The sequence below is a fragment of the Streptomyces sp. NPDC001732 genome (genome assembly GCF_053596315.1).
Map to the genome: position 1 here is coordinate 211,437 of NZ_JBSFFY010000004.1, position 57,671 is coordinate 269,107.

A 57,671-nucleotide genomic window follows, 5' to 3' on the forward strand; every position below is an offset into this window, starting at 1 on the left:
CACCATCGGCATTGCCGCCGTTGTTGCCGTTGCCGCCGTTGTTGCCGTTGGTCCCGGCGTCGGTGCCTGCGTCCGTACCGGCATCCGTGCCCGCGTCCGTACCGGCGTCGACACCGCCCCCGCTGTCGGACTCGCCGCCGTCGGACTCGCCGTCGGGAGACTTGATGTCGGCGTCGATGCCCAGACCGCCCTCGTCGACCTCGGCCTTGGTGGACATGACACCGAGGTCGACGCCGATGCCGACCGCCGACGCCGCGCCGGCGGCGGTGAGCGAGGCACCCGCGGCGATTACCGCACCTGCGGCGATCCGCGCGACGCGGACTCGCGTCTTCTTCGTCATGTGCTGCTACCCCCAGTAGCTGTTCTCGTCAGTGGAGCAGCCATATGCGGGGCGATGGCTCGGCGGGGTTTGCTCCGAACGCCGGCCCACGTCGAGCCGTGGCCATGCCGCCCGCCCCCGTTCACACCCGTCCCAGACATACGCATGCTGCCCTAGCACCCTGTCCAGAGTTAAGGACTACGTCAAGGCCGTTCCGTGCAATCTGCACCGTTTTGCCCGCAGTTGAGCTTCATTCAGCATCACGACTGTGACGCACTCGCCACGACGCCTCCGCACCCGGAACCCCAACTCCCCTCCGGGAGCGGCCCCGTGTCCGGGCCCGACGAGAACGGCGGTGCCGGAACCCCCGTGGGGATTCCGGCACCGCCGTGAACCGCTCGGACACGGGCCGCCGGGGCCCGTCCGGCTACTTCTCGCGCTGCTTGCGCCAGCGGATGCCCGCTTCGAGGAAGCCGTCGATCTCGCCGTTGAAGACCGCCTCCGGGTTGCCCATCTCGAACTCCGTACGCAGGTCCTTGACCATCTGGTACGGGTGCAGGACGTACGACCGCATCTGGTTGCCCCAGGAATTGCCGCCGTCGCCCTTGAGGGCGTCCATCTTGGCCTGCTCCTCCTGGCGGCGGCGTTCGAGGAGCTTCGCCTGGAGGACGTTCATCGCGGACGCCTTGTTCTGGATCTGCGAGCGCTCGTTCTGGCAGGAGACGACGATCCCGGTCGGGAGGTGGGTCAGACGGACCGCGGAGTCCGTGGTGTTGACGCCCTGGCCGCCGGGGCCCGAGGAGCGGTACACGTCCACGCGCAGCTCGGACTCGTCGATCTCGATGTGATCGGTCTGCTCGACCACCGGCAGCACCTCGACGCCCGCGAAGGACGTCTGGCGGCGGCCCTGGTTGTCGAAGGGCGAGATCCGGACGAGCCGGTGCGTGCCCTGCTCGACGGAGAGCGTGCCGTAGGCGTACGGGGCCTGGACGGCGAAGGTGGTCGACTTGATGCCGGCCTCCTCCGCGTACGACGTCTCGTAGACCTCGGTCTTGTAACCGCGCTGCTCGGCCCAGCGCAGGTACATGCGCTGGAGCTTCTCGGCGAAGTCGGCCGCGTCCACGCCACCGGCCTCGGCCCTGATGTTGACCAGGGCCTCGCGGGAGTCGTACTCGCCGGACAGGAGGGTACGGACCTCCATCTCGTCCAACGCCTTGCGGACGGACTCCAGCTCCGACTCCGCCTCGGCCAGGGCGTCGGGGTCGCCCTCGTCCTGCGCGAGCTCGAAGAGGACTTCGAGATCGTCGATCCGGCCGCGGAGGGCCTCGGTCTTGCGGACCTCGGCCTGGAGGTGCGAAAGCTTGCTGGTGATCTTCTGTGCCGCCTCCGGGTCGTCCCAGAGGGAGGGTGCTGCCGCCTGCTCCTCGAGCGCGGCGATGTCCGCCCTCAGCGCATCCAGGTCCAGGACGGCCTCGATCGACGCCATGGTCGAGGAGAGGGACTTCAGCTCTTCGGAAATATCGACGACTGCCACGGGTCCAGCGTAACGGCTGTCGGCGCGGACGTTCCTCGGGCCGCATGATCACCACCCGGCGACCGGGCCCCGACGCCCTCGCGAACCGTGCCGCGGCAGGCGTCCGGGCGGCTTCCGGGCCCCGGAGGAGGCGTCGGCGCCCCGGCCGGACCGGGGCGGTCCCCCGGTTTCGGGCCTCGGCACCCCGTCCCGGCCGGACCGGGATCAGGGACGGGGCCGGGGGGCGGCCGGGGTCCGGGACCGGGCCGGGGTCAGGGGGCGGCCGGGGCCGATTTCTCCGTCTCCTGCGGGGGCGCCTCCCCGTCGTCGCCGCCCAGCGCCAGCCAGCCGCCCACCGCCGCCACCAGCACCAGCGCGGCGGCGCCCAGGGTCAGCCGGCGCTTGCGGACGGCCGCGGACCTGTTGCGGGCCGAGCCGGGGCGGGGCGTGCCGGGAGCGCGGGGGGCGCGGGCCGTGCCCCGGGGGCCGCCGGAGAGTTCGTCGGGGGCCGGGACCCGCATGCTGGTGTGGGTGTCGCGGTTGGAGTCGGCGGAGGAGCCGGGGACCAGCGGGACCGCGCCGCGGCGGCGGGGTTCCTCGGGGGCGGGGGCGTACTGCTGCTCGTCGTACGTCCGGGGTTCCGGTTCGGCGTCCGGTTCGTCGACGTCGAGCGGCGGGATGCCGGCCAGCTGCGGGAGCTGCTCGCGCAGCCGGGCGGCGAGTTCGGAGGCGCGCAGCCGGGAGGCCGGGGCCTTGGCCAGGCACTGGACCAGGAGCTGCCAGAGCTCGTCGGGGATGCCGGGGAGGGGGACGACCGTCTCGGTGACGTGACGGCGCAGGACCGCGCCGGGGTGTCCGCCGCCGAAGGGCGTGAAACCGGCGAGGAGTTCGTACAGGACGGTCGCGAGGGCGTAGATGTCGACTGCGGCGCGGGGCGGGAGGCCCTCGACTATCTCGGGGGCCAGGTAGTCCGGCGTGCCGATGATCTTGGTGGCCTTGGTGCGGCGCGGGGTGTCGATCAGTTTGGCCACGCCGAAGTCGGTGAGCAGCGCCGGGTGCGAGCCGCCGGGGCCGAGCGGGCCCTCCATGTCGAGCAGGATGTTCTCCGGCTTGACGTCCCGGTGGACGATGCCCGCGGCGTGCGCGGCGGCGAGGCCGTCGGCGACGTCCGCGATGATCGCCACGGCCGCCTCGGGGGCGAGGCGCCGTTCGCGGTCCAGCCGGGTGCGCAGGTCGGTGCCGCGCACCAGGTCCATGACCAGGGCCAGGTCGTTGCCGTCCACCACGAGGTCGCGGACGGCGACGACGTGCGGGTGGTCGAGTCCGAGCAGGGCGGTGCGTTCCTGCACGAAGCGGCCCACGAGCTCCTGGTCGGACGCGAGGTCCTCGCGGAGCAGCTTGATGGCCACCGGGCCCTCGGGCCCGTCGCCGAGCCACACCGTTCCGGCGCTGCCGCGCCCCAAGATCTGGTGGGCGGTGTACCGGCTGCCGATATTCCGTGCCAAGACTGCTCCCTCAGCGGCTGGCGATGGACCGTCGCTCATGACCCCCGGTCGACAAAGTTACGCGTCGATCGGGGTGTTGAGTGCCCGGGTCGGCGCCAAGCCTCACTTCTGCGGGCGATATGCGTGGAAACCGGCCCGCAGAAGTCGATATAGCTACAGATTCGATGGTGTGCCGACTGCTCAGGGGGTGCCGGTGCCGCTGTCGCTGCCACCCAGTTCCGAGATCCAGTCGGTGATGGTGGAGACCGTGTCGCTGATCGCCTTCCAGTAGCTCTTGCCCTGGCCGATCCAGTCCTGCAGCGGGGTCAGCTCCCAGATCAGCCAGCCCGCGACGAAGAGCAGGACCAGGGTGAACAGGCAGCCCTTGAGGCAGCCGAGGCCGGGGATCCGCATCGGGTTGGCGCTGCGCTGCCGCGGCTCGCGGGGCGGCCGGGGGGCCGGCGGCTGGGGCTGCTGCGGAGGCGCGTACTGCTGGCGGGGCTGGGGCTGGGGTGGCTGAGGTTGCGGCTGGTACTGCTGCCGCTGCTGGGGGTACTGCTGCTGCGGCTGCTGCTGGGGGTACTGCTGCTGGTACTGCTGGTGCTGGGGCGGCGGCGGCTGCCGACGCTGCTGCTGCGGCTGGGGTCGCTGGGGGCGACGGCGCAGCGGGTCCTCGCTCGGGTCGAGGTACTGGACCTGGGTCTGCTCGTTGCGGTCGCGGGCCGCCCGGAGCTGGGACTGCCAGGGGTGCGGCTCCTCGGGCTGCGGCGGGCCGTCCGGGCGCGGCGGCACCGGCGGCAGGACCGAGGTCGGGTCGGCGTGCCCGCCGCCCTGGCCGGAGGTCTGCGGCAGGACGCTGGTGGCGCCCTCCGGGTCGTACGAGCCCGCGTTGCTCGGCAGCACCTGTGTGGGGTCCGCGGCGCCGGGGGCGGCCGGGACGGGCGCGGGTGCCGGGTCGGGGGCCAGGAGGGCGCCCACGCCGTCGGCCGCCGCGATCTGGGCGGAGCTGGCGTGCACGCCGATGCCCTCGGCGACGACGCGCAGCGCGCGGGCCAGGTTCTCGGCGCTGGGGCGGCGGCCCGGGTCCTTGCTCAGGCAGCGCTCTATCACCGTCCACAGGGGCTGCGGGACGGTGCTGGGGCGGCGGGGCTCCTCGCTGAGGTGCTGGTGCAGCACTTCGAGGGCGGTGGCGCCCGCGAACGGCGGGCGGCCGGTGACCAGCTCGTACAGCAGGATGCCCGCGCCGTAGATGTCGACGGCGGAGGTCTGCGGACGGCCCTCGGCGGACTCGGGCGCCACGTAGGCGGGCGTGCCGACGAACTCGTGGGTCCGGGTGAGGCCCGGGGAGTCGGCCAGCCGCGCGATGCCGAAGTCGGTGAGCATCGGGCGCATCCGGCCGTCGCGCTCGTCGAGCAGGACGTTGGCGGGCTTCAGGTCGCGGTGGACCACGCCGTCGGCGTGGCTGGCGGCGAGGGCGTCCGCGATCTGTGCGGTGAGCAGCGCGGCGGCGACCGGGGTGAGCGGGCCGTTCTCGCGGAGGTAGCGGTGCAGGTCGGGGCCGTCGATCAGGTCCATGACGAGGGCGAGGAGATCACCCTCCACGACCAGGTCGCGGGTGCGCACGATGTTCTCGTGGGTGAGCCGGAGCAGTACGGAGCGCTCGCGCAGGAACCGCATCACGATGTCGGCGTCGTTGGCGAGCTCTTCCTTCAGGACCTTGATCGCGACGGTCTCGCCGGGCTGGCCGGCGACGGCCGCCTCGGCGCCCGCGGTCTCCCGCTGGCGGGCACGCCAGACGGTGCCCGTGGCGCCGCGTCCCAGCGGCTCCTCCAGGAGGTACTTGCTGCCTACCGGCCGCACGTCATGCGCTCCCTGCAGATTCGTGGTGCTTGCGGTGTTCCCGGGTCCGCCCGGGAGTTCCGGCCCACTCTAGGGCCTCTCGTTCGGATCGTGCCGGGCCCGCGGGACCCGGTACGCACGCCCGCCGCGTCGTGGTCGCCGGGGAGGTACCGGCCCGTCGCGGAGCAAGACGCCGGCACGGGGCCGATGGTTGCCGCACACAAGTGCGACAAAAGTGTTCCGGACGGACCTCCGGCACGGTTCCGGCGCCCCGGGCACTGTTCCGAACAGGCGCGCGGGGGTTCCAAGCGGGCATTTATGGGCGCACAGCCGACGTTTCAAGATCACTTGGCGGTGGCCGCCGGGCGTGTTGTCGGTGGCAGGTGCGAGGATGCCTCCAGCACGGAACTGTGGGGACGGGAGCCCCGCGGCACGTGACGAACCTGTACCGGACGACGCGTCCGTGTCGGGTGGGGGGAATCACAGGGCGTTTCCCCTGCCCGGCGCCCCGCGCAGAAGGGACCGCTGACGGCGATGCAGATCCGGCTGACCGTCCTCGCGCCGCGCAGCGGCCAGACCCCGGCGCGCGCGTGCGACGTGCTGGTCACCGCCCCGCCCGGGACGGCGCTCGCCACCGTGGCGTCCAACCTGGCCGCGGCCGTCCTCGGCCCCGACGGCTCGCTCGGCAGCGGCGCGGTGGTGCTGTTCGCCGGGCGCGAGCGGCTCGACGCGCAGCGGTGCGCGCTGGGTGAGCCCCCGCTGGTCGACGGGGCGGTGCTCTCGCTCCAGGTCCCGGGCGAGGACGAGGCGGTGGACGACGCCGTCCCGGCCCAGCTGCACGTGGTCGCCGGGCCCGACGCGGGCGGGGTCCATCTGCTGCACGGCGGCCGGGTCCGGATCGGCCGCTCCGTCGACGCGGACGTACCGCTCGACGACCCCGACGTGTCCCGGCTGCACTGCGCGGTGACGGTCTCCGCCGACGGCCTGGTCTCGGTGGCGGACCTCGGCTCCACCAACGGCACCCTGCTCGACGGCGCGGAGGTCCACGACCGCCCGGTCCGGCTGAAGCCCGGCGCGCTGCTGCGGCTCGGCGAGTCCACGCTCCGGCTGACCTCCGGCGCGTCCGGCCCGACGCTGCCCACGGCCCCGGACGGCGAGGGACACCTGCGGGTCTCCGGCACGGCGGCCGGAGCCGGGGCCGACGGGGAGCACCGTCCGGACCACGACTACGCCCCGGCCGTCCCCGACCACCCCGCGCCCCACGAGGCGTCCGGCGCGGAGCACGGCCGCGGGGGCGACCTGGAGGAGCCGGACGGCGCGCGCCGGTCCGCCGCCGAGCGCCCCGCCCGTCTCCCGGACGAGGGGACGCCCCGGCGGGGCGGGATAGGCGCCTGGGCCCGCCGGCTCGCGGGCAACCGGGGCGAGCCCGTGCACGAGGCGACGCCCGACGGGACGGGCGCCCCGGGGCCGGCCTCCCCCGCCATGACCGCGGCGGCCCCCGGGGTCGCCGAGCGGAGCACCTGGCCCGACCCCGCGGCCGTGCTGCTGACCGCGCTCGGCCCCGGCCCCCGGCTGTGGGAGCGCGGCACCGACCACCCCGAGGCGCTCGTGGTGCGCCTGGGGACGACGGACCGGGCCGAGCTGCCCGCCGTGCCCGTGACGGTGGGGCTGCGGGAGGCGGGCTCGCTCGGGCTCGCGGGGCCGCGGACCCGGCTGGCCGGTCTCGCCCGTTCGGCGGTGGCGCAGCTCGCCGCGCTGCACTCCCCCGCCGATCTGGAGATCGTGCTGATCAGCACCGACCGCACCCGCGGCGCGGAGGAGCGCAGACGCGAGTGGGCCTGGCTCGGCTGGCTGCCCCATCTGCGGCCGATGCACGGCCAGGACTGCCGGCTGCTCCTCGCGTACGACCGCGAGCAGGCCACCGCCCGTACGACGGAGCTGGTGCGCCGACTGGACGACGGGCCGCTCGGGCCCGGCTGGGCGAGCCTGGACCGGGCCACGGTCGCCGAGGCCGCCGCGCGGTACACCGGGCCGTACACGGTGGTGGTCGTCGACGGCGATCCCGGCTCGGCGGTGCTGCGCGAGAACACCGCCCGGCTGGCCGCCGCCGGGGCCGCGGCGGGCATCCATCTGATCTGTCTGGCCGAGACCCCCTCGGCCACGCCCACCTCGCCGGTCGCGGCGACGTACGAGGCCGCCTGCCACGCCTCGATCGCGTTCCGCGAGTGCGGGGCGGTGGCGATGCTGAGCGGCGACGTGGCGACGGCCCTGCGGCTGCTGCGGACGGCTGACGGCCGGGCCGCGGGCCGGGGCACGGTCGCCGCGGTGGACGCGGTGTCGGCGCACTGGGCCGAGCGGTTCGGCCGGGCGCTGGCCCCGCTGCGCGCGGAGGGTTCGGCGACGGCCGGGGGCAGGCCCTCGTCGGCGGCGCTCCCGACGACCGCCCGGCTGCTGGACGAGCTGGGCCTGGCCCGTGCCACCCCGGCCTCCCTGATGGCCCGCTGGGCCTCCACGGCCGACGACCAGCCCGGTGCCGCGGGCCGTCGGCCGGTCGGCCCGGCGAGCGGTGAAGCGGACGGCCGCGGTCCGGGCCGTGCGGCGTACCCGCGCGTGGGCGCCCAGCGCACGGGCAGTACGCCGGGGCCGGACGGATACGTCCCCGGTTCGGGCCGCACCCCGTACCCCGGCAGCGAGAGCGCCACCCACATCGGCACCCCCGGCCGCGCCCTCGCGCCGGACGACGCCACCCCCTTCCCCGGCTCCGGGCGCCCCCCGTACCCCGGCGTCCCCGGCAGTGCGACGCACCACGTCCCCGTCCCCGACGACGCTCCCCGCATAGGGGGTCAGCGTCCGGGCCCGGCCTCCCGGACGGTGCCCGGGTCCGGGACGGGTCCCTGGACCGGCGGGGGTGACGCGCGGGGCGAGGACACCGGGGGCGCGGGCCGGGAATCCGGCGGCCTCCGTTCCGCCGGGTCCGGCCCGAAGCGGGTCGGCGGGCCGGCCGGCGGCGATATGCCCCGAATCACCGCACGGGGTGCAGGAACCGGAAATGCAGGAAGCGGAAGCTCCGCCACCGCCCGAATCAGGGACGAGGCGGACGCGGACGGTGCCGCGGCCGTCGGTGCGTCCGCCACGGCGGACGCCGCTCCCGCAGCCGTCGGACGGCCCGTGGTGGTGCTCGGGGCCGGGCCCCGGGGCGCGGTCAGTGTGGACCTGGCGCAGGAGGGACCCCACCTGCTCATCGAGGGTCCGGCCGGCAGCGGGCGCACTGAGCTGCTGCGGGCCGTCGCCGCCTCGCTGGCCGCCGCCGCCCGGCCCGATCTGCTGGGCATCCTGCTGGTGGACGGCGCGGGTGGCGAGCGGGGCGAGAGCCTGAGCCCGTGCACCGAACTCCCGCACGCCTTCATGCATCTGGTGGCCTGCGACCCGGTGCGGATGCGGGAGTTCGCCCAGGCGCTGGGCGGCGAGCTGAAGCGGCGCGCCGAGCTGCTGGGGCCGTACGACTTCGCCGAGTGGCACCATCGGCACGAGGCGGCGGAACACCTGGTCGGGCAGCGTCCGCCGACCGCCGCCGAACAGCGCGGCGACCTGGACTCCCCGGCGAGCGGGACGCTCCGGCTGCGTCCCGCCACCCGGTCCTCCGCGCGGCCCGGCCCCTCCCCGCTGCCCCGGCTCGTCGTCCTGGTCGACGACTTCGACGCGCTGGTCGCCCCGGCCCTCGGCAGTCCCGGGCGGCCCGCCGCGGGGTCGGTCGTGCGGGCCCTGGAGGCCGTGGCGAGGGAGGGCGGCCGGCTCGGCGTCCACCTGGTCGCGACGTCCGCCCGGCCGGACCGCACGCAGGACACGGACCTGGCCGACGGGGCCCGGCTGCGGATCGTGCTGGACCCGCCCGTGGTGCCGCCGTCGCCGGACGAACCGGCTCCCGGACGCGGCAGGCTCGGACATCCGGACGGGCGGGTGACCCCGTTCCAGGGCGGCCGGGTGACCGGGCGCATACCCCGTACGGCGACGTTGCGTCCCACCGTCGTCCCGTTGGAGTGGGAGCGGATGGGCGATCCGCCGACCCGGCGCCCGGTGCGCGAACTGGGCAACGGGCCAACGGACTTGGCGTTGCTGGCCAGTGCGCTGGAGCGGGCGGCGCGCTCGGTGGGCGCCGAGCCGGTGGCCCCGCTCGGTCCCGTCCCCTCCTGACCGGTGCGGCGCCCGGAAAATCAAACGACATTACGTCACGAGCCCATCACGATCAAGGAGTTGACGCGAGAAGCAGTATTGCGGCGTCCGCCGCCGGGCGTTAGGACTGTGCGCACACATCGATGTGAGAGACGGGGAAGCAATGCGCACAACCCATCGGATCGGCAGGGCCGCCCTGGTGTTCACCGCCATCGGCGCACTGGCCCTCACGGGCTGCAGTGACGACAGCGGCAAGAAGGACGAGCCGGACAAGGCTTCCGGTAACGGGGCGAGCCCGTCCGTCGCGCTGCCGAAGCTGAACGGCGAGAAGCTCTCGGTCGCGGCGGTCTGGACCGGCGCCGAGCAGGCCAACTTCGTCAAGGTGCTGAAGGAGTTCGAGAAGCGCACGGGGGCGACGGTCACCTTCGTCCCGGCGCAGGATCCCATCGTCAACTTCCTCGGTACGAAGATCGCGGGAGGTCAGCCGCCGGACGTCGCGATGATCCCGCAGGTCGGCGCGATCAAGCAGGCCGTGGAGAAGAAGTGGGCCAAGCCGGTCGGCCCCGAGGCCAAGGCCCAGCTCGACAAGAACTACTCGAAGGTCTGGCAGGACCTCGGCGCGGTGGACGGCGCCCAGTACGGCGTCTACTTCAAGGCCGCCAACAAGTCCCTGATCTGGTACAACGCCAAGGCGTTCGAGAACGCGGGCGCCAGTGAGCCGAAGACCTGGAAGGACTTCCTGGCGACGGCCGAGACGGTGTCCGCCTCGGGCGTCACCCCGGTCTCGGTCGGCGGCGCGGACGGCTGGACCCTCACCGACTGGTTCGAGAACGTCTACCTCTCCCAGGCCGGGCCGGAGAAGTACGACCAGCTGGCGCAGCACAAGATCAAGTGGACGGACGGGTCCGTCAAGGACGCCCTGACCACGCTCGCGCAGCTCTTCGGCAAGCCGTCGCTGATCGCGGGCGGGGCCGACGGCGCGCTGCAGACGGAGTTCCCGGCCTCGGTCACCCAGACCTTCACCGGCGGTGACACGCCCAAGGCCGCGATGGTCTTCGAGGGCGACTTCGTGAGCGTCAACATCGCGCAGACGAAGGCCAAGATCGGCACCGACGCCAAGGTGTTCCCGTTCCCGGCGGTCGGCTCCGAGTCTCCCGTCGTGACCGGTGGCGACGCCGCGGTGGCTCTGAAGGACGGCAAGGGCGCCCAGGCCCTGCTGACCTGGCTGGCCTCGGCCGACGCCGCGAAGATCATGGCCGAGCAGGGCGGGTTCATCTCGCCGAACAAGTCCCTGGACGCCGCCGCGTACCCGAACGAGGTGCAGCGCACGATGGCGAAGGCGCTGATCTCGGCCGGTGACTCCGTCCGGTTCGACATGTCCGACCAGGCCCCGCAGTCGTTCGGCGGGACGCCCGGCAAGGGCGAGTGGAAGACCCTCCAGGACTTCCTGAAGAACCCGAAGGACATCGCGGGGACCCAGGCGAAGCTGGAGTCCGACGCGGCCAAGGCGTACAAGAGCTGACGCAATGACGACATCCGCAGCGGGGGGCACCGACGCGGCGCCCCCCGCCGACAAGAAGCATCCGTCCCCGGCGGCCTCCCCCCACAGGTCGCCGGGCAGGCCGGACCGCAGCCGCAGGAGCGTGACCGGCACCCGCCGGCTCCTGGCGGGGCTCTTCCTGGCGCCCGCGCTGGTCCTGCTGGGCGCGCTCGTGGTCTATCCGATCGCCTACTCCGTCTACCGGTCGTTCTTCGACCAGGCGGGCACGGGCTTCGCCGGACTCGACAACTACAAGGCGCTGTTCACCGACGACACCATCCGCACGGCGGTCAAGAACAACGCGGTCTGGGTGGTGTTCGCGCCGACGGTCGCCACGGCCCTCGGGCTGATCTTCGCGGTGCTGACCGAACGGGTCCGCTGGGGCACGGCGTTCAAGCTGATCGTCTTCATGCCGATGGCGATCTCCATGCTCGCGGCGGGCATCATCTTCCGGCTGGTGTACGACCAGGCGCCGGAGCGCGGGATCGCCAACGCCGTGTGGGTGGGCGTGCACGACACGTTCTCCGAGTCGGCGGGCTACCCGAAGGCACATCCGCTGCCCGTCCACCCCCTCAGGGCGGGAGATGGCGGCTCGTTCGTCACGAAGACCACGGTGCGGGCCGGGCAGCCGGTCCAGCTCCCGCTGGTCGGTGTGCCCCCGACGAAGATGCCGTCGGACGCGGAGCCGGCGAAGGCCGCCGCCGCGGACGAGAGGAAGATCACCGGTACCGCGTGGCTGGACTTCACCCGGGGCGGCGGCGGCAAGCCCAATGTCATCGACGCCAAGGAGCTGGGGCTCAAGGGCATCGAGGTCGAGGCGGTCAAGGACGGCAAGGTGGTCGCCTCGGCGAAGGCGGGGGCGGACGGCACGTTCACCCTGCCCGCGTCGGCGGACGGCGCCGAACTCCGGTTGCCCGCCTCGAACTTCAGGGAGCCGTACAACGGCGTGGAGTGGCTCGGCCCGACGCTCGTGACGCCGGGGATCATCGGTTCCTACGTCTGGATGTGGGCCGGGTTCGCGATGGTGCTGATCGCGGCGGGACTCGCCGGGCTGCCGCGCGAACTCCTCGAAGCGGCCCGGGTGGACGGCGCGAACGAGTGGCAGGTGTTCCGCCGGATCACGGTGCCGATGCTCGCGCCCGTGCTCGTGGTGGTGCTGGTGACGCTGATGATCAACGTGCTGAAGGTCTTCGACCTGATCTTCATCATCGCGCCGGGCTCCTCGCAGGACGACGCGAACGTGCTGGCTCTCCAGCTCTACCGGTCCTCGTTCGGCACGGACGCGGACCTCGGGATCGGCAGCGCCATCGCCGTACTCCTGCTGCTGCTGGTACTCCCGGTGATGTACGTCAACATCCGCCGGATCAGGAAGGAGGGGCGCCGATGACGACAGCGTCGACCACGACCGCGGCCACCGGCACGGGCACGACGGCCGGGGACGAGCCGGTGAAGGCCCGGCGGCCCCTCGGCTCGCGCCTGGCCGCCCGCGCCGGCGGCGGCCTGATGCGGGTCTTCCTCGTCCTGGTGGCCCTGTTCTGGCTGATGCCGACCGTCGGGCTGCTGCTGTCCTCGCTGCGCGGTCCGGAGGAGATCGCGTCGACCGGCTGGTGGAAGGTCTTCACGGCCCCCTCCCAGCTCACCTTCGACAACTACTCCCGCCTGCTCGAGAATTCGACCATCACCAACTCCCTCCTCAGCACGGTCATGATCACCGTCCCGGCGACCGTCCTGGTCGTCGTGATCGGTTCACTGGCCGGCTACGCCTTCGCCTGGATGGAGTTCCCCGGCCGCGACTGGTGGTTCCTGGTGGTCGTGGGGCTGCTGGTGGTCCCGGTGCAGGTCGCCCTCGTCCCGGTCTCCAAGCTCTTCGGGGCGGTCGGGATCTTCGAGACGACCTTCGGCGTGATCCTCTTCCACACGGCCTTCGGGCTGCCCTTCGCGATCTTCCTGCTGCGGAACTTCTTCGCGGAGATCCCGAGGGAACTGCTGGAGGCGGCCCGGCTCGACGGAGCGGGCGAGATCCGGCTCTTCACCCGGGTCGTGATGCCGCTGGGCGGACCGGCGATCGCCTCGCTGGGGATCTTCCAGTTCCTCTGGGTGTGGAACGACATGCTGGTCGCGCTGATCTTCGCGGACTCCGACTCGCCGCCGATCACCGTGGCCCTCCAGCAGCAGGTCAGGCAGTTCGGCAACAACATCGACGTGCTGGCGCCGGGCGCCTTCGTGTCGATGGTGATTCCGCTGGTGGTCTTCTTCGCCTTCCAGCGCCAGTTCGTCTCCGGCGTGATGGCGGGCGCGGTGAAGTAGCCGCGTCCGGCGGGCCGTTCGGGCACGCCGAGACGATACGCACCACCGTGCGTCAACCCGGGGCGGGTCTGCTCACCCGAGCGGACCCGCCCCTTTTGCCGTTTCACGGATCTGCCGCGTTCCGACGCAACCCGGTCGCTCCGGCGGGCGTTTGCGGAGCACCCGCCCGCGCGGCGAACGCCCCGTGGCCGTGTTGTGCCCCGGCGCTACTGACCCACCATCACGGTGATGAGGCCGACGACCACGAGGAGCGAGCCGCCCCAGGTCCACATCGAGGTCCGCTCGTGCAGCACGGTCGCCCCGGCCAGCACGATCAGCAGGTACCCGAGGGCGTTGAACGGGTAGGCGATGGACAGCGGCACCGTGGCCAGGGTGGCCATCCAGGCGAGTGCGGACACCGCGAAGACCACCAGACCGAGGACGACCCAGGGGCTGGTCGCGGCGCGCATGACGAGGGATCCCTCGTGTCCCGCGGCCGCCGCTGCGCTCCTCATCCCGTGCTTGAGCATGATCTGGCCGCCCGCCGACGAGAACACGGCGAACAACAGCAGCATCAGACTGGGGAGGTTCAACGCCTTGCTCCTGACTGCGGCGTCCGGGGACGGGGGTGCCGGGGCGGGGGTGGGCCGGGGAACGCCGAGGTCAGACGCCGACCCGGTCCGCGGGGACGTGCTGTCGGTTGAGGATGTCCTGTACATCGACGTGCTCTCCAGCGATGATCGTCTCGGCCGCGTGCGGGGTGAGCAGGGCGACGTGCTGATAGCCGAACAGCGTCGGCCGGATCCGGGTGAGCAGTTTCGACGCCCCGCCGAGGACCGCGGGGAGCGGGCCGCCGCCGAGCAGCGCCCAGAACGGGGCGCCGGTGGACGTGATGTCGAGGACGTCGTAGCCCGTGTCGCGGACCGTGCGGCGCAGGCTGGACCGGGTGAAGAAGCGCAGATGCGTTTCGTCGAGGATGCCGCGCCGGTCGTAGCCGAAGACGCCGAACGCGACCCGCAGCCGTGAGTACCAGTGGCTGAAGTTCGGTACGGAGAGCAGCACGTGGCCGCCGGGCCGCAGCACCTCGACGATCTCGGCCAGCACCCGCTCGGGGCGGGAGAGGTGCTCGATGACGTCCCCGGCGACCACGTAGTCGTAGCCGGTGCCGATCTCGACGGGCAGGCCCTCCTCCAGGTCGGCGAGGTGGAAGCGGGTGCACTTGTCGCGCACGCCGGGGACCTCGACGTAGTCCACGCCCGTCACCTCGTGGCCGAGTGCTTCGAGGCGCTGGGCGAACAGCCCGCCGGAGCAGCCGAGGTCGAGGACCCGGCCGGGCGGGAGGCCGCGCATCCGGTCGAGGATGACGGCGTGCGAGGAGCCGTCGCCCTCCTTGAACGCGTACTCGACGGGCTTGGGGATCCAGCCGCAGGTGCCGAATCCCTTGACTGCGAGCCGGTATTCGAGGACGTCCTTGACGACGTCCTTCGCGTATTTCATGCCGTTGACGTAGCAGATCTCGTCGCCGTAGTACGTGGGGACGGGGATCTCCTTGATCCGCATTCCCGCGTCGAGCAGCTGGACGATGATCTGGGTGTCGAAGTCGAACGCGTCGGTGTTCCGGTGGATCGGCAGCTTCTTGAGCGCCGCGACGCTGTAGGCGCGGTATCCGGAGTGGAATTCGGTGAGCCGCGAGCCGAGGAGGGCGTTCTCCACCCGGGTGAGAATGCGGTTGCCGAGCCATTTGTACATCGGCATGCCGCCCTTGAGGGCCGAGCCGGATTTCATCATGCGTGATCCGAAGACGGCCTCGCATTCGCCGCGTTCGATCGGGGCGACCATCTCGGGCAGGAATTCGGGGGCGTACTGTCCGTCGCCGTGCAGCAGCACGACGATGTCGAGTCCGTGCTCGGCGGCCAGGGCGTATCCGGCCTTCTGGTTCCCGCCGTATCCGAGGTTCTTGGTGTGCCGCATCACCACGGTGCGCGGCATTCCCTCCGCCTGTGACCAGCGGCAGCCCGCGGTGAAGGTCGCGTCGTGGCTCGCGTCGTCGAGAATGAGGATCTCGTCGACCTTGGCCCGGAAGTCCTCCGGAATGCGGTCGAGGGTCTTCTCCAGCGTCGTCTCGGCGTTGTACGCGACCACCAGGATGCCGATCCTGGGGCTCGGGCTTTCCTTCACGGGGTGTTCTCCTGTTGTGCTCGGTACTCGGGGTGCGGGGTGGGGGGCGCGGCGTTCGGGGGCGGTCAGTTGACGACGGAGTCGGCGGGTCGCGCGGCACGGGGGGCCGTGACCGGGACCCGCCCGTCAGGGTTTTCGGGGGGTGTGCCGGGCGGGGCGGCGAGGATCTTGCGGATGCCGACGACGAGGCAGACGGCGAGGACGGCCCAGCCGGCCTCGCCGAGTTGCAGCACCGTTTCGCTCCAGCGCACGGCGGAGCGGCCCTGGTAGCCGAGGACCGCGGTCAGGCCGAGCAGGCAGCCGTACGCGGCGCCCTCCCAGAAGCCGATGACGAACAGGCCGGCCGCCGCCCAGGTCAGGTACTGGAGGGCGGAGGCGGTGGAGAGCAGCAGCAGGAGCCCCATCGTGACGGCGACGACGACGGGCAGCTGCGCGGGCCGCAGCAGGGCGAGCCAGGCCCCGGCCGCCATGCAGGCCAGGACGAAGAGGAGGTGGCCGTCGCCCTCGATGTAGGTGATGAAGGACTCCGGCAGGCCGAACAGCTCGGCGAACCTGACGAGGCCCCAGAGGCGGTAGCCGCCGCCCGCGTACTCCAGGACGTTCTCCCGGAGGTTCTGCGGCACGGTCATCAGGGCCGGCCCCCAGACCAGGGCGATCAGTGCGGCGAAGCCCGCGCAGAAGCGGATGCGGGCGGGCCGGCCGGACCGCAGCGCGACGAGGAACAGCGCCGGGAGCACCACCACGGGGATGAACTTGACGCTGATCGAGAGCGCGGCGGCCACCCCGGCGGCCAGTGGGGCCCTGCGGTCCACGAGGAGGTGGGCGGCGGCCAGGGCGAAGGTGATGGCGACCGCGTCGGTGTTGCCGTGGTAGCCGGAGGTGGCGATGAGGACGGGGCTGACGGCCACCCCGATGCCGCAGGCGACCGCCGCGCCGACGGAACGGCGGCGGCGCACGATCTCGAACACGAGGAGCGCGCAGAAGAAATCGGCGATCGAGGCGGGTGATCTGATCAGCGTGCCGAAGGGGATGCCGAGTTCTTCGAGTTCGTTCAGTCCGAGGAGCAGCCAGCCGGCCAGTGGCGGATGGTTGTAGACGGGGAGTCCGGGCAGTGGCTGTTCGTAAATCCGAATGGGCCCGTATCGCACGATCGCCTTCGCGAAACCGTGGAAGATCCGCACATCGGCCGGTCCCGGCATGTTCGCCGCGATCAGCATTCGGGTGAGGAGGCCCGCGGCCGCGACGACGAGCACGGCCGTTCTCGCGCGTCGCACGTCCCAGGTTTCGCATCGCATTCGGATACCCATGAAAACAGAACGTAGCAACCCGAGGACGCAGAGCGACGCACCGATGGCCACACTTGTATGGATCGCTGTGTGAATGCGCTGCTTTTCCGCCCGAACGCCTGGACCTCCCGGTCACTCGAACGGTTCAGCCGGGGCGGGGCGTGTCCTGCGTCTTCGCCCGGCCGGGGGCGGGCCGGCCGGGCGACGCGGTTCACAGCATGCGGTCGACCACTTTCGCCGCCGCGTTTCCGTCGTCGAGGTCGCAGAAGTCCCGGCGGAACGCCTCGTACGCCCGTGCGTGTCCCTCGGTGGCCCGTACCGGGTCGCGCAGGGCCTCGATCAGTCCGGCGGAGTCGGGGACGAGCGGGCCGGGGGCGCGGGCCTCGAAGTCGAAGCAGAAGCCGCGCAGGGTGTCGCGGTAGTGCGCCAGGTCGTGGGTGTGGAAGAGCATCGGGCGGCCGGTCGGGGCGAAGTCGAACATCAGCGAGGAGTAGTCGGTGACCAGGGCGTCGCTGATCAGCATCAGTTCGCCGACGTCCCCGTAGCGCGAGACGTCCCGGACGAAGCCGCTGCCGCTGTCCGGGAGGCGGTCGCCGACCAGGTGGTGGCGGCGCACCAGCAGGACGGTGTCCGTGCCCAGTTCGCGTTCGGCGGCGGCCAGGTCGAGCCGCAGGTCGAGGGCGTAGCGGCCGTTGCCCTGCAGCCGGTCGTCGCGCCAGGTCGGTGCGTACAGCACGACCCGTTTGCCCTCGGGCAGGCCGAGCCGTTCCCGTACCGCGGCGGCGACCTTGTTCCGGTCGACGGCGCGGAACAGGTCGTTGCGGGGGTAGCCGCACTCCAGGATTTCGCCCGGGTAGCCGAAGGCGCGTCGCAGGACGGGGGTGGAGAAGCTGTTCGGGGAGACGAGGAGGCTCCACTGCCGGGCGCGTCGTTCGATGGTGGCGAGATGGGCGGCGTTGGCCCGCCCGGTGCCCGCGAGGTCGAGGCCGATGCGTTTGAGGGGGGTGCCGTGCCAGGTCTGGACGACGCACTGGCCCTCGCGCCGCTCGAACCACTCCGGCAGGTGGGTGTTGGTGACGACGTACCGGCTGCGGGCCAGGGCCTCGTGCCAGGCGGCCGAGCCGTGTTCCACGGTCGTGGCGCCCTCGGGGACGCGGGCCTGCTGGTCGCGGACCACCCAGAGGTGTTCCGGCTCGGCGCCCCGCCGGACGATCTCCTCGTGGATCGCGCGCGGCGAGTCGGAGTACTGGCGGCCGTCGAAGCTGCTGTACAGCACGGTCTCGCGCAGGGGCGCGGTGCGGGTGGTCCGGTACGCCTCGCGCAGCAGCCGCTGTCCGCGCGGTCCGCGTTCCCGGGCGGGCAGCACCGGGGCGCTGTTGATCAGCAGTTGGTCGTGGTGCCGCCGCTCGACGCGGTACTCCCGGCCCGCGAGGGTGCGGACGGCGGGCAGGGTGCGGTGGGCGGCGGCCGGGATGCGCAACGGGGCGTCGCAGCTGTCGTGCGTGCCGCCCGCCGGGTGCCGTTCGCGCAGGAAGAGGTACCAGTGGCCCTGGCCCAGCGGCAGCTTTCCGCCGGGGCCCTCGACGGCGTCCGGCCGCAGCGCGGCCCTGAACCGGCGGGCCCCGGCGTCCCCGGAGAGGGTGAGCGGGAAGGCGGCCTCCTCGTCGTGCCCGCTGTGCCGGGCGATCAGTTCGACGGGGCGCCCCGCGAGGGCCGGGTAGGTGCCCTCCAGCAGGAGCTGTCCGTCCTCCGTCCAGGTCGCCAGGTCGACGGCGGGCTGGACGGTGCGGTCGCTGACCAGCAGATTGCCGCGGGAGCTCGCGGTGAGGCCCAGCTCGCGCCGCCCGGCGCCGTTCCCGCCTTCGTGCGCTTCCAGCGGGTAGCGGCCCGGCGGCACGGGGCCCGGCACGTCGATCGGTGTCCGGCGCCCGTCGGGGCCCACGAGGTGCAGGCTGTACGGCAGTTGGGCGCTCGGCGCCCCCTCCTCCGGGTCCGGCCGGGCCTCGGTGAAGGCGTCGAGCGGGACGTGGGCGGTGAACCGTCGCCAGCCCGCCACCGAGGGCCCGGCCCCGTCGCGCACCGTCACCGGGCAGTCGAAGGAGGTGCCGGAGGGCCGGTGGGTGAACGCGAGGCGCAGCGGCCCCCTGCCGAGCCGGTCGCGGATCATTCCGTCGATGACCACGGCGGCGGACCCGTCGCCCGTGTCGCCCGCGCGGTGCGTCTCGAAGCGGGCGTCGATCCGCTCGGCGTGCAGCACCAGCCCGCCGTCGTCGAGGGCGGGCACGATCCGGTGGTCGCCGTCCGGGCGGTGCACGGGCGGCGGGGCGATCGCCTCGTCGGCCGAGAGGCCGGAGCGGCGCAGCATGCCGTGTCCGGCGATGCCGATCTCCAGCCGCCAGGTGAGCCGTTCGGGGCCGCCGGTGGCGTCGATGCGGAGCCGGGCCGGGTCGACGACGGTCTCGAAGCCGGCCCTGTCGTAGTCGTGCAGGCTCTGTCGGGAGCGGGCGGTGGCCTCGGGTTCGTCGACCGTGCGCAGCCGCAGCGGCACCACGTGGCGCCGTCCCGCGCGCAGCCAGCCGGCCCGGAGCTCGCCGCCGCGCGGCCCGGCAGGCAGGTTCCGGATGTACGCGTACCCCTTGAGGTGCAGCCGCCCGCCCTGCCAGTGGGCGTGCCGCAGCCGGGCGGTGAGCGGCAGGTCCTGTTCGCCGACCCGCAGCACCGTGCGCGGCACCGGCGCGGTGAGGACCGGGTAGGAGGCGCTGCGGCGGCGCAGGCCCCGTACCGCGAACGCGCCCGGTTCGGCCCGGTCGAGGGCGAGCAGGTCCAGCAGTTCGGCGGTCCGCCGTTCGCGCACGAGGTGCCACATCAGCCGCAGCCGCAGCGGCAGTCCGTCCAGGACGGCCGGGTCGGTCTGGTCGGTGAACTCGTTGGCGTAGGTGAGGAAGGCGCGCCGGTACTCCTCGTCGCCGTCGGGCAGCGCCTCCATGAAGTACCAGAGGTCGTTGGCGAGCACGTGCGCCTCGTAGCGCCGCTTGTCGGCGGCGCCGCGGTGCTCGTCGAGGAAGGCGGAGACCCCCAGCACGTGCGAGACCCGGTCCCGGACGCCGCGGACGACGGCGCGCCGGGTGGTGACCGAGCCGGGCCGGTCGCGCCAGTGGTAGACGGTGTCCTTGAGCACGTCGACGGAGCGGGCCAGGAAGTGGGCGGGCAGGACGACCGGGATGTCCTCGTAGAGGGCGCCGACCGGGAAGGCGAAGGCGTGCTCGTCCCAGAAGGACCGGCGGAAGACCTTGTTGCACGCGATCCGGTCCGCGGCGAGGTCCCAGTCCCGGGAGATGTGGGTGCGCAGCCGGGTCGTCGCCATGGGTCTGCGGAAGTCGGGCGACTGCTGGAGCCGGCCGCCGGCCCGCAGCCGCAGCACGTTGCCGGACGCGAGGTCCGAGCCGGTCTCGTCCAGGGCGCCGACGAGGAGTTCGTACGCGCGGGGCGGGAGCACGTCGTCGCTGTCGGCGAAGGCGAGGTGGCGGGTGCCCGGGTCGCAGTTGCGGACCCCGGTGTTGCGGGCGTGCCCGAGCCCGCCGTTCGCCTGGCTCACCAGCCGGAACCGGCCGTCCCGTGCGGCGAATTCGGCGGCCAGGACCGCACTGCCGTCGGTGGACCCGTCGTCGACCATCACCACCTCCAGGTCGGTCATGGTCTGCTCCGCGAGGGACTTCAGGCAGTCCGTCAGATAGAGCTCCACGTTGTGGACGGGTACGACGACACTGAGCCGTGGCGGCATGTTGGGCACGTCCGTTCATCGGGAACCTGGCTGTCCGTACGGCTCAACCCCGTGGGCCGCCGGGGGTCACCGGTCGCGGTCTCTCCCGAACGGGTGAGATCGGCCGTGCCGCGGTTGCCGGCCGGGGGCGCGGCGGCCACCGGTACGAGGCTGTCGATCGGGCGGTCCAGGCAGGCGTAGTCGAACATCAGCGACGAGTAGTCGGTGATCAACGCGTCGGAGGCCAGGCAGAGTTCTTCGACGGACGGGTGCCCCGTCACGTCGATCACCCCGGTGCCGACCGGCCGGGCCGGGCGCCCGTAGGAGTGGTGCGCGCGGACCAGCACCACGTGGCGCGGGCCGAGTTCGCGGGCCAGGCGTTCCGGGTCGAGGTGGGGGACGAAGCCCTTGCGGTGGTCGCGGTGGGTGGGCGCGTACAGGAGGACGGTCCGGCCGTGGGGGATGCCGAGTTCCCGCCGGATCTCCTCGGTCCGCTCCGGGCCGGTGGTGAAGAAGACGTCGTTGCGCGGGTAGCCGAGGTTCAGGTGCTCGTATCCGGCCGGGTAGACCCGGTCCCAGACCTCGGTGGTGTGCGGGTTGGCCGAGAGGGAGAAGTCCCACTGGTCGGCGTGGGCGACGATCCGCTCGGGGCTGACGCCGTCGGTGCGGACCGGGTAGCCGCGCCGGTCCAGACCCATGGTCTTCAGCGGGGTGCCGTGGTGGGTCTGGAGGTAGCGCTGGCCGGGGCGTTCGGTGAAGCCGCCGGGGAAGCCGGAGTTGTTGATCAGGTACGTGGCGGTGGCCATGACCCGCCAGTAGGCGAGGGAGCCCTCGACGACGTACGGGGTGCCGGGCGGCAGCCGGTCGAGGTGGCGGGAGGAGACGGTCCGGATGCCCTGGACGTGCGGGGCCAGTTCGAGGGCCTTGGCGTGGATCGCGGCCGGGTTGCAGGCGACGCCCCGGTTCCAGTGGGCCCCGTACACCGCAAGGTTCGGGTCCAGGGGGCGGAGCAGGTCGGTGCGGTAGGCGGCCCGGGTGCGGTCGCGGGCGGCCCGTGCGGCCTCCCGGACGCGGTGGGCGGTGTAGCTGCCCGGCAGCGCGGCGGCGCGGTGGAAGGCGGCGCGGTCCTGGGGGGCGATCCGGCCCGGGTCGTCGAGGAGGGCGCGCAGGTGGCGGGCGCGCACCGTCCGGACGCGCGGGTCGTCGCCGGTCTCGGCGAGCAGCCGGGCGTACGCGTCGAGGACCGCGAAGTGGTGGCGCCCCGGCGTTGCGGGCCGGTCCCGCGCCGCGGTGCTCGGGGAGGGTGATCACCCTGACGCGCGGATCGCGCCGCGCGAATTCGGCGGCGATGTCGGCGCTGCCGTCCCGGGACCCGTCGTCGACGACGAGCAGTTCCGGTTCACCGGGAAGCTGGTCGAGGACGGACTCCAGGGTCGCCCGGAGATAGCCCTGAACGCGGTGGACGGGCACGACAACACTGAGAAGCATGGCAGCCGAGCATAATCGCGCCGGCACGCGGCGGACTCCGAGTCGAATCCCGCGTTCACCCGTTCGGGGCAGTCTCGGTGACCCGGCGCGTTTGCCCCTGTTGTCCGTGCATGAAGCCGCGCCTCAGTGTCGTCGTCCCGGTCCACAACGTCGAGGACTACCTGGAGGACTGTCTGCGCTCGGTGGCCGAACAGTCGGTCACCGACATCGAGGTGGTCCTCGTGGACGACGGCTCGACGGACGGCAGCACGGCCATCGCCGAGACCTTCGCCGCCCGCGACCGGCGCTTCCGCTGCGTCCGCCGGCCCAACGCGGGGCTGAGCGCGGCCCGCAACACGGGCGTGCGGCACACCACCCCGGGCGTGCCCTACCTGGCGTTCGTGGACAGCGACGACGTCGTCGTGCACGACGCCTACCGGCGGATGCTGGCCTCGCTGGAGTCCACCGGCTCCGACTTCGCGACCGGCAACGTGTGGCAGCTGGGCGAGCAGGGGCGGCAGCAGGCCTGGCAGTACCGCTGGCTGACCGGCACCCGGACCCGCACCCACATCAGCCGCGATCCGCGGCTGCTCGCCGACCGGGTCGCCTGGAACAAGGTGTTCCGGCGCTCCTTCTGGGACCGGTACGCCTTCGCCTTCCCCGAGGGCAGGCTCTACGAGGACACCCCGGTGATGATCCCGGCGCACTATCTGGCCGGTGCGGTGGACGTCCTGCACGAGCACGTCTACTACTGGCGGGTGCGGGAGGGCTCGATCACCCGGCGGCGCACCGACGTGCAGGGCGTACGGGACCGGATCGCGGCGTGCGAGCAGGTCAGCGCGTTCCTCGCGGGCCGGGGCGGGGGGGCGAACGCCGGGGCGCGGCGCCGTTACGACCTCTCCTGTCTGCGCGACGACTTCGTGTACTTCCTGGAGGGGCTCACGACGGGCGGGCCCGCGTACCGGGAGGCGTTCATGGAGGACGCGGGGGCGTTCCTGGACCGGATGGAGCGGATGGACGGGGCGGGCCGCGCGGACCGGGCCGTGGCGCACGAGCTGCCGGTGGAGCTGCGGATCAAGTGGCAGCTCGTGAAGGAGCGCCGCCTTCCGGAGCTGCTGGAGGTGCTCGCCTTCGAACGGGCCAACGGCGCCGGGACGTTCACGGTCACCGGCGTGCCGGGACGGCGGCAGGCCGGCTTCCCCGGCCTGCCGGACACCGCCCGCCCCGCCCGCGCCGACCTCCCGGCCGTGGCCCGGCTGACGCGGGCGCGGTGGGGCGACGACGGGCGGCTGCGGCTGCGCGGCTACGCGTACATCCGCAATCTGCCGGCCGCGTCCGCGCGGCAGTCGCTGCGGGTGGGCATGGTGCGCGCCACCCGCGGTCAGCAGTTGCGGACGGTGCCGCTGCGCGGGGTGCCGGCGCCGGAGGCGACCGTCGCCTCCGGCCAGCAGCTGCACGGTTACGACCACGCGGGCTTCGAGATGACGCTCGACCCGCGCCGGCTGCGGCCCGGCGGCTGGCTGGTGGGGGTGATGGTGGCCGCGCACGGCACGGCCCGCCGGGTGGCCTTGCGCGCCGCGGACTCGGGGGCCGTCCAGCCGCTCGTCCACGACCTGGGCGACGGGCGGCGGGCGGTGCTCGACTACCGGGACGGTCGGTTACGGCTGACCCTGGCTCAGCTTCCCGCCCGGTGCGAGGCCCGCCGCTTCGGCGAGGAGCTGGAACTGACCGGAAGGCTGTACGGAAACGTTCTGCCGAAGGCCCTGGTGCTGACCTGCGACGGGGTGGCGGACCAGGAGTTCGGCCACCCCGTCGAGTGCCGGGCGGACGGCCGTTTCACGGTGCGCGTCCCGCTCGCCGATCTCGCCGGGATGGCGGCCGTCCCGGCGGCCCCGCACCGGGCGCCGCGCGAGGTGGAGGCGGAGCCCGCCGGGCGGTGGCGGGCGCGGCTGGTCCTGACCGACGGGTCTCGGGTGCCGCTCGCGGCGGTCCCGGAGTCGGCACCGCCGGTCGTGGCGGACTCGGCGGGCGAGCTGGTGCTGGACCTGAGCGGGCAGCCGTTCGTGGACGGGGCGATGTGGACGGCCGAGGGCGCGCTGCGGATGGAGGGGGTGACCGGCGCGGGGGCGGAGACCTGGCCGGACGGGGGCCCGCCCCATCTGCTGCTGCGGCACGAGCTGCTGCGCGAGACGGTGGCGGTGCCCGTCACGCACGACGAGCGGTGCGCCGGGACGCCGAAGGGGAGGGACGAGGGCGCGTGCCGGGTGGAGCACGAAGAGGCTTACGGGGGGCGGCGGTTCACCGCGTTCCTCGCGCCGTCGGTGACCGCCGGGCTGCGCGAGGGCCACTGGGACGCTTATCTGGGCGGCCGGCCGGTCCGGGTGCTGACCGCGCTCGCCGCCCGGCTGCCGTTGCCCCGTACGGGCCGGGTCGCCTCGGCCCCCGTGCCCGACCGGGAGTTCGCCCTGGACCGCCGGTTCGGCGACCGGCTGGCCGTGCGGGCCGGGTCGGTCCTCGCGCCCGCCGAACGCGGCGCGTACCACCGGGCCGAGCTGCGCGGCACGTACTACCCGGCGCGGCGCGCGATGCCGCTGCGGGAGGCCGTCCTCTACCTGGGCGGCGACTCCCCGCGCGCCGTGCACGCCGAACTCCTGCGCCGGGGCGTGGAGGCGGAGCACCTCTGGGCCACCGACGGGCTCCACGGCCACGTCCCCTCCACCGCCCTCCCCGTCGTCGAGCACAGCGCCGCCTGGTACGAGGCGCTGGCCCGGTCCCGCCGGATCGTCACCGACGACCAGCTGCCCGAGTGGTTCGAACGGCGGCCCGGCCAGACCGTCGTGCAGACCTGGCACGGCGCCCCGCTCGGCCGTTTCGGCGCGGACCTGCGCGACACCCTGTACGCCGACCACCACGAACTCGCCACGCTGCCGCACCGGTCGGCCCAGTGGTCCGTCCTGGTCTCCCCCAGCAGCCACTCCACCCCGCTGCTGCGCCGCGCGCTCGGTTACGAGGGCGAGGTCCTGGAGGCGGGCTCCCCCGCCAACGACCTGCTCTTCTCGGCCGACCGCGGCAAGACCGCGGAGCGGGTACGGCGCCGGCTCGGCATCCCGGACGGCCGCCGGGTGGTGCTGTACGCGCCGACCTACCGCGACCAGCTGGCCCATCCGCCGGCCGACGGCGAGCGGCCCCGCTACCGCTGGGCCCCGGCGCTCGACCCGGCCGCGCTGGCCCGCTCGGCCGGCGACGGCCACACGGTGCTGGTGCGCCGCCATCCCCGGGTGACCGGGACCGTGCCCGAGCAGCCGGGCCTGCGCGACGTGTCGGGGCATCCGGACGCCGCGGAGCTGCTGCTGGTCGCCGATGTGCTGGTCACGGACTACGCGGGCGTGATGTTCGACTTCGCCCACACGGGCCGCCCGATGGTCTTCCACACCCGAGACCTGGCCCACTACCGCGACACGGTGCGCGGTTTCTGCCTGGACTTCGAGGGCCGGGCGCCGGGGCCGCTGCTCGCCGACGCGGACCGGATCGCCGCGCTCCTGCGCGACCCGGGCGCCCTGACCGCGTCGGCGTCCCGGCACGCGGCGGCGTACGAGAGTTTCCGCCGGGACTTCTGCGACCTGGACGACGGCGGGGCTGCGGGACGGGTCGCGGACCGGCTGCTGGCCGAGGGCTGAGAGCGCGGGGCCCGGGGCGCAGGAAGCCGGGGCGCGGGCGGCACCGCTCCCGTCACACCGGCGTCCGGACCGAGAGCCTCTCCCGGCCCCCGAGTGCGCTCAGCTCCTGAGCGCGGCGACGGCGGCCGTCGCCAGGTCGTCGAGGTAGCCGGTGGGCAGCGGGGCGCGCACCACGGCGAGCCGCCAGTAGAGCGGGCCGACGATCAGGTCCAGCGCCCGGTCCGGGTCGCTGTCCGCGGGCAGTTCACCACGGGCCACCGCGTCCCGTACGACCACCGCGGCGATGCCCTGCTGCGGGTCGAGCAGGGCGGCCTTGATCGTGTCGGAGATCTCCGGGTTGCGGGCCGCCTCGACCAGCAGGTCCGGGATGACCTGCGAGGCGACCGGGTGGCGCAGGGCGTAGGCGGCGAGTTCGAGCACGGCGCGGACGTCCCCGTGCAGCGAACCGGTGGCCGGGGCCGGCATGCCCTGGACGGCGACGGCGGAGACCAGGTCGAGGACCAGGGCCAGCTTGGACTTCCAGCGGCGGTACACGGCGGTCTTGCCGACCCCCGCGCGCCGGGCGATCCCCTCCATCGACATCCGGGCGAAGCCCACCGCGGCCAGTTCCTCGAAGACGGCGTTGCGGATCGCGTCGGTGACGTCCTCGCGCAGCACGGCGGCTCCCGCGGGGGCACGGCGGCGGGTTCCCGGGTCGGTGGTCATGGCCGAAGCATAGTCCGTGACGACGGAACGGTTGCGTTGCGACGTACACACGTCCTAACCTCGACGTTGCGACGATACGGTTCCGTTCCGTCGTTCTTCGTGCCCTTCGCACCCTTCGCGTCCTTCGTGTTCCTCGCGCCCCTCCCCCCGCCCCCGTCGAAAGCGATCGTGGTGAGCCAGACAGCAGCCCCACCGGCCCCCGCCGACACCCCAGCCCCCACGCCCCTTCCGGTGTACGCACCGGGCGAACTCGCCGCGCTGGCCGCCCGGCACGGCCTGACGCCCAGCGGGGCCCGCCCCCCGCTGGGCCCGTACGTCCGGCAGCTGTGGGGGCGGCGGCACTTCATCACGGCGTTCGCCACCGCCAAGCTGACCGCCCAGTACAGCCGGGCGAAGCTCGGCCAGATCTGGCAGATCATGACCCCGCTGCTGAACGCGGCGGTCTACTACTTCGTCTTCGGCGTCCTGCTGGACACCAAGCGCGACGTCGAGGACTTCGTGCCGTTCCTCGTCACCGGGGTGTTCATCTGGACCTTCACCAGCAGCTCGATCACCGCGGGCACCCGGGCGATCAGCGGCAACCTCGGCCTCGTCCGGGCCCTGCACTTCCCGCGCGCCTCGCTGCCGATCGCGCTGGCCCTGCAACAGCTCCAGCAACTGCTGTTCTCGCTGGGCGCGCTGGTGCTGATCCTGATCGGCTTCGGACAGTTCCCGAAACCGTCCTGGCTGCTGGCGGTCCCGGCGCTGTTCCTCCAGGCCGTGTTCAACACCGGCGTCTCCATGGCGGTGGCGCGGCTGACCGCCCGGACCCCGGACATCGCCCAGCTGATGCCGTTCGTCCTGCGCACCTGGATGTACGCGTCGGGCGTCATGTGGAGCGTGGACAGGGTGCTCGCGGGCGACCGGGTGCCGCACTTCGTGAAGGTGATGCTGGAGTGCAATCCGGCCGCCGTCTTCATCGACCTGATGCGCTTCGCCCTCATCGACAGCTTCGGCGCGTCCCATCTGCCGCCGCACGCGTGGGCGATCGCCGCGGGCTGGGCGCTCGTGTGCGGCGTGGGCGGATTCGTGTGGTTCTGGCAGGCGGAGGAGAGGTACGGACGTGGCTGACCGCATCACCGACGGCACGACCGGCGACGACGAGCGGACGCCGACCGTCGTCGTGGACGACGTCCACATCACGTACAAGGTCCAGGGCGCCCGCACCGGGAGGGGCAGCGCCACCTCGGCACTCAGCCGGATCGTCTCGCGCCGCCGGTCCCCCGGGGTGCGCGAGGTGCACGCCGTGAAGGGGGTGAGCTTCGCGGCGTACAAGGGCGAGGCCATCGGCCTGATCGGCTCCAACGGCTCGGGGAAGTCCACCCTGCTCAAGGCCATCGCCGGGCTGCTGCCCACGGCGAGCGGCCGGGTCCACACCCGGGGACAGCCCTCGCTGCTCGGGGTGAACGCGGCGCTGATGGGCGATCTGACCGGGGAGCGCAACGTGGTGCTCGGCGGCCTCGCGATGGGCATGACGCGGGCCCAGATCCGCGAGCGCTACCAGGGCATCGTCGATTTCTCCGGCATCAACGACAAGGGCGACTTCATCTCCCTGCCGATGCGCACGTACTCCTCCGGCATGGGCGCCCGGCTGCGCTTCTCGATCGCGGCGGCCAGGAGCCACGACGTGCTGCTGATCGACGAGGCGCTGTCCACCGGCGACGCCAGGTTCCAGCGGCGCAGCAAGGAACGGATCAAGGAGCTGCGCAAGGAGGCCGGCACGGTCTTCCTGGTCAGCCACAGCAACAAGTCGATCACCGAGACCTGCGACCGGGCGATCTGGCTGGAGGCGGGCACGCTCCGGATGGACGGCCCCGCGAAGGAGGTCGTGGCCGCCTACGAGCGGTTCACCTCCGGAAAGAAGTAGGCCCCCTTTCCGCAGTCCGGGCTAAAATCCGGGGCTCACCACGGCCGCGGGGTTGCCCGGCCCGAACAACGGGGTTGCCCGGTCCGAACAGGGGGACACATGCAGGACGGAGTGCCGGGGCCGCTGCGGGCGGACGATCCGCGCGAGATCTCCGGTTACGCGCTGCGGGCCCGGGTGGGCGAGGGCGGAATGGGCACCGTCTACCTCTCGCACACCCGGGGCGGCCAGCCCGTCGCGCTGAAGGCGGTCCGCCGGGAGTACGCACGGGACGCGGCGTTCCGGATGCGGTTCGCCCGCGAGGTGGCCACCGCCCGCCGGGTCTTCGGCTACCACCTGGTGCCCATCGTGGACCACGACGCCGAGGGGGAACTGCCCTGGCTGGCCACCCACTACGTCCCCGGCCTGCCGCTGGACACCGTCGTCGACCGGTACGGGCCGCTGCCCACGGCCGCCGTGCTCCGGCTGACCGGCTGTCTCGCCGGTGCGCTGGACTCCGTCCACTCCGCCGGGGTCATCCACCGCGACGTCAAGCCCGGCAATCTGCTGCTCGCCGCGAGCGGCCCCTGGCTGCTCGACTTCGGCATCGCGCGGACGTCGGACCTGCGGACCCTCACCACGGTGGGCCGGCTGGTCGGCACCCCGAAGAACATGTCGCCCGAGCACGCACTGGGCAGGCCGCTGACGTCCGCGTCCGACGTGTTCGCGCTCGGGCTGCTGGCCGCCGAGGCCGCCACCGGGGAGCACCCGTACGGCCGGGGCCACGGTCTCGCGGTCGCCGCCCGCATCGCGGAGACCGACCGCGAACCACCGCGGCTGGACCACCACCCCGAGCCGCTGCGCCACGTGCTCCGGCTCTGCCTGGCGGCCCGGCCCGAGGACCGTCCCCCGGCCGCGGAGGTCGCCGAACTGTGCCGGCGGGCGCTCGGCGCGTACGACGGACGGGGGCTGCGGGACTTCACCGGCTGGCTGCCGGACCCGGTGGCCTCGGCCGTGGCCCGGATCGAGGCGGCGACCCGGCCCCGCTCCGCCGCGTACACGCCCACGTACGTGCCGACCGTGCGCGATCCGCTGGCCGCCGAGTGGAAACGCCGGGTCCGCGGAAACCCGTCGCCGGACAGCTGATCTGACGGTCCGGAAGGTGTCGTAGTCTCATCCGGCACACTTGCAGTCACGAGCGGGGGAGGCTCCCATCAGTACCGGCACCGGTGACGTGCTCACACCTCTCGGCCCCCAGGATCCGCGCGAGATCTCCGGGTACCGGCTGATCGCCCGGATCGGCGAGGGCGGGATGGGCACCGTCTACCTCTCGCACACCCGGGGCGGCCAGGCCGTCGCGCTGAAGCTGATCCGGCGCGAGTTCGGCGACGATCCGGAATTCCGTCGCCGGTTCGACCAGGAGGTGCAGGCCGCCCGGCGCGTGCAGGGCTACCACCTGGTGCCGGTCGTCGACCACGACACCTCCGGCCCGCTCCCCTGGCTGGCCTCGGCGTTCGTTCCCGGTCTGGCGCTCCAGGCGGCCGTCGAGTCCCACGGCCCGCTGCCGCTGCCCACGGTCTTCCGGCTCGTCGGCTGCACCGCGCAGGCGCTGAACTCCATCCACGCGGCCGGGGTCGTCCACCGCGATCTGAAGCCCGGCAACATCCTGCTCGGTGCGGCGGGCCCGTACGTCATCGACTTCGGGATCGCCCGTGCCGCCGACGCGACGCAGCTCACCGGCAGCGGGGTCATCGGCACGCCGCAGTACATGTCGCCGGAGCACGCGCTCGGCGAGCGGGTCGGCCCGGCCACGGACGTCTTCTCGCTGGGGCTGATCGCGGCCGTCGCGGCGACCGGCCGGCACCCGTACGGGACGGGCGGGGCCCTCACCGTCGCCACCCAGATCGCCAACACCGCCAGCCGCCCACCGCGGCTGGACGACTACCCGGCCGAGCTGCGCCCGCTGCTCGGACGCTGTCTGACCGCCGACCCGGGCACGCGCATCACCCCCGCCGAGCTGGCGTCCCTGTGCGAGCAGGCCCTGGGCCGGCCGCTGCGGGAGTCCGGCGACTGGCTGCCCGCGCCGGTCGCCGCCCAGATCACCCACCGCGAGCAGGCCGCCCAGCTGCCCCCGCAGCCGGCCGAACCGGCGGCCCAGCCCACGTACCCGCCGAACACTCCGCCGAACACGCAGCCGGCCAACCCGTACGCCACCGGCACCGTGCCGCCCGCCGCCTCCGCACCGTCGTACGGACCGGGCACGGGACCGGGCACGGGACCGGGCACGGGGACGAACGGCGCGTGGCCCGGCACGATGCCGCTCGGCACGGTGCCGCCCGACCAGGGTCCCGGCGCCGGACCGTTCCCGGCGCAGCAGCCGGCCCCGCAGCCCCCGGAGACCGGCCCCGCCAAGCCCCGCCGCAAGCGGCCGGCCCTGCTGATCGCCGCCGTGGTGGTCGCGTTCGCCACCGGCATCGGCGGCACGCTCTGGGCGCTCGGCAAGTTCTCGGACGACAAGGACGACCGGAGCGACGGCAGCAGCGCCCCGGGCCCGCAGCAGTCCCGGCAGACCGGCACGGACGGCGGGTCCAGCACGCCCGACGACTCCACCGGTTCGCCGTCCGGCGCCGGGTCGAAGAAGCCCACGGCCGCCTCGTACACCCTGGTCTTCCAGGACAAGCCGCTGACCCTGCGCACCCCGTCGGGCCTGGACCACACCTATGTGGACCTGGACGCCCCGCTCGTGGACCCCACCGCGAACATCGACTCGGAGGACCGGGAACTCAACGCCTCGTACGACACCCTGGATCTCAACCGGGCGCTGGGCAAGGCGAGCGGCCCCTCTCCCGAGGAGTGCCGGACCGCCGCCGAGCAGAACCCTCTCCCCAGTTCGGTCTCCAGCGAGACCCTGAACAAGGAGAAGACCATCGCGGCGGGCGACCTGATGTGCAGTGTGACCTCCGAGGGCAACCTCGCCCAGTGGAAGATCTCCAACGTGGTGTACAACGCCGCCAAGGAGACCCCGACCTATGAGGGTTCGCTGACCCTCTGGAAGATCGACGGATAGTCGCCCCGGCCGTTCCCGGGCGGCCCGGGAGTTCCGCCCGGCCGGGCTCGCCCGCCGGAACTCCGGGGCCGCCCGGGAAGAGGCGAAAGACAAAAGGCGGAAGGCGAAAAGGCGGAGGCGGTCGCCGGACCGACCGGCCCGGCGACCGCCTCACCCGAGGGTCGTCACGCGTGCGTGCGCAGCAGCGTCCGCATCGTCCGCATCGCCACCGACAGGTTCGCCAGGTCGAAGGCGTCCGAGCCCTGGATCTCGTCGAGCGTGGAGCGCGAGCGCGTGAGGATCGCCGCGTTCTTCTCCTCCCAGGCCTTGAACCGCTCCTCCGGCGTCGAGCCCCCGTTGCCCACCCCCAGCACGTCCGCGGTGAGCGCGGCGTGCGCGGCGTACAGGTCCTCGCGGATGGAGGCGCGGGCCATGGACTGCCAGCGGTCGGCCCGCGGCAGCTCGATGATCCGGTCCATCAGCCGGGTGATGCCCAGCCGGTCGGCGAGGTCGTAGTACACCTCGGCGACGGCGAGCGGGTCCTTGCCGGTGCGCTCCGCGATCGCCACGACGTCCAGCGTCGGGAAGGCGGAGGAGAACCCGGCGACCCGCTGGGCCAGTTCGCCCGGGACGCCCGCCTCGGTGAGCTCGTCCAGGATCGACTGGTACCACTCCAGGTCGGTGCCCTTCAGCATCTTGGGCAGCTCGGCCCAGACCTGCTCGACCCCGGCCTTGAAGAAGTCGACCGTCGCGGCGATCTCCAGCGGCTGCGGCCGGTTGCCGAGCAGCCAGCGCGAACCGCGCTCGACGAGCCGGCGCGAGTGCAGCCGGACGCGGGTCTGGACATCGGCGGCGACCTCGTTGTCGAGCGCCTCCACCGCGTCCCACACCTGGCCGAGGCCGAAGATCTCACGGGCCACGAACTGCGCCCGCACGATCTCCTCGATCGAGGCCCCGGTCTCTTCCCGCAGTCGGTGCAGGAAGGTCGAACCACCGCTGTTCACCGTGTCGTTGACCAGGACGGTGGTGATGATCTCGCGGCGCAGCGCGTGCCCGTCGACCGCCTCGGGGAACTGCTCGCGCAGCTGGTGCGGGAAGTAGGCGTGCAGCAGCTTCTGCAGGTGCGGGTCGTCCGGCAGGCTGGTGCGGATCAGCTCCCGGGCCACGGTGATCTTCGTGTAGGCGAGCAGCACGGCGAGTTCGGGCTGGGTGAGCCCCTTGCCGGAGTTGAGCAGCTCGCGGATCTGCCGGTCGTTGGGCAGGAACTCCAGTCCGCGGTCGAGGTCGCCGTCGCGGCCCAGTCGGCGCATGAAGCGCTGGTGGGCGTGGAGCAGGGAGGCCGACTGGGCCGTGGCGTTGGCGAGCGCCACGTTCTGCGCGTAGTTGTTGCGCAGGACCAGGCGGCCGATCTCGTCGGTCATCTCGGCGAGCAGCTTGTTGCGCTGCTTGACGGTCATGTCGCCGTCCCGGACCAGGCCGTTGAGCAGGATCTTGATGTTCACCTCGTGGTCGGAGGTGTCCACGCCGGCGCTGTTGTCGATCGCGTCGGTGTTGATCCGGCCGCCGGCGCGGGCGAACTCGATCCGGCCGAGCTGGGTGGCGCCGAGGTTGCCGCCCTCGCCGACGACCTTGGCCCGCAGGTCCTCGCCGTTGACGCGGATGGCGTCGTTGCCCTTGTCGCCGACGTCCGCGTTCGACTCGACGGAGGACTTGATGTACGTGCCGATGCCGCCGTTCCACACCAGGTCCACGGGGGCCTTGAGGACGGTCTGCATCAGCTCGGCGGGCGTCATCTTGGTGACTCCCGGCTCGATGCCGAGCGCCTCGCGGATGTGCGCGTTGATCGGGATGGACTTGGCGCTGCGCGGGTGGACGCCGCCGCCCGCGGAGAGCAGTTCCTTGTCGTAGTCGGCCCAGGAGCTGCGCGGCAGCTCGAAGAGGCGGCGCCGCTCGGCGTAGGAGGTGGCGGCGTCCGGGGTGGGGTCGATGAAGATGTGCCGGTGGTCGAAGGCGGCGACGAGCCGGATGTGCTCGGAGAGCAGCATGCCGTTGCCGAAGACGTCACCGGACATGTCGCCGACGCCGACGACGGTGAAGTCCTCGGTCTGGGTGTCGTGGCCCAGCTCGCGGAAGTGCCGCTTGACGGACTCCCAGGCGCCGCGGGCGGTGATGCCCATGCCCTTGTGGTCGTAACCGGCGGAGCCGCCGGAGGCGAAGGCGTCGCCGAGCCAGAAGCCGTACCCGACGGCGACCTCGTTGGCGATGTCGGAGAAGCTCGCGGTGCCCTTGTCGGCGGCGACGACCAGGTAGGTGTCGTCCTCGTCGTGCCGGACGACGTCCTTGGGCGGCACGACCTCGCCGGCCACCATGTTGTCGGTGATGTCGAGCAGCGCCGAGATGAAGGTGCGGTACGAGGCGATGCCCTCGGCCATCCAGGCGTCGCGGTCGACGGCCGGGTCCGGCAGCTGCTTGGCGACGAACCCGCCCTTGGCGCCGACGGGCACGATGACGGTGTTCTTGACCATCTGCGCCTTGACCAGGCCGAGGATCTCCGTACGGAAGTCCTCGCGCCGGTCCGACCAGCGCAGCCCGCCTCGGGCGACCTTGCCGAAGCGCAGGTGCACACCTTCGACGCGCGGCGAGTAGACCCAGATCTCGAAGGCGGGCCGGGGCGCGGGCAGGTCCGGGATGGACTGCGGGTCGAACTTCATCGAGACGTAGCCGTGCGGCTTGCCGCTGTCGGCCATCTGGAAGAAGTTGGTGCGCAGGGTGGCCTTGATGACGGTGAGGAAGGAGCGCAGGATGCGGTCCTCGTCGAGCGAGGCGACCTGGTCCAGAGCCCCGTCCAGTTCCTCCAGGAGGCCGTCGGTCAGCTCGGTGCCGGCGCTCTGCCGCTCCGGGGACATCCGGGCCTCGAAGAGCGAGACCAGCAGCCGGGTGGTGTGGACGTTGTTGCGGAGAGTGCTCTCCATGTAGTCCTGGCTGAACGTCGATCCGGCCTGGCGCAGGTACTTGGCGTAGGCGCGCAGCACCACCGCCTGGCGCCAGGTCAGCCCGGCGCCCAGGACGAGCGAGTTGAAGCCGTCGTTCTCGGCCTCTCCGTTCCACACGGCGGCGAAGGCGTCCTGGAAGCGGTCGCGGGCGTCGTCGGCGAGGTAGTTGCCGCCGGCCTGCGGCATCCGGAGCCCGAAGTCGTAGATCCAGGCGTGCGTACGGTCCGCGCAGCGCAGCTCGTACGGGCGCTCGTCGACGACCTCGACGCCGAGCCGCTGGAGGGCCGGGAGCACGGCGGAGAGGGAGACCTGCTCACCGGTCCGGTAGATCTTGAAGCGGCGCTCGCCGGGGCCGGCGCCGACCGGCTCGTACAGGCTGAGGGCGAAGTCCTTCTCGTCCTTCTTGAGCGCTTCGAGGTGGACCAGGTCGGCCACGGCGGCGCGCGGCGTGTGGTCGGCCTTGTAGCCCTCGGGGAAGGAGTGGCCGTACTGGCGCAGCAGCTCGGCGGCCCGCTCCTCGCCGCACTCGGCGCCCAGCGCCTCCTGGAAGCCGTCCGCCCAGGAGCGGGCGGCCTCGACGAGCCGGGCCTCGATGCGGTCGGCCTCGGCGTCGGTGAGGTCGGGCAGTTCGGTGCCGGGGGCGACCCGGACGACGAAGTGCAGCCGGGAGAGGATCGACTCGGTGTTCCAGGCGGTGAAGTCGACGCTGATGCCGCCCAGTTCCTCCTTGAGGATGTCGATCAGGCGCAGGCGCACACCGGTGGTGTAGCGGTCGCGCGGCAGGTAGACGATCGCGGAGTAGTAGCGCCCGTACTCGTCCTGGCGCAGGTAGAGCCGCAGCCGGCGGCGCTCCTGGAGGTAGAGGACGGAGGTGACGACGGAGCGCAGCTGGTCGACGGGGGTCTGGAAGAGCTCGTCGCGCGGGTACGTCTCCAGGATCTGGAGCAGGTCGCGGCCGTCGTGGCTGTTGGGCGAGAACCCGGCGCCCTCCAGCACCTCGGCGACCTTGCGGCGGATGACGGGCACCCGGCGCACGGACTCGGTGTAGGCGGCGGAGGAGAACAGTCCGAGGAAGCGGCGCTCGCCGATGACGTTGCCGTCCGCGTCGAACTTCTTCACGCCGACGTAGTCGAGGTAGCTGGGGCGGTGGACCGTGGAGCGGCTGTTGGCCTTGGTGAGGATGAGGAGCTTGCGCTCGCGGGCCTTGGCTCGGGCGTCGGCGGGCAGCCGGTCGAAGGAGGGGCTGACCGGGTGCGCCTCGTCGACGCTGTGGTGCGGGTCGGAGCGCAGGATACCGAGGCCGGTACCGGCGACGGCGGCCAGCGAGTCGGTGTCCTTCAGCTCGTACTCGCGGTAGCCGAGGAAGGTGAAGTGATCGGCGGCGAGCCAGCGCAGCAGCTCCCTGGCCTCGTTGACCTCTTCGTCGGCGAGGTCGTCGAGCGGTTCGCCGGGCAGGTCGTCGGCGATGCGCAGCGCGGCCTCGCGCATCTTCTCCCAGTCCTCGACGGTCTCCCGCACGTCGGACAGGACGCGCAGCAGGTCGGCGGTGATCTGCTGGAGGTCGGCGCGGTCGGTCTCGCGGTCGATCTCGACGTGGATCCAGGACTCGACGAGCGCGTCGTGCGGCAGCTCGACCTTGCCGTCCTTGCCGCCCTTGGCGTTCTTGCCGCCCTGCGGGCCCGCCGGGAGGCCGTTGCCCTCGGCGAGAACCTCGATGAGCTTGCCGGTGACGTCACGGCGCACGACGACCTGCGGGTGGATCACGACGTGGATGCCGCGCCCCTGCCGGGACAGCTCGTTGGTGACGGAGTCGACCAGGAAGGGCATGTCGTCGGTGACCACCTCGACGACGGTGTGGCTGCACGTCCAGCCGTTCTCCTCGACGGTCGGGGTGTGCACCCGGACGTTCGCCGTGCCCTGCGGGCGCGTCTCGGCCAGCCGGTAGTGGGAGGAGGCGGCCCCGAAGACGTCCACGGGGTCGCGGCCCGTGATGTCCTCCGGAGCGGTGTGCAGGTAGTAGCGCTGGAGGTAGGAGAGGAGTACGTCCTGCTCGGGACGTTCCTGCTCGGCCCCGGCGTCCGCGACACGGACCCGGGAGGTACCGCCCGGCCCACCGACACCACCACCCGGGCTGTTGTCAGCTACCCTCGCAGCCCGTGCGAGCAGCTCGGCCTTGGCTTCGTCCAGCTTGGTCTGCATGTCCTCTGGCTCCTGTCGCGCGCCGTTGCGTGACGTAGGTGGAATAGGCGGCATAGCACCACGACCCGGGTTTTCCGTTCCGGGTCGACGCTACCGCTCTGCCGCTGTGAGAGATGCCCGGGACCGTTTCGGTCCCTGTGGGGAGTCGGTCCGGGCAGTGAGGATCGGCGACGACCCGGAGGCTGTGGCACTCCGGGTGCGGGCCGGGGGCTTCACTGCCCCCGAGGCGTATCGCGCTGATCACGGGGTCCAGGCTATCTCGCCCGAACCCTTCGCCGTCATGAGTTGTATATGTCCAAAAAACGGCGCCGAATTTGACACCTTGGACAGCGCGCCTCTCCGTATTGCCGCACTCTGGTAACGAACAGGCCGACGACCCGCGGGAGCCCCACCATGGCACCGAAGATCCTGATCGTCACCGGCGACGCCGCCGAGTCCCTGGAAGTCCTCTACCCCTACCAGCGGCTGCGCGAGGAGGGGTACGACGTCCACATCGCGGCCCCCACCCGCAAGACGCTGCGCTTCGTGGTCCACGACTTCGTGCCCGGGTTCGACACCTACACCGAGAAGCCCGGCTACACCTGGCCCGCCGACCTGGCCTTCTCCGAGGTCGACGCCGGGGAGTACGTGGCCCTGGTGGTCCCGGGCGGCCGGGCTCCCGAGTACCTGCGCAACGACGCGGAGCTGCGCAAGATCCTCAAGGCGTTCTTCGACTCGGACCGGCCGGTGGCGCAGATCTGCCACGGTCCGCTGATGACCGCGGCGATCGACGCACTGACCGGCCGGCACGTCACCGCGTATCCGGCGCTGGAGCTCGACATGCAGGCGGCGGGCGCCACCTTCGAGGACCACGAGGTGGTGGTCGACGGCGCGCTGGTCTCCTCCCGTGCATGGCCGGACCACTCGGCGTGGATGCGCGAGTTCCTGAAGGTCCTCCGCGCGAAGGCCCCGGCCGCCCCCTGACTCCCCGCCCCCTCACCCGACCGGCGCCCTCCCGGCTTCCTCACCCGACCGGCACGGCATTCGGCCCGGCAGGCACGTGGGCACCTCGGCGCCCGGCAGATTCGACGCCTCACGCCAGGCCAGGTCGGCAGGCGCGACGCCTCACACCCGGCCCTCTCAGGGCCTCCCCCGGCCCGCCCGGTGTCTCACCCGGCCAGCTGCTCCGCGAGGTGCGCGGCCTCGGCCAGGCTGTCCACCACCGGCACCCCGGCCGCTTCGAGACTGGCCCTGCTGTGCGATCCACCGGTGTAGAGCACGGCCTTCGCCCCGATGTGGGCCGCGGCCACGGCGTCGTCCACCGCGTCACCGATGACCACCGTGTACTGCGGGGAGATCCCGTCCAGCGCGGCCAGGTGCCGTTCCATGTGCCGCGCCTTGCTGCCGCCGGACGGCCCGGTGCGCCCGTCGACCCGTACGAAATGCGGCTCGATGCCGTAGCCCCGCACCACGGGAACCAGGTCGTCGTGCCCGTACATGCTCAGCAGCGACTGGCTGCGCCCGGCCAGCCGCCACTGCACGAGGAGCTCCTCGGCCCCCTCGGTGAGCCCGCAGGCGGCCCGCTGCTCGGTGTAGTGCCGGTGGAACACCCCGTCCATCCGCTCCCACTCGGCCTCCGTGGGCAGTCGGCCCAGCAGCCGTTCGTAGAAGCGGGGTATCGGGACGCAGTACATCTCGCGGTACTGCTCCAGCGTGATCGGTTCCAGGCCGATCTCGCCGAACGCGGCGTTCGTCGCTCCGACGACCGCGACGTTGTCGTCGAGCAGTGTGCCGTTCCAGTCCCAGATCAGATGCGTGCGATGCTTCCCGTGCGTCCCCATGCGTAAGAAAGTACCCGCCGGGTCCGACAATCCATTCGAAACGACCGCTCCCCGGCCACCCGGCCGACCTCCCGCCGCTGCGGCCGGGCTTCGCGTCCGGGCCCTCGACCGGACCCCTCGGCCGGGCTCTGCAGTCGCCCCTCAGCCGATCAGGTTCGGGATCTCCTGGATGCCGAACCACATCAGCTCGTGGTCCTCGGCACCGTCCACGGTGAACTGTGCGTCGTCGTCACCGAGGTCCGCCGCCCCCAGCGCCGCGGCGGCGGCCGTGACGTCCTCCCGCGCGTCGTCCGAGTCGACGTGCACGGCGGCAGCCTCGGCGAGCGCCACGGAGGACGCGATCCGCACCTCGCCGAGCGAGGACGAGTCGAGGCCGCGGTCCGGGTCGGCGACGGCCGCGCCGTCCGGTACGTCGACGGCGACGACGACCCGTCGTCGGATCTCGTCGGGGTTCTGGGCGATCATGCGCAACGAGGCGGAGGCGGCCCGGTTGAGCGCGGCGTACTCCAGTTCCTCGATGTCGTCGGAGACGTACCACTCACGCAGTCCGGGGGTCACCCCGTACGCGGTCAGCGGACCGGGACCGATCTCGCCCGCCCGGTGCGCCGCTGCGAGACCGGAGAGGGTCAGGGGGACGTACACGCGCATGGCTGGGCCGCTTTCGTAGTCGGAAACGCCCTCAGGATACGTGCGACGTCCCCCTTTGGGGTCACGTGCACCGGCGCCGGTCCGTCCACCCGGCAACCGCCCCTCACCCGCCCGCCGCCCGCCGCACGCCCCGCCCGTCGACGCCCGCATCACCCGGATAGGTGATTCGTCCCGACCACCCCGGGCGCCCTGTCGCCGCTTGCGGCACGCTCCCGGCCGCCGTAGAAGATCCCCAGCGAAGTTACCGCCCGGTATGCAGCCGGGCCTCTGAAGCACGGGGGCAATGAACGATGAGCACGAACAGGACCCGGCCCGCCGGACGCCACGACCGGCGCGGACCCCACTCCGTACCACCCCAGCGCACGAGGATTCCCCGGCACGTACGCCCCCACCACTGGTTCGCCGAACGCCTCCTCGCGGTGCTCAGCGGTCAGCGCCCGGTGCACTGGATGCTCGGCCACACCATCGGTGAGGCGTACGACCAGCTGGCCGAACTGGCCCCGCGCACCCCGCTCAGGGGCCGCGGCGCCCGCCCCGTGATCCGCAAGTGCCACGGCGCCCAGCCGGCACCGGGCGTGGTCGAGGCCTGCGCGAGCATCGCGGCGGGCGAGCAGGTACGGGCGATGGCCTTCCGCCTGGAACAGGGCACCGATCTCCGCTGGCGCTGCGCCGCGGTGGAACTGGGCGGCGAACGCCTCCAGGCCCCCTTGCCCCGCTGACCGCCCTTCCCGCCGCCCGAGAACCGACGGGAAAGCCGCCGGGGCCGCGGGACCGGGCCCCGGCGGAGGCCGACAGCACAGGAACCGGAACGGAAGCCACAGTGCCGGAGGGGTCCGCGCCTCCTCCCACACCCCTCACAACGCCCAGAAAGGAGCCTCCAACGCCCCAGGAGAAGCCCCGGGCCCACAAGGTCCGCTCCGATTCACCCGGGCCCCGGATCACCCTGCTCCCGCTCTCAGTCCTCCGAGGAAGAGACAGCCCCTTCGGCGATTGAGGAGCGGGGTCCGGGACAGAGCCCCGGTTACGGGAAGGGGCGGGTAGGGGGCAAGCCCGCGCAGCTGCCACCCCGCGCCCCTCCCACCCTCAGCACGCTTGCCACATCCGCCACACCCACCCCACCCCAGAACAAACCGAGGCCGGGGTCGGGCGCCACCATCACGCGCCCGACCCCGGCCTTCGCCACGTCACTACGTGACTACTTCTTGCGGCGGCGCCCCCCACCGTTCTTCTGCGCCTTGCGCCGCTCCGCCCGGGTCAGCCCGTCCGACTCGGACCCGGTCGTGCCGCCGCCGTTGGAGAAGTCGCCCTCGACGACGCCGCCCTCCCCGTCCACCGTGGGGGCGGAGAAGTGCAGCCGGTCGGGACGCTGCGGGGCGTCGAGCCCCTTGGCCCGGATCTCGGGACGCGCCGCCGGTACGGCGTCCTCCTTGACGAGCGAGGGCCGCTCGGCCTCGTCCTGCACCGGAACCTCCTCGACCTGCTGCTCGACCTGGACCTCCAGGTTGAACAGGTAGCCGACGGACTCCTCCTTGATGCCCTCCATCATGGCGTTGAACATGTCGAAGCCCTCGCGCTGGTACTCGACCAGCGGGTCCTTCTGCGCCATGGCCCGCAGGCCGATGCCCTCCTGGAGGTAGTCCATCTCGTAGAGGTGCTCGCGCCACTTGCGGTCGAGGACGGACAGCACCACACGCCGCTCCAGCTCACGCATGATGTCCGAGCCGAGCTGCTTCTCGCGCGCGTCGTACTGCTCGTGGATGTCGTCCTTGATGGACTCGCCGATGAACTCGGCCGTGATCCCGGCCCGGTCGCCGGCCGCGTCCTCCAGCTCCTCGATGGTGACCTTCACCGGGTAGAGCTGCTTGAACGCGCCCCACAGCCGGTCCAGGTCCCACTCCTCGGCGAAGCCCTCGGTGGTCTCCTGGCGGATGTAGTCGTCGATCGTGTCGTCCATGAAGTGGCGGACCTGGTCCTGCAGGTCCTCGCCCTCCAGGACGCGGCGGCGCTCGCCGTAGATGACCTCGCGCTGGCGGTTGAGCACCTCGTCGTACTTCAGGACGTTCTTGCGCGTCTCGAAGTTCTGCTGCTCGACCTGCGACTGGGCCGACGCGATCGCCCGCGTCACCATCTTGTTCTCGATCGGCACGTCGTCCGGCACATTGGCCATCGACATGACCCGCTCGACCATCTGCGCCTTGAACAGCCGCATCAGGTCGTCGCCGAGCGACAGGTAGAAGCGGGACTCGCCCGGGTCGCCCTGACGGCCGGAACGACCGCGCAGCTGGTTGTCGATGCGCCGCGACTCGTGCCGCTCGGTGCCCAGGACGTAGAGGCCGCCGAGCTCCTTGACCTCTTCGAACTCCGCCTTCACGGCCTGCTCGGCCTTCTCCAGCGCGGCGGGCAGCGCTGCCGCCCACTCCTCGACGTGCTCGACGGGGTCCAGGCCGCGCTGGCGCAGCTCCGCCTCGGCGAGGTCGTCGGGATTGCCGCCGAGCTTGATGTCGGTGCCTCGGCCGGCCATGTTCGTCGCGACCGTGACCGCGCCCTTGCGGCCCGCCTGGGCGACGATCGTCGCCTCCCGGTCGTGCTGCTTGGCGTTGAGCACCTCGTGCTGGACACCGCGCTTGGAGAGCTGCTGCGAGAGGTACTCGGACTTCTCGACCGAGGTGGTGCCGACCAGGATCGGCTGGCCCTTCTCGTGCTTCTCGACGATGTCGTCGACGACCGCGGCGAACTTCGCGACCTCGGTGCGGTAGATCAGGTCCGACTGGTCGGCGCGGATCATCGGCCGGTTGGTCGGGATCGGCACCACGCCGAGCTTGTAGATCTGGTGGAACTCCGCGGCCTCGGTCATCGCCGTACCGGTCATGCCGGAGAGCTTGTCGTAGAGACGGAAGAAGTTCTGCAGGGTGATCGTGGCGAGCGTCTGGTTCTCGTCCTTGATGTCCACCCCTTCCTTCGCCTCGATCGCCTGGTGCATGCCCTCGTTGTAGCGGCGGCCGGCGAGGATACGGCCGGTGTGCTCGTCGACGATCATGACTTCGCCGTCGATGACGACGTAGTCCTTGTCCTTCTTGAAGAGTTCCTTGGCCTTGATGGCGTTGTTGAGGTACCCGACGAGAGGGGTGTTCACCGACTCGTAGAGGTTCTCGATGCCGAGCCAGTCCTCGACCTTCGAGACGCCGGACTCGTGGATGGCGACGGTCCGCTTCTTCTCGTCGACCTCGTAGTCGCCGGTCTCCTCGATGCCCTTGAGCGGGTTGCCCGCCTCGCCCTTGGTGAGACGGGTGACCAGCTTGGCGAAGTCGCCATACCACTTGGTGGCCTGGTCGGCCGGGCCGGAGATGATCAGCGGCGTACGGGCCTCGTCGACGAGGATCGAGTCGACCTCGTCGACCACGGCGAAGTTGTGGCCGCGCTGGACGAGCTCGTCCGCGGACCACGCCATGTTGTCGCGGAGGTAGTCGAAGCCGAACTCGTTGTTCGTGCCGTACGTGATGTCGCAGGCGTACTGCTCACGGCGCTGGGCCGGCGTCATGTTGGCGATGATGCAGCCGACGGTCAGGCCCAGGAACTTGTGGACCCGCCCCGTCAGTTCGGAGTCGCGCTCGGCCAGGTAGTCGTTGACCGTGATCAGGTGTACGCCCTTGCCGGAGAGCGCGTTGAGGTACGCCGGCAGGGTGCCGACCAGGGTCTTGCCCTCGCCGGTCTTCATCTCGGCCACGTAGCCGAGGTGCAGGGCTGCGCCGCCCATCATCTGAACGTCGTAGTGGCGCTGTCCGAGGACTCGCTTGGCGGCCTCACGGACGGTCGCGAATGCTTCGGGGAGCAGGTCGTCCAGGCTCTCGCCGTCCGCGTACCGTTCCTTGTACTCGTCGGTGAGCGCCCGCAGCTCGGCGTCGGAGAGGTTGACGAAGTCCTCTTCGATGGAGCTGACCTGGTCCGCGATGCGGTGCAGTTTGCGCAGGATCTTGCCTTCGCCTGCACGCATGAGCTTGTTGAAGACGGACACTGAGGCTGGTCTCCTTGCCGGTCGGGCCTGGCACTGGGTCGTGTGTGGACTCTGGCGCGGGCACGGCAGGTGGGCCCCACCGCAACGGCCATCGTAAGCGAGGACCCGGCCGCGCCGGGAGGGCTGCCGTCGCGTTGTCCCCACCGTCCCTCATGGGTCAACGGCCGAAGGACGCGGAAGGTGCCGGGAAGTGCGAAAAGTGTTCGCTTCGCACCCGGTACCTCACCAGAATCCGCATATGGAGCCGATCACCCTCACCACCGACCGCCTGTTGCTGCGCCCCTTCACCAGCGACGACATCGACGAGGTCCACTCCGTCTGTCAGGATCCCGACATCCAGCGCTGGACGGTCGTGCCCTCCCCCTACAGCCGCGCCGACGCGGAGCTCTTCACGGAGAAGCTGTGTCCCGACGGCTGGCGCAACGACTCCGTGTACAGCTTCGCGACGGTCCTGCGCACCGGCGGGGCCCTGGTGGGCGCGCTCAACATCACCCGCTGCAACCTCCCGGGCACGTACGAGGTGGGGTTCTGGTCCGCCGCCGGGCACCGGGGCCGCGGCTACACGACGGAAGCGGTGCTGTCCGCCGCCCGCTGGACATTTACCGAACTGGGCGGCGACCGGCTGGAGTGGTGCGCCGAGGTCGGCAACCTCCCCTCGCGCGCCGTGGCCCTGCGGGCGGGGTTCCGGATGGAGGGCGAGCAGCGGTCGGGGCTGTTCAACAAGGGGGTACGGCGCGACGCCTGGGTGGGGGCACTGCTCCCCTCCGACCTCGGTCTACCGGGCACCCACACCTATCTGCCCGCCCCTTGAACTCCGTCCGTCTCCTGAACTCTGTCCGTCTCCTGAACGGGCGGCCCCGGTGGTCGGCCCCGGGTTCTGCGGGAACCGGGCCGACTGTCAGTGCCTGCCTCTAGGGTGCGGGGCATGACGTCTGTGCCGCCTCCCGCCATCGAACTCTCCGCCGACCAGGCGCGCCGGATCGCCCTGCGCGCCCAGGGCTTCCTGGGTGCCCCGGACCGCCGGGCCGGGGTTCCGGGCGTGCTGCGGCATCTCGGCGCCGTGCAGCTCGACACGATCTCGGTGCTCGCGCGGTCGCACGAGCTGATTCCGTACGCCCGCCTCGGCGCGGTCGGCCGGCGCACGATCGAGGAGGCGTACTGGTCGGGCGGCCGCACCTTCGAGTACTGGTCGCACGCGGCCTGCATCCTGCCGGTCGAGGAGTGGCCGCACTTCGCGTTCCGCCGCCGCGCCTACCGCTCGCGCCCGCAGTGGTACCACGACCTGCCGGACGGCGCGTACGAGACGGTGATCAAGCAGTTGCACGCCGAGGGACCGCTGACGGCGACGGAGCTGGGCGGCGCGAAGAACGGCGGCGAGTGGTGGGACTGGTCGGCGTCGAAGGTCGCCGTCGAGCGCGCCCTGATGTACGGCGAGGTGGTGTGCACCGAGCGGCGCGGCTGGAAGCGGGTGTACGACCTCGCCGAGCGGGCCCTGCCCGACGCCGTGCTGCACGACGACCTGGACGACGCGGAGTGCCTGCGGCGGCTGGTCGCGCTCGCGGGGCAGTCCCTGGGGGTGGGCACCCGGGCGGACATCGCGGACTACCACCGGCTGAAGGGCGAGCAGTTCGACGCGGTGGTGGCGGACTCCGGACTGGTGCCGGTGGCGGTGCGGGGCTGGTCGAAGCCCGCCTGGGCGGACCCGGCGGCGCTGGCCTCGGAGCCGCGCGGCCGGCACCGTACGACCCTGTTGTCGCCGTTCGACTCGCTGGTCTGGGAGCGGGCACGCACCGAGCGGATCTTCGGTTTCACCCATCGCCTGGAGGCGTACGTCCCCAAACCCAAGCGGGTCCACGGATACTTCGCGATGCCGCTGCTGGCGGGCGGACGGCTGCAGGGCCGTGTGGACCCCGCCCGCGAGGGCAGCACGCTGGTCGCCCGCCAGGTGTCCCTGGAGAGTGGGAAGGCCGTGGTGCCGATGGCCGAGGCGCTGGTGGAGGCCGCGTCCTGGGTCGGCTGCACGGACGTCCGGCTGGAGCGGGTCGACGCGCCGGAACTGCGCGAGCCGCTCGCCCGGGAAATCGCCCGCGTCCTGGCCTGAGCGCGACCGTCCTCCTGCCCGGTCCTTTACCTCTTTGTGGCGCCCGGCCTTTCGCCCGGCACCGTTCCGTCCGGTCCTGCCGTCGTGGCCCGCCCCTTCACCGGGCGGGTCACCTGATCTCCAGGATCTTCTCCCGCATGGCATAGACCACGGCTTCCATCCGGGAGTGCAGCTGCAACTTCTCCAGAATGTTGCGGACGTGGTTCTTCACGGTGTTCTCGGAAATGAACAGTTCCTTCGCGATATCGCGATTGTTCATGCCCGTCGCGACGAGTTTGAGGACTTCGAGTTCCCGGTCGGTGAGCCTCGGTGCGGGGACCAGCCTGCGCTCGTCGGTCCGCTGGATCATCGACTTGAACTCGGTGAGCAGTTTGGACGCCATGGAGGGGCTGATCTGGGACTGTCCGTCGGCGACCGCGCGAATCGCGGTGGCCACCTCGTCCGTGGAGATCTCCTTGAGGAGGTAGCCGGTGGCACCGGCCTTGATCGCGTCGTAGAGGTCGGCCTCCTCGTCGCTGATCGTCAGCATGATGATCTTCGCGCTCGGGGCCACCTCCTTGATCGCCGTGCAGGCCTCGATGCCGCCGCGCTTGGGCATCCGTACGTCCATCAGCACGATGTCGGGCAGCAGGTCGGCAGCCTTGTCGACCGCCTCCGACCCGTCTCCGGCCTCGCCGACGACCTGGATGTCCTCCTCCTGGGCGAGGACGATCTCCAGACCTCTGCGGAAGAGCGCGTGGTCGTCCACCACGAGGACCCGGATCGGCTCCTTGCGGAAACCGTTGTCCGCGTCGGGGCCGCAGGCCCTCGCGATGTCGTCGGCGTCATTCGCGTCACGCACGGGCCCGAAGGCGTCCGCCATCGTTCCTCCCCCTGAAGGCCATGGCCTGAAGTTCACAAGCAGTCCGCCAACGGCAGTTCACAGAGCACCGGTTGGCTTGGGACGCCATGATTCCATGCCTGGACGTCGGAACGGTGATCATGTGACCGCGCACGGGTGCCCCTGGGAGCGCACAGGCGTTCCAGGGGCACCGCGAAAGCGTGGCGTCAGCCGCCGAGCGCGCCGCCTGCGCCGCCTGCCTCGTCGGCGGCCAGCGGGTCGGTCCTCAGATGGATGACACCGTAGTCATAGGCGTGTCGCCGGTAGACGACACTGGGTTCCTTGGTTTCGGAGTCGACGAACAGGTAGAAGTCGTGCCCGACCAACTCCATTTCGTAGAGCGCCTGATCGAGCGACATCGGTGCGGCGACATGCGTCTTCTCGCGCATCACCAGCGGACCCTCGCCCTGGATCTCCAGCGAGCCGAACCTGGTGGTGGGCACGGACTCCGCCGTCTCACTGGCGATCAGGTCGCCCTCACCGTTGAACGACGCCGCGTCCGGCACGTTCTCGGCGACCTCGGCAGCGGGAATCCGGCCGTTGCCACGACGGCTGTAGCGCTTGTCGTGCTGCTTGCGCAGCCGCGCCTCCAGCTTGCCGGTGGCCAGGTCCAGCGCTGCGTACGGGTCGCCTGCGGCCGCTTCCGCCCGAATGACCGGCCCCCGCGAGCGGAGCGTGATCTCCACCCGGTCGGAACGGTCGGCCTGACGGGGGTTCGGCTCCTTGGACACCTCGACGTCGAGGCTGATCACCTTGCCGTCGAACTTCTGGATCTTGTCCAGCTTCAGCTTCTCGGCCACGTGCTTGCGGAACCGCTCGGGCACCTCGGTCTTGCGGCCCTTGACGACGATGTCCACGCAGAACTCCGTTCCCGGAAAACCCCGCTCAATGGCGGAGCATCTCCCTTTTGCACCAGGCTCCGGCAACGACCGGAGCCGCGGACTCGGTGACTTCCACCTCCTCCTCCCCCAACGGCGGGGACTCCACCCCGCCGAATTCCCAGCTCTGGGCTACTGGTGAGTTACCTGCCCGAAACCTGGTGGTGCATTCGTCGAGGTCTGGCATTCACCATTCCTCACAACCGAACATAGCCTGCCCGGCCGGATGTCGGCACCCGCTACTCGCGCGTACCTCCGATCGGGGTTTTTCACTCCCTCACTACCTGCAACGATGCAACTTCACCGGGAGTTCCGGTTTATTTCGAAGGCCACGGGAGATACTGCGACAACAGCCGCCCGCCCGGCACCGGAAACAACTTCCGCGCGCCCGCACGCCGCGCCGACCGCCCGCGCCGCCTCGGCGAGCGAGGCCCCGGTCGTCAGGAGATCGTCCACCAGCACCACCCTTCCGGCGCCGAGCAGCCGTTCGCCCCCGGCCACGACCTCCAGCGCCCCCGCCAGATTCGTCTGCCGTTGCCGGGCCCCCAGCCCCGCCTGGTCGGCCACCGGGCGCCGCTGGCGCAGCACCGCAGCCACCCGGGCACCGGTGCCGCCACGTCTCAGCTCCCCCGCCGCGGCCAGCGCGATCCGCCGCGTCGGATCATGGCCCCGCGCGGCCACCGCCCGCCTCGCCGAAGGTACGGGCACGAGCAGCAACGGGCCGTCGCCGCCCGCCTGTCCCGCCCCGGCCCGTACGGCGCCCGCCAGCGCCCTGCCGAGCGCCCCGGCCAACCCCAGCGCGCCCCGCTCCTTGTGGGCCAGGAGCACCGCCCGCACGGCTCTTTCGTACGCTGCCGCCGCATGCACCACCGGCAGGCCCACGGGCTCCGGAACGGGCCTCACCCGGCGCGGCGCCCCACCGAGGAGTTCCGCACGGCACTCCTCGCACAGCTCCGCGCGCGGCCTGCCGCAACCGCCGCAGGACACCGGCAGGACCAGCCCGGAGAACTCCCGCCACCACCCCCGCATGACTCCACTGTGCCTCCCGGGGAGGGAGTCGGCCACCCCTGTGGAAAACGCGGGCGTGGCTTGCGGAACTCAGCCCGGGTAGACCAGCGACGACCCTTCCTTGACCACCGTCTGCCAGTTGTCGCCGGGCGACAGCTTCACGATCCCGTCGCTCGACGTGGCCGCCATCAGCGGAAGCTGCTCGTCGTCCGCCGCCGCGACCGACGAAACCTGGTTCACACCGGGCAGGGCGCCCGACGCGGACGTCGAACCGTCCGCCTGCACATAGCGCACCTGCTGCACGCCGCCCTGCTCCTTGCCGACCACCACGAGCCGGCTGCGGCCCGACCACGACATCGCGGTCACGTCCGTCAGCTGCGGCGCGGCCTGGCGCAGCCGCACCACCGAGACCTGCTGGTCCGGCTCCGGTCCGCTCCGCTCGATCCGGCCGATCTTCAGGGTGTTGTGCCCGTCCTGGGTCACCAGCAGGGCGATCCGCACCCCGTCCGCGGACACCCGCAGCGCCTCGATCCGGTCGCCGCCCAGGCCGGGCACGGCGACTTCCTGCGGTTCGCCGGTGCCCCCGGTCAGCCGCAGCAATCTGGTGTCGGCGGGGTTCCGGTCGGCCACCCAGAGGTCGCCCCTGCCGTCCCAGCTCGGTGCCGACAGCCGGTTCTTGGGGTTGTGGGCCTTGCTGGTCACCGAGGGGGCGGGGAGTTCACCGTCCGAGGTGATGGACGTGACGTAGAGCGCCGACCCGTCGTGCGAGACCGCCGCCGCCGACTGCTCGTCCCTGGCCACGCCGATCACGCTCATCGGCACCGGGCCGTTGCCGAGCGGACCGGCCACCGCCTCCGGAATGCCACTGCCCTTGGTGCTGCCGGGAATCCGTTCCACATGCCCCTTGGCGTCGACGAAGTACTGGCTGTCCGGGCCGCTGGACGAACCGTCAGGGGCGAACTCCTCCGCCTGGTCCGCCCCGAGCACGCACAGCGGCGAGCCGTCCGAGCGCTGCAACTCGACCTGCTCGACCCGAGCCGACGTCAGGTCCCGCAGGGTGTAGAGGACCTGCGAGGCCATCATGCGGCAGGACCGCTGCCCGACGCCGTCCGCCTTCTTGTTCAGCGGCACCTTCAGCACGTTGCGGTCGTCGGGCGCCAGGGACGTGACGCCCTTCTTCAGCGCCGTGCCCGGGGGAAACCGGGATTCGACCACGGGCCGCAGCCAGTCGGTCGGCCCCGCGAGAAGGCTGCGGACGGACTGGGTCACGGTGTCCATCCCCGTGACGGGATCGGTCCGGCTGCGGAGATAGACGGGGTCGGCCACCAGGGTGGACTGCGCCGTCTGCCGTTCCGCCGCGAAGTAGTACTTGTTGACGGAGCGGAAGAGACGCTTGAAGTCCGACTGCCCGAGCAGGAGCCCGTCCGGCACGAAATCGATCCGCCACTCCTTGCCCTCCGGCCCGTTCTCCTTCACCAGGTGCAGCGTCTGGTTGTAGTCGGCGGGGGCGAACGGCTGGTAGACGCTCTGGGCGTCGACCGTCGCCACCTTCTTGCCGGTCAGCGTGTAGGTGACCTCGGTGATGTTGCGGTCGCTGTCGCGGACGGGGCGGTCGTTCCGGTTCGGCGCCTTGGTGAGCACGGTGGTGAACGCGCCCGGGTCCCAGGTCTTGGCCGCCTTCTTCGTCAGGTACTTGCGGGTCGTCCTGAACTCCGAGTCGTCGCTGGTCATCGACTCCAGGAAACCGTCGACCACTTCGTCGGTGGTGGCGTTGTCACGTGGCGCGACGGCGTACACCTGCACCTGGGAGTCGCCCGGCTGCGAGGCGTCGACGGCCTTGACGTCCCCGGTGACGGGCATCGAGCTGCACGCGGACAGCAGCACCGCACCGCATCCGAGCAGCACGAACAGTCCCGGCACACGCCCACGGCCGTCCCTGCGACGGTCAGCGCCCACGATTCATGCCCCCTGCTCCGGATCCTGCACCACAGTGTCCAATTCGCCGCCCGGCCGGTCCTCGGCGGGACGCGCGACCACCCGTGCGCCACTGCCGGGAAGGGCCGCCGGATGCACCGAGGCAGGTGCCGTCCGCGGCGCTGCGGGGGTGCGCGGCGGCACGGGCAGGGCGGGCCGGTCGCTGCCGCCGGGCTGGGTCGGCACGGCCGTCAGCCGGTGTCCGTTCTCCGCTCCGGCGCCGTTTCGCCCGCGGTTCTCCCGGTTGCGCCGGGAGTCCTCGGGCTCCAGCGGTATCGGCGAGCCGCGCAGCGGTTCGTCCGCCGTGCGCGGCAGCGTCAGCCGGAACTGCGAACCGCCGCCGGGCTCGCCCCACGCCTGCAACCAGCCGCCGTGCAGCCGGGCGTCCTCCACCGCGATGGAGAGCCCGAGGCCGGTGCCGCCGGTCGTCCGGGCCCGAGCCGGGTCGGCCCGCCAGAAACGGTTGAACACCCGCGTCGCCTCGCCGGGCTTGAGCCCGACCCCGTAGTCCCGGACGGCCACGGCGACCGCTCCCCCGGCCGCCCCCATCCGCACCACGACGTCCCGTCCCTCACCGTGCTCGACGGCGTTGACCACGAGGTTGCGCAGCACCCGCTCGACCCGCCGCGCGTCGGCCTCCGCTATCACCGGCTGCTCGTCGCCGACCACCCGGATCCGGGTGCCCTTGCGCTCGGCCAGCAGCTCGGCCCCGCCGATCACCCGCTGTACGACCTGACGCAGGTCTATCGGCTCGGCCTCCAGCGCCGCGGCGCCCGCGTCGAACCGGCTGATCTCCAGGAGGTCGGAGAGCAGCGACTCGAACCGGTCGAGCTGGTCCCCGAGCAGTTCCGCGGAGCGCGCCGTCACAGGATCGAAGTCGCTGCGGGCCTCGTGGATGACATCGGCGGCCATCCGTACGGTCGTCAGCGGTGTCCGCAGCTCGTGGGAGACGTCGGAGACGAAGCGCCGCTGCATCCGGGAGAGTTCCTCCAGCTGCTGGATCTTCAGCTGGAGGTTCTGCGCCATCTTGTTGAAGGCCTCACCGAGCCGGGCGATGTCGTCCTCGCCGGTGACCTTCATCCGTTCCTGGAGCCGGCCCGCGGAGAGCCGCTCGGCGATGCCCGCCGCCATCCGTACGGGTGTGACGACCTGTCGCACCACGAACCAGGCGATGGCCCCGAGCAGGACGACCACGAACAGGCCCGCGGTCGCCAGCGTGCCCTTGACCAGCGTCAACGACTTCTCCTCCTGCGTCAGCGGGAAGAGGTAGTAGAGCTGGTACGGGTTGTGGTCGATGTCGTAGAGCCGCTTGCCCACGAGGAGGCCGGGCTGTGGTTCCTGCTCGCCGGACTCGTACTCGATCAGGGAGTACGTCTGGAACGCCCCCTGCCCCTTGTTCACGGAGTCCCGCAGCTTCTGCGGAATGCTCGCCGCGTTCACGCTCCCCGATCCGCGCGGCGCCCGGGTGTCCTCGTCGGCGCTGAGCGCGACCACGTGGAAGGCGTTCTTGCCGCCGCTGGCGAGCTGGTCGACGAGCTCGGTCCGCCAGGAGTTGTTGGCCGTGCCGCCGTCCGCCGTGCCGCCGCCCTGGCCGCCGGGGGTGAGCGGGGCGTTCGCCTTCTCCTGGGCCGCGGCGAACCCGCCTGCGGCCTGGGTCTGGGCGGCCTTGCCCTTGGCTTCGAGCAGGCCGTTGCGCACCTGCCCGATCACGACCAGGCCGAGGAGCAGCACCACGCCCAGCGACATGAGCAGCGTGCCCGCGACGACCCGCAGCTGGATGTTGCGCCGCCACAGCCGCACGACGGGCAGCAGCGGACGGCGCACCCAGCGCATCAGCAGACGCGGCACGGGGCCGCCGGGCGCCCGGTCGTGGAACAACCGGCCGCCCTGCAGTAGGCGCCCGACCTGGGACGCCTTGTTTCCTGGTCCGGCAACCCGCTCCGCACGGGCTCCCGGCTCCCCGGGCTGCGGAGCAGCGTTACCCAGGGTCATGTCAGCTCGGTCCGGCCTTGTAGCCGACCCCTCGCACGGTCACCACGATCTCCGGCCGCTCCGGGTCCTTCTCGACCTTGGAACGCAGTCGCTGGACGTGCACGTTCACCAGCCGGGTGTCGGCGGCGTGGCGGTATCCCCACACCTGCTCCAGCAGCACCTCGCGGGTGAAGACCTGCCACGGCTTGCGCGCGAGCGCGACCAGCAGGTCGAACTCCAGCGGGGTGAGGGCGATCGACTGGCCCTCCCGCTTCACGGAGTGCCCCGCCACATCGATGACCAGGTCACCGATGGCCAACTGCTCGGGTGCCGGCTCCTCGGACCTGCGCAGGCGGGCCCTGATCCGGGCGACCAGTTCCTTGGGCTTGAACGGCTTGACGATGTAGTCGTCGGCCCCGGACTCCAGGCCCACCACCACGTCGACCGTGTCGCTCTTGGCCGTGAGCATGACGATCGGCACACCCGACTCGGCCCTGATCAGCCTGCAGACCTCGATGCCGTCCCTACCGGGCAGCATGAGATCCAGCAGGACCAGGTCCGGCTTGGCCTCACGAAAAGCGGCAAGTGCCTTGTCGCCGTCCGCTACGAACGACGGCTCGAACCCTTCACCACGCAGCACAATCCCGAGCATCTCGGCCAGTGCGGTGTCGTCGTCGACGACAAGGACGCGTCCCTTCATAATCGACATCATCCCATTAGCTAATCGTTACCTGCGATGATCTGGCACACAGCTCTGCCAGTCCGGTCCCCGTCACCGGGGAAACGGCGCCCTCCTCCGTGACGATCGCCGTGACCAGTTCCGGCGGCGTGACGTCGAACGCCGGGTTGTACGCGGGGGTTCCCGCCGGTGCCACGGGCAGCCCGCCGACGCCCCCGTCCGCCCCTCGCATCCCCGGAGATGTGAACTCCGTCACTTCGTCCGCCGCCCGCTGCTCCACGACGATCGACGCCCCGTCCGGGGTGTGCAGATCGACGGTCGTGGTCGGCGCCACCACGATGAACGGTACGTGGTGGTACTTGGCGAGCACCGCCAGCGGATAGCTCCCCACCTTGTTCGCCACCGCCCCGTCCGCTGCGATGCGGTCCGCCCCGATGAGCACGGCGTCCACCTCCCCCGCGGCGAACAGCGAACCCGCGGCGTTGTCCGTGAGCAGGCTGTACGGCATGCCGTTGCGCGCGGCCTCGTACGCGGTCAGCCTGGCACCCTGCAGCAGCGGGCGCGTCTCGTCCACCCACAGCCGCCTCAGGCGCCCCTCCCGGTGCACCCCGAGTGCCACGGCGAAGGCGGTGCCCTCACCGCCCGAGACGAGCGCCCCCGTATTGCAGTGCGTCAGCAGCCTGTACCCGTCCCCGCCGGGCAGCAGTTCGTCCAGCAGGGCGAGACCGTACCGGGCCATGCGCCCGCTGGCCTCGGCATCCTCCCGGTGCAGCGCCCTGGCCTCGGCCAGCACCGCCGCTGCGGCCCGCTCCCGGTCCGCGCCCTCCTCGACGGCCCGGCGGTACGCCCCGGCGGCCCGCCGCACCCCGTACCCGAGGTTCACCGCGGTGGGGCGCGCCCGCTCCAGCAGCTCCGCGACCTGCGCGACGTCGTCTCCCCGCGCGGCCGCGAGAGCGACCCCGTAGGCCCCCGCGATGCCCAGCAACGGGGCACCGCGCACCGCCAGCGTCTGGATCGCCCGCACCAGCGCGGGCACATCGGCACAGCACAGCTCGACCTCCTCCGCCGGCAGACGGGTCTGGTCGAGGAGCACCAGCACAGGGCCTCCCGCCGGCTCGGCCCAGCGGAGTACGGAAGGCGCGGAAGGTTCGATGCCCGCCGCCGATTGCGCGTCCTGATCAGCCATTCACCCAGTCTGCCCGGTGAAGCCCCCGCAGATGAAGGTACGAAGGCGATGGAGCGCCCGGCCCACGGCGGAGCGTGGCGTGGCACGATGGCTGCCAACCTGCTGCCCCGATGAGCGGTCAGGACCATGAAGGAGCGAGAATGAACGACACTCCGGGCTGGGCCTCGCCCGGATCCGCCCCCTCCGAGGGCCAGGGTGCGAACGTCCCCCGGCCTTCCGAGCCCGTGGACGGCAGCGCCCCGGGAGAGAACTGGTCCTCCACCCAGCCGCCCGCAGGGCAGTGGTCCCCACCGAGCGCTCCCGGCGCGGGCCCCCACACTCCCCCTCCCGCCACCGGCTGGGGCGGCGGAGGTCAGGGACCCGGCCACGGCGGCGGACCGTACGGCCCCGGCCGGTGGCAACCGCCCACCGCCGCCAAGCCCGGTGTCATCCCGCTCCGCCCCCTCGGCGTCGGCGAGATCCTCGACGGGGCGGTCTCCACCATGCGCGCCCACTGGCGCACGGTCCTCGGCATCACGCTCATCGTGTCCGTGATCGCCCAGGTCGCGATCATTCTCGTGCAACGTTTCCTGCTGCCGGACCCCGTGGAGATCGATCCGAACGCCACCGGCCCGGAGGCGCTGCGGCAGGCCGCAGACTCGGCGCAGTCGACGCTGATCAACAACCTGCCCTCCGTACTGATCGGCATGATCGCCACGCTGATCACGACCTCCGTACTGACCGTGGTGATCAGCCGCTCGGTGCTGGGGCGCCAGGTGACGCTCTCCGAGGCATGGGCGGAGGCCCGGCCCCGGCTTGCCCAGCTGCTGGGGCTGACCCTGCTGCTGACCCTGATCAGCGCAGGCGTCCTGACGGTCGGCATACTGCCGGGCCTCCTGATCGGTTCCGCCGCGGGCGCCGCACTGGCCCTCATCGGTTTCCTGGCCGCGTCCGCCTGCACCATCTGGCTGATGGTCCGCTTCAGTCTCGCCTCCCCGGCCCTGATGCTGGAGCGGCAGTCGATCGCCGCTTCCATGCGCCGCTCCGCGAAGCTCGTCAGGGGCGCCTGGTGGCGAACCTTCGGCGTCCTGGCCCTCACCTGGCTGCTGACGCTCATCGTGTCCATCGTCGTCGCCATCCCGTTCGGCGTCATCGCGGTGACCGTGGACGGCGGCGGGATCGGTTCCGCCCTCACGGACGGGTCCATGGACTTCGGCTGGCCCTTCCTGATCGTCTCCGGCATCGGCGAAGTGATCATTTCGACGATCACCTACCCCCTCTCCGCCGGCGTGATGGCCCTGCTCTACGTCGACCAGCGCATTCGCCGCGAGGCGCTCGACCTCGAACTCGGCCGGGCAGCGGGCCTGCCCGGATACGACACCGGGAACTGATGCCGTGTCAGGAGCGGGGGGCATCACAGCAGTACGGTCACTGATCCGCGCGAGCGGCGACATGCCCGTGGACACTCCACGTGTCCCCGCCCGGGAGGCCGCCGAGCGCGAACTGTCCAAGCCGATGTACCACGAGCACGATCCCAACCTCCTCCAGCGCGGCCTCGACCGGCTCTGGAACTGGATCGGCGACCTCCTGGGGGCGGCCTCCGGCGCCGCGCCGGGCGGTCCGCTCGGCCTCGTCGTGCTCGTCCTGGTCGTCATCGGCCTGATCGCCGCGCTCTGGTGGCGGCTCGGCGCCCCACGCCCCGCCGTTCGTTCCGCGGACGTCCTCTTCGACGACGGCCCCCGCAGCGCGGCCGAACACCGGAAGGCCGCCGAGGCACACGCCGCCGCCCAGCGGTGGAACGAAGCCGTCCAGGAGCGCATGCGCGCCCTCGTCCGTTCCTTGGAGGAACGCGCGCTGCTGGTTCCCCGCCCCGGACGCACCGCCGACGAGGCCGCCGCCGAAGCGGGCCGCTCACTGCCCGCGCACGCGACGCGGCTCCGTGCCGCCGCCAGGGAATTCGACGACGTCACGTACGGTGGCCGCGCCGCCGACGAGCGGGCGTACCTGGGCGTGCGCGACCTGGACCTCGCGCTCGAAACCACCAAACCCGTCCTCACGGCCACGGCCCGGGGAGCGGCCGAATGACCCGGGTCACCGCTGCCACCTCGACATCCCTCACACCCCGCCAGGTCTGGGTTCGCGTCCGCGGCCTCCTGCTCGCCCTGCTCCTGCTCGTCGCCGCCGGAATCGCCCTGGCGGCCGTGCGCTCCGGCGACCAGCACGGCCGACTCGACCCCCGCTCCGCCGACCAGTACGGCAGCCGGGCCGTCGCCGAGCTTCTCAAGGACCGCGGGGTCTCCGTCCACGTGGCCACCACGCTCCGCGAGGCCACGGCCCGGACGGGCCCCGACACCACACTGCTCGTCACCTCCCCCGACCTGCTGGCCCCGGACCAACAGCGCCGGCTCCGCGCCGCGACCGGCGACTCGGCGGGCCGCACCGTCCTCCTCGCGGCGGGCCCTTCCTCCGTACGCACGCTGGTGCCCGGCATCGGCGCCGAATCCGCCGGCCCCGTGGCCCCCCGTGACCCCGGGTGCTCCCTGCCCGCCGCCCGCGCCGCGGGCGATGTCGAAACAGGGGGCTTCCGTTACACCGGAGGCGGCCCCGCCACCACCTCCTGCTTCCCGAGCGGCGGCCTTCCCACCCTGCTCCTGGTCGAACAGGGCGCGGGCGACACCGTGCTCCTCGGTTCCCCCGACCTCCTCTACAACGACCGGCTCGCCAACCGGGGCAACGCCTCCCTGGCCCTGCAACTTCTCGGTTCCCGCCCTCATCTGGTCTGGTACCTCCCCTCACTCGCCGATACTTCCGCCGCCGGAGCCGGTGACGAACGCAGCTTCGCCGACCTGATTCCGCAGGGCTGGTTGTGGGGCACGTTGCAGCTGGCCCTGGCCGCCGTACTCGCCGCCGTCTGGCGTGCCCGCCGCCTGGGCCCCCTGGTGGCCGAACGGCTGCCCGTGGCCATCCGTGCCTCCGAATCCACCGAGGGCCGGGCCCGCCTCTACCGCAGGGCGAACGCCCGTGACCGCGCTGCCGACTCGCTGCGCACCGCATCCCGTAACCGCATCGCCCCGCTCATCGGCGTCTCCCCACGCGACGCCCACTCCCCCTCCGCGCTCGTCCCCGCTCTTTCCGCCCGCCTCGGCACCACTGACGACAGCCTCCAGGCGCTGCTTTTCGGCCCCGGCCCGGCCGACGACGCCGCCCTTGTCCATCTGGCAGACCAACTCGACACCCTCGAAAGAGAGGTACGCACGTCATGAGCGCCCCGCCCCCGGTGCCCGCCGGTACCCCCGAGACCACCGGGAACGGCGACACGGCCCGCGCGTCCCTGGAAGCCCTGCGCTCCGAGATCGCCAAGGCCGTGGTCGGCCAGGACCCCGCGGTCACCGGGCTCGTCGTCGCCCTGCTCTGCCGGGGTCACGTGCTGCTCGAAGGCGTGCCCGGCGTGGCCAAGACCCTCCTGGTCCGGGCCCTCGCCGCCTCGCTCGAACTCGACACCAAGCGCGTCCAGTTCACCCCCGACCTGATGCCCAGCGACGTCACCGGCTCGCTGGTCTACGACGCCCGCACGGCGGAGTTCTCCTTCCAGCCCGGCCCCGTCTTCACCAATCTGCTCCTCGCCGACGAGATCAACCGCACCCCTCCCAAGACACAGTCCTCCCTCCTGGAAGCCATGGAGGAACGCCAGGTCACCGTCGACGGGACCCCTCGGCAGCTGCCCGACCCCTTCCTCGTCGCCGCCACGCAGAACCCCGTCGAGTACGAGGGCACCTACCCCCTTCCCGAAGCCCAGCTGGACCGTTTCCTGCTCAAGCTGACGGTGCCCCTCCCCTCACGGCAGGACGAGGTCGACGTCCTCATCCGCCATTCCGACGGCTTCAATCCGCGCGACCTCAAGTCGGCGGGCATACGCCCCGTCGCGGGCCCGGCGGACCTCGAAGCCGCTCGCGACGCGGTCGCACGGACCAAGGTCTCTCCCGAGATCGCCGGCTATGTCGTCGATATCTGTCGTGCCACGCGTGAATCCCCCTCGCTCTCCCTCGGCGTCTCTCCCCGAGGCGCCACCGCCCTGCTGTCGACCGCCCGGGCCTGGGCCTGGCTCACCGGCCGTGACTACGTCATCCCGGACGATGTGAAGGCCCTGGCACTCCCCACGCTTCGCCACCGCGTCCAACTGCGACCCGAGGC

At 72.1% G+C, this 57,671-nt stretch carries 37 protein-coding genes and 2 pseudogenes (1 of these 39 only partly in view); 17 read left to right on the top strand and 22 right to left on the bottom strand.

Going from position 1 to position 57,671, the window contains the following annotated elements; genetic code table 11:
- From ACWCXX_RS07485 to ACWCXX_RS07500, 4 genes and pseudogenes are all read right to left on the bottom strand, one after another.
- Positions 1-340: pseudogene (locus ACWCXX_RS07485) on the bottom strand (hypothetical protein); the annotation flags it as partial.
- A 406-nt stretch (positions 341-746) separates the two neighbouring features.
- Entirely contained in the window at positions 747-1,853 is a 1,107-nt protein-coding gene (gene prfB, locus ACWCXX_RS07490) for a peptide chain release factor 2 (RefSeq protein WP_451125281.1), read from the bottom strand.
- Positions 1,854-2,104: 251 nt separating this feature from the next.
- Positions 2,105-3,337, bottom strand: a complete 1,233-nt coding sequence (locus ACWCXX_RS07495; RefSeq protein WP_451125283.1) for a serine/threonine-protein kinase — start codon at positions 3,335-3,337, stop codon at positions 2,105-2,107.
- 180 nt (positions 3,338-3,517) lie between these two features.
- Positions 3,518-5,176: a serine/threonine-protein kinase gene (locus ACWCXX_RS07500; protein ID WP_451125285.1), complete on the bottom strand. Its 1,659-nt coding sequence runs from the start codon at positions 5,174-5,176 to the stop codon at positions 3,518-3,520.
- A gap of 513 nt (positions 5,177-5,689) precedes the next feature.
- Between ACWCXX_RS07500 and ACWCXX_RS07505 the strand changes: the two genes are divergently transcribed.
- From ACWCXX_RS07505 to ACWCXX_RS07520, 4 genes are all read left to right on the top strand, one after another.
- Positions 5,690-9,346: an FHA domain-containing protein gene (locus ACWCXX_RS07505; protein WP_451125287.1), complete on the top strand. Its 3,657-nt coding sequence runs from the start codon at positions 5,690-5,692 to the stop codon at positions 9,344-9,346.
- 142 nt (positions 9,347-9,488) lie between these two features.
- Positions 9,489-10,847 (top strand): ABC transporter substrate-binding protein, encoded by a 1,359-nt coding sequence (locus ACWCXX_RS07510; protein WP_451125289.1) that lies wholly within the window; start codon positions 9,489-9,491, stop codon positions 10,845-10,847.
- Positions 10,848-10,851: 4 nt separating this feature from the next.
- Positions 10,852-12,252, top strand: a complete 1,401-nt coding sequence (locus ACWCXX_RS07515; protein ID WP_451125292.1) for a carbohydrate ABC transporter permease — start codon at positions 10,852-10,854, stop codon at positions 12,250-12,252.
- The gene (locus ACWCXX_RS07520; RefSeq protein ID WP_451125294.1) at positions 12,249-13,172 is read left to right on the top strand and encodes a carbohydrate ABC transporter permease; all 924 of its coding nucleotides are present in this window, start codon (positions 12,249-12,251) and stop codon (positions 13,170-13,172) included. Before ACWCXX_RS07515 ends, ACWCXX_RS07520 begins: the two co-directional genes overlap by 4 nt.
- A gap of 206 nt (positions 13,173-13,378) precedes the next feature.
- Here the strand turns inward: ACWCXX_RS07520 and ACWCXX_RS07525 are convergent, their stop codons facing one another.
- From ACWCXX_RS07525 to ACWCXX_RS07550, 6 genes and pseudogenes are all read right to left on the bottom strand, one after another.
- The gene (locus ACWCXX_RS07525) at positions 13,379-13,744 is read right to left on the bottom strand and encodes a hypothetical protein (protein WP_451125296.1); all 366 of its coding nucleotides are present in this window, start codon (positions 13,742-13,744) and stop codon (positions 13,379-13,381) included.
- A gap of 70 nt (positions 13,745-13,814) precedes the next feature.
- Positions 13,815-15,329 (bottom strand): methyltransferase domain-containing protein, encoded by a 1,515-nt coding sequence (locus ACWCXX_RS07530; RefSeq protein ID WP_451125298.1) that lies wholly within the window; start codon positions 15,327-15,329, stop codon positions 13,815-13,817.
- A 65-nt stretch (positions 15,330-15,394) separates the two neighbouring features.
- The gene (locus ACWCXX_RS07535) at positions 15,395-16,603 is read right to left on the bottom strand and encodes a glycosyltransferase family 39 protein (protein ID WP_451125300.1); all 1,209 of its coding nucleotides are present in this window, start codon (positions 16,601-16,603) and stop codon (positions 15,395-15,397) included.
- A 223-nt stretch (positions 16,604-16,826) separates the two neighbouring features.
- A complete protein-coding gene (locus ACWCXX_RS07540) occupies positions 16,827-20,405 on the bottom strand; it encodes a CDP-glycerol glycerophosphotransferase family protein (protein WP_451125302.1) in 3,579 nt (1,192 codons plus the stop codon).
- A complete protein-coding gene (locus ACWCXX_RS07545) occupies positions 20,342-21,559 on the bottom strand; it encodes a CDP-glycerol glycerophosphotransferase family protein (RefSeq protein ID WP_451125303.1) in 1,218 nt (405 codons plus the stop codon). Before ACWCXX_RS07545 ends, ACWCXX_RS07540 begins: the two co-directional genes overlap by 64 nt.
- A 133-nt stretch (positions 21,560-21,692) precedes the next feature.
- A pseudogene (locus tag ACWCXX_RS07550) lies at positions 21,693-21,863 on the bottom strand (glycosyltransferase family 2 protein); the annotation flags it as partial.
- A gap of 110 nt (positions 21,864-21,973) precedes the next feature.
- On the opposite strand from ACWCXX_RS07550, the gene ACWCXX_RS07555 reads away from it, so the two are divergent.
- Positions 21,974-25,519, top strand: a complete 3,546-nt coding sequence (locus ACWCXX_RS07555; RefSeq protein WP_451125305.1) for a CDP-glycerol glycerophosphotransferase family protein — start codon at positions 21,974-21,976, stop codon at positions 25,517-25,519.
- A gap of 99 nt (positions 25,520-25,618) precedes the next feature.
- On the opposite strand, the gene ACWCXX_RS07560 is transcribed toward ACWCXX_RS07555, so the two are convergent.
- Complete coding sequence (locus tag ACWCXX_RS07560) at positions 25,619-26,224, bottom strand: TetR/AcrR family transcriptional regulator (RefSeq protein ID WP_451125307.1); 606 nt, start codon at positions 26,222-26,224, stop codon at positions 25,619-25,621.
- 168 nt (positions 26,225-26,392) lie between these two features.
- Between ACWCXX_RS07560 and ACWCXX_RS07565 the strand changes: the two genes are divergently transcribed.
- From ACWCXX_RS07565 to ACWCXX_RS07580, 4 genes are all read left to right on the top strand, one after another.
- Complete coding sequence (locus tag ACWCXX_RS07565; protein WP_451125378.1) at positions 26,393-27,334, top strand: ABC transporter permease; 942 nt, start codon at positions 26,393-26,395, stop codon at positions 27,332-27,334.
- Entirely contained in the window at positions 27,327-28,130 is an 804-nt protein-coding gene (locus ACWCXX_RS07570; RefSeq protein WP_451125309.1) for an ABC transporter ATP-binding protein, read from the top strand. Before ACWCXX_RS07565 ends, ACWCXX_RS07570 begins: the two co-directional genes overlap by 8 nt.
- 99 nt (positions 28,131-28,229) lie before the next feature.
- Complete coding sequence (locus tag ACWCXX_RS07575) at positions 28,230-29,252, top strand: serine/threonine-protein kinase (protein WP_451125311.1); 1,023 nt, start codon at positions 28,230-28,232, stop codon at positions 29,250-29,252.
- Positions 29,253-29,340: 88 nt separating this feature from the next.
- Positions 29,341-31,173, top strand: a complete 1,833-nt coding sequence (locus tag ACWCXX_RS07580) for a serine/threonine-protein kinase (protein WP_451125313.1) — start codon at positions 29,341-29,343, stop codon at positions 31,171-31,173.
- Positions 31,174-31,337: 164 nt separating this feature from the next.
- On the opposite strand, the gene ACWCXX_RS07585 is transcribed toward ACWCXX_RS07580, so the two are convergent.
- Positions 31,338-36,344, bottom strand: coding sequence for an NAD-glutamate dehydrogenase (locus ACWCXX_RS07585; RefSeq protein WP_451125315.1), 5,007 nt, complete (start codon positions 36,342-36,344; stop codon positions 31,338-31,340).
- A gap of 393 nt (positions 36,345-36,737) precedes the next feature.
- On the opposite strand from ACWCXX_RS07585, the gene ACWCXX_RS07590 reads away from it, so the two are divergent.
- The gene (locus ACWCXX_RS07590; RefSeq protein WP_451125317.1) at positions 36,738-37,307 is read left to right on the top strand and encodes a DJ-1/PfpI family protein; all 570 of its coding nucleotides are present in this window, start codon (positions 36,738-36,740) and stop codon (positions 37,305-37,307) included.
- 185 nt (positions 37,308-37,492) lie between these two features.
- On the opposite strand, the gene ACWCXX_RS07595 is transcribed toward ACWCXX_RS07590, so the two are convergent.
- Both ACWCXX_RS07595 and ACWCXX_RS07600 read right to left on the bottom strand, forming a co-directional pair.
- Positions 37,493-38,164: an HAD family hydrolase gene (locus ACWCXX_RS07595; RefSeq protein WP_451125319.1), complete on the bottom strand. Its 672-nt coding sequence runs from the start codon at positions 38,162-38,164 to the stop codon at positions 37,493-37,495.
- Between the two features lie 141 nt (positions 38,165-38,305).
- Positions 38,306-38,812, bottom strand: a complete 507-nt coding sequence (locus ACWCXX_RS07600; RefSeq protein ID WP_451125321.1) for a DUF6912 family protein — start codon at positions 38,810-38,812, stop codon at positions 38,306-38,308.
- A 290-nt stretch (positions 38,813-39,102) separates the two neighbouring features.
- Here ACWCXX_RS07600 and ACWCXX_RS07605 point away from each other — a divergent pair, with 290 nt between their 5' ends.
- Positions 39,103-39,531 carry an Rv3235 family protein gene (locus ACWCXX_RS07605; RefSeq protein ID WP_451125323.1) on the top strand — a complete coding sequence of 143 codons (429 nt, stop codon included), beginning with the start codon at positions 39,103-39,105 and terminating at the stop codon, positions 39,529-39,531.
- A 476-nt stretch (positions 39,532-40,007) separates the two neighbouring features.
- Here ACWCXX_RS07605 and secA read toward each other — a convergent pair whose 3' ends face one another.
- Positions 40,008-42,824 carry a preprotein translocase subunit SecA gene (gene secA / locus ACWCXX_RS07610; protein WP_451125325.1) on the bottom strand — a complete coding sequence of 939 codons (2,817 nt, stop codon included), beginning with the start codon at positions 42,822-42,824 and terminating at the stop codon, positions 40,008-40,010.
- A gap of 238 nt (positions 42,825-43,062) precedes the next feature.
- Between secA and ACWCXX_RS07615 the strand changes: the two genes are divergently transcribed.
- Together ACWCXX_RS07615 and ACWCXX_RS07620 are read left to right on the top strand one after the other, a co-directional pair.
- Positions 43,063-43,635: a GNAT family N-acetyltransferase gene (locus ACWCXX_RS07615; protein WP_451125327.1), complete on the top strand. Its 573-nt coding sequence runs from the start codon at positions 43,063-43,065 to the stop codon at positions 43,633-43,635.
- Positions 43,636-43,749: 114 nt separating this feature from the next.
- Positions 43,750-44,925, top strand: a complete 1,176-nt coding sequence (locus ACWCXX_RS07620; RefSeq protein ID WP_451125329.1) for a winged helix-turn-helix domain-containing protein — start codon at positions 43,750-43,752, stop codon at positions 44,923-44,925.
- Between the two features lie 109 nt (positions 44,926-45,034).
- On the opposite strand, the gene ACWCXX_RS07625 is transcribed toward ACWCXX_RS07620, so the two are convergent.
- The 7 genes from ACWCXX_RS07625 to mtnA form a co-directional block, all read right to left on the bottom strand.
- Complete coding sequence (locus ACWCXX_RS07625; protein WP_356931966.1) at positions 45,035-45,787, bottom strand: response regulator transcription factor; 753 nt, start codon at positions 45,785-45,787, stop codon at positions 45,035-45,037.
- A 185-nt stretch (positions 45,788-45,972) separates the two neighbouring features.
- Positions 45,973-46,662, bottom strand: a complete 690-nt coding sequence (gene hpf, locus ACWCXX_RS07630) for a ribosome hibernation-promoting factor, HPF/YfiA family (protein ID WP_384218565.1) — start codon at positions 46,660-46,662, stop codon at positions 45,973-45,975.
- Positions 46,663-46,983: 321 nt separating this feature from the next.
- On the bottom strand, positions 46,984-47,712 hold the full coding sequence (locus tag ACWCXX_RS07635; RefSeq protein ID WP_451125332.1) for a ComF family protein: 729 nt from the start codon (positions 47,710-47,712) through the stop codon (positions 46,984-46,986).
- A gap of 69 nt (positions 47,713-47,781) precedes the next feature.
- Positions 47,782-49,602: an LpqB family beta-propeller domain-containing protein gene (locus tag ACWCXX_RS07640; RefSeq protein ID WP_451125380.1), complete on the bottom strand. Its 1,821-nt coding sequence runs from the start codon at positions 49,600-49,602 to the stop codon at positions 47,782-47,784.
- 48 nt (positions 49,603-49,650) lie between these two features.
- Positions 49,651-51,657, bottom strand: a complete 2,007-nt coding sequence (gene mtrB, locus ACWCXX_RS07645; RefSeq protein WP_451125334.1) for an MtrAB system histidine kinase MtrB — start codon at positions 51,655-51,657, stop codon at positions 49,651-49,653.
- Between the two features lies 1 nt (position 51,658).
- Positions 51,659-52,348 carry a two-component system response regulator MtrA gene (mtrA, locus tag ACWCXX_RS07650; RefSeq protein WP_187438793.1) on the bottom strand — a complete coding sequence of 230 codons (690 nt, stop codon included), beginning with the start codon at positions 52,346-52,348 and terminating at the stop codon, positions 51,659-51,661.
- A 4-nt stretch (positions 52,349-52,352) separates the two neighbouring features.
- Positions 52,353-53,501, bottom strand: a complete 1,149-nt coding sequence (mtnA, locus tag ACWCXX_RS07655) for an S-methyl-5-thioribose-1-phosphate isomerase (protein ID WP_451125336.1) — start codon at positions 53,499-53,501, stop codon at positions 52,353-52,355.
- Between the two features lie 140 nt (positions 53,502-53,641).
- Between mtnA and ACWCXX_RS07660 the strand changes: the two genes are divergently transcribed.
- The 4 genes in view from ACWCXX_RS07660 to ACWCXX_RS07675 are tightly spaced (at most 4 nt apart) and all read left to right on the top strand, a layout consistent with a single transcriptional unit that may run on beyond the window.
- Positions 53,642-54,871, top strand: a complete 1,230-nt coding sequence (locus ACWCXX_RS07660; protein ID WP_451125338.1) for a DUF7544 domain-containing protein — start codon at positions 53,642-53,644, stop codon at positions 54,869-54,871.
- A gap of 4 nt (positions 54,872-54,875) precedes the next feature.
- The gene (locus ACWCXX_RS07665; RefSeq protein WP_451125340.1) at positions 54,876-55,565 is read left to right on the top strand and encodes a DUF4129 domain-containing protein; all 690 of its coding nucleotides are present in this window, start codon (positions 54,876-54,878) and stop codon (positions 55,563-55,565) included.
- Positions 55,562-56,743 (top strand): DUF4350 domain-containing protein, encoded by a 1,182-nt coding sequence (locus tag ACWCXX_RS07670; RefSeq protein WP_451125342.1) that lies wholly within the window; start codon positions 55,562-55,564, stop codon positions 56,741-56,743. Before ACWCXX_RS07665 ends, ACWCXX_RS07670 begins: the two co-directional genes overlap by 4 nt.
- Positions 56,740-57,671 carry the 5' portion of an AAA family ATPase gene (locus tag ACWCXX_RS07675; RefSeq protein ID WP_451125344.1) on the top strand. Its footprint extends 70 nt past the window's final position, so 932 of the gene's 1,002 nt are visible here — the first part of the coding sequence; the start codon lies at positions 56,740-56,742; its stop codon lies off the right edge, out of view. Before ACWCXX_RS07670 ends, ACWCXX_RS07675 begins: the two co-directional genes overlap by 4 nt.

Coding starts and splice junctions, on each gene's coding strand:
- ACWCXX_RS07505 (WP_451125287.1), top strand. CDS start 5,690: ATGCAGATCCGGCTGACCGTCCTCGCGCCGCGCAGCGGCCAGACCCCG.
- ACWCXX_RS07510 (WP_451125289.1), top strand. CDS start 9,489: ATGCGCACAACCCATCGGATCGGCAGGGCCGCCCTGGTGTTCACCGCC.
- ACWCXX_RS07515 (WP_451125292.1), top strand. CDS start 10,852: ATGACGACATCCGCAGCGGGGGGCACCGACGCGGCGCCCCCCGCCGAC.
- ACWCXX_RS07520 (WP_451125294.1), top strand. CDS start 12,249: ATGACGACAGCGTCGACCACGACCGCGGCCACCGGCACGGGCACGACG.
- ACWCXX_RS07555 (WP_451125305.1), top strand. CDS start 21,974: ATGAAGCCGCGCCTCAGTGTCGTCGTCCCGGTCCACAACGTCGAGGAC.
- ACWCXX_RS07560 (WP_451125307.1), bottom strand. CDS start 26,224: ATGACCACCGACCCGGGAACCCGCCGCCGTGCCCCCGCGGGAGCCGCC.
- ACWCXX_RS07575 (WP_451125311.1), top strand. CDS start 28,230: ATGCAGGACGGAGTGCCGGGGCCGCTGCGGGCGGACGATCCGCGCGAG.
- ACWCXX_RS07585 (WP_451125315.1), bottom strand. CDS start 36,344: ATGCAGACCAAGCTGGACGAAGCCAAGGCCGAGCTGCTCGCACGGGCT.
- ACWCXX_RS07590 (WP_451125317.1), top strand. CDS start 36,738: ATGGCACCGAAGATCCTGATCGTCACCGGCGACGCCGCCGAGTCCCTG.
- ACWCXX_RS07595 (WP_451125319.1), bottom strand. CDS start 38,164: ATGGGGACGCACGGGAAGCATCGCACGCATCTGATCTGGGACTGGAAC.
- ACWCXX_RS07600 (WP_451125321.1), bottom strand. CDS start 38,812: ATGCGCGTGTACGTCCCCCTGACCCTCTCCGGTCTCGCAGCGGCGCAC.
- ACWCXX_RS07605 (WP_451125323.1), top strand. CDS start 39,103: ATGAGCACGAACAGGACCCGGCCCGCCGGACGCCACGACCGGCGCGGA.
- ACWCXX_RS07615 (WP_451125327.1), top strand. CDS start 43,063: ATGGAGCCGATCACCCTCACCACCGACCGCCTGTTGCTGCGCCCCTTC.
- ACWCXX_RS07620 (WP_451125329.1), top strand. CDS start 43,750: ATGACGTCTGTGCCGCCTCCCGCCATCGAACTCTCCGCCGACCAGGCG.
- ACWCXX_RS07625 (WP_356931966.1), bottom strand. CDS start 45,787: ATGGCGGACGCCTTCGGGCCCGTGCGTGACGCGAATGACGCCGACGAC.
- ACWCXX_RS07635 (WP_451125332.1), bottom strand. CDS start 47,712: ATGCGGGGGTGGTGGCGGGAGTTCTCCGGGCTGGTCCTGCCGGTGTCC.
- mtrB (WP_451125334.1), bottom strand. CDS start 51,657: ATGACCCTGGGTAACGCTGCTCCGCAGCCCGGGGAGCCGGGAGCCCGT.
- mtrA (WP_187438793.1), bottom strand. CDS start 52,348: ATGATGTCGATTATGAAGGGACGCGTCCTTGTCGTCGACGACGACACC.
- mtnA (WP_451125336.1), bottom strand. CDS start 53,501: ATGGCTGATCAGGACGCGCAATCGGCGGCGGGCATCGAACCTTCCGCG.
- ACWCXX_RS07660 (WP_451125338.1), top strand. CDS start 53,642: ATGAACGACACTCCGGGCTGGGCCTCGCCCGGATCCGCCCCCTCCGAG.
- ACWCXX_RS07670 (WP_451125342.1), top strand. CDS start 55,562: ATGACCCGGGTCACCGCTGCCACCTCGACATCCCTCACACCCCGCCAG.